The sequence below is a fragment of the Asticcacaulis excentricus CB 48 genome, assembly GCF_000175215.2.
GTDB classification, from domain to species: Bacteria; Pseudomonadota; Alphaproteobacteria; order Caulobacterales; family Caulobacteraceae; genus Asticcacaulis; species Asticcacaulis excentricus.
This window is the reverse complement of sequence record NC_014817.1, coordinates 498530-556200: the sequence shown is the minus strand read 5'-3', so window position 1 is coordinate 556200 and position 57671 is coordinate 498530. Positions and strand designations below refer to the sequence as shown.

52 protein-coding genes and 3 tRNA genes (2 of these 55 running past the window's edge) are annotated in these 57671 nt (G+C 59.5%); 17 read left to right on the top strand and 38 right to left on the bottom strand.

Features of this window, described 5'->3' with window-relative positions; translation table 11 throughout:
• The 12 genes from dusB to ASTEX_RS19445 form a co-directional block, all read left to right on the top strand.
• On the top strand, nucleotides 1-785 hold the 3' portion of the coding sequence (gene dusB / locus ASTEX_RS14260) for a tRNA dihydrouridine synthase DusB (protein WP_013480333.1). It extends 199 nt beyond the left edge of the window; 785 of the gene's 984 nt are visible here — the last part of the coding sequence; its start codon lies off the left edge, out of view; the stop codon is at nucleotides 783-785.
• 286 nt (nucleotides 786-1071) lie between these two features.
• Nucleotides 1072-3282 carry a sensor histidine kinase NtrY-like gene (locus tag ASTEX_RS14255; RefSeq protein ID WP_144004746.1) on the top strand — a complete coding sequence of 737 codons (2211 nt, stop codon included), beginning with the start codon at nucleotides 1072-1074 and terminating at the stop codon, nucleotides 3280-3282.
• Nucleotides 3282-4685, top strand: coding sequence for a nitrogen assimilation response regulator NtrX (gene ntrX, locus ASTEX_RS14250; RefSeq protein WP_013480331.1), 1404 nt, complete (start codon nucleotides 3282-3284; stop codon nucleotides 4683-4685). Before ASTEX_RS14255 ends, ntrX begins: the two co-directional genes overlap by 1 nt.
• 189 nt (nucleotides 4686-4874) lie before the next feature.
• A complete protein-coding gene (locus tag ASTEX_RS14245; RefSeq protein WP_013480330.1) occupies nucleotides 4875-5747 on the top strand; it encodes a D-amino-acid transaminase in 873 nt (290 codons plus the stop codon).
• 181 nt (nucleotides 5748-5928) lie between these two features.
• Nucleotides 5929-6177: an RNA chaperone Hfq gene (gene hfq, locus ASTEX_RS14240; RefSeq protein WP_013480329.1), complete on the top strand. Its 249-nt coding sequence runs from the start codon at nucleotides 5929-5931 to the stop codon at nucleotides 6175-6177.
• Nucleotides 6178-6195: 18 nt separating this feature from the next.
• Nucleotides 6196-7542: a GTPase HflX gene (gene hflX, locus ASTEX_RS14235; RefSeq protein WP_013480328.1), complete on the top strand. Its 1347-nt coding sequence runs from the start codon at nucleotides 6196-6198 to the stop codon at nucleotides 7540-7542.
• 76 nt (nucleotides 7543-7618) lie between these two features.
• Nucleotides 7619-10048 (top strand): beta-galactosidase, encoded by a 2430-nt coding sequence (locus tag ASTEX_RS14230; protein ID WP_013480327.1) that lies wholly within the window; start codon nucleotides 7619-7621, stop codon nucleotides 10046-10048.
• A gap of 178 nt (nucleotides 10049-10226) precedes the next feature.
• Nucleotides 10227-10820 carry an anthranilate synthase component II gene (locus ASTEX_RS14225; protein WP_013480326.1) on the top strand — a complete coding sequence of 198 codons (594 nt, stop codon included), beginning with the start codon at nucleotides 10227-10229 and terminating at the stop codon, nucleotides 10818-10820.
• Nucleotides 10813-11826 carry an anthranilate phosphoribosyltransferase gene (trpD, locus tag ASTEX_RS14220; protein WP_013480325.1) on the top strand — a complete coding sequence of 338 codons (1014 nt, stop codon included), beginning with the start codon at nucleotides 10813-10815 and terminating at the stop codon, nucleotides 11824-11826. Before ASTEX_RS14225 ends, trpD begins: the two co-directional genes overlap by 8 nt.
• Before the next feature lie 3 nt (nucleotides 11827-11829).
• Nucleotides 11830-12624 (top strand): indole-3-glycerol phosphate synthase TrpC, encoded by a 795-nt coding sequence (gene trpC, locus ASTEX_RS14215; protein WP_013480324.1) that lies wholly within the window; start codon nucleotides 11830-11832, stop codon nucleotides 12622-12624.
• 110 nt (nucleotides 12625-12734) lie between these two features.
• Nucleotides 12735-13442: a transcriptional repressor LexA gene (gene lexA / locus ASTEX_RS14210; RefSeq protein ID WP_013480323.1), complete on the top strand. Its 708-nt coding sequence runs from the start codon at nucleotides 12735-12737 to the stop codon at nucleotides 13440-13442.
• Nucleotides 13443-13496: 54 nt separating this feature from the next.
• Nucleotides 13497-14105 (top strand): hypothetical protein, encoded by a 609-nt coding sequence (locus ASTEX_RS19445; protein WP_013480322.1) that lies wholly within the window; start codon nucleotides 13497-13499, stop codon nucleotides 14103-14105.
• A gap of 386 nt (nucleotides 14106-14491) precedes the next feature.
• On the opposite strand, the gene ASTEX_RS14200 is transcribed toward ASTEX_RS19445, so the two are convergent.
• Nucleotides 14492-16165 (bottom strand): ComEC/Rec2 family competence protein, encoded by a 1674-nt coding sequence (locus ASTEX_RS14200; RefSeq protein WP_168148156.1) that lies wholly within the window; start codon nucleotides 16163-16165, stop codon nucleotides 14492-14494.
• Nucleotides 16166-16630: 465 nt separating this feature from the next.
• Here ASTEX_RS14200 and gltA point away from each other — a divergent pair, with 465 nt between their 5' ends.
• Nucleotides 16631-17920 carry a citrate synthase gene (gltA, locus tag ASTEX_RS14195; protein WP_013480321.1) on the top strand — a complete coding sequence of 430 codons (1290 nt, stop codon included), beginning with the start codon at nucleotides 16631-16633 and terminating at the stop codon, nucleotides 17918-17920.
• Nucleotides 17921-18007: 87 nt separating this feature from the next.
• On the opposite strand, the gene ASTEX_RS14190 is transcribed toward gltA, so the two are convergent.
• The 25 genes from ASTEX_RS14190 to rplM all read right to left on the bottom strand — a co-directional run bounded on the left by ASTEX_RS14190 (nucleotide 18008) and on the right by rplM (nucleotide 44626).
• Complete coding sequence (locus ASTEX_RS14190; protein WP_144004744.1) at nucleotides 18008-19231, bottom strand: serine hydrolase domain-containing protein; 1224 nt, start codon at nucleotides 19229-19231, stop codon at nucleotides 18008-18010.
• A 137-nt stretch (nucleotides 19232-19368) separates the two neighbouring features.
• Nucleotides 19369-20550 (bottom strand): lipid-A-disaccharide synthase, encoded by a 1182-nt coding sequence (gene lpxB / locus ASTEX_RS14185; RefSeq protein ID WP_013480319.1) that lies wholly within the window; start codon nucleotides 20548-20550, stop codon nucleotides 19369-19371.
• Nucleotides 20519-21364, bottom strand: a complete 846-nt coding sequence (locus ASTEX_RS14180) for an LpxI family protein (RefSeq protein WP_013480318.1) — start codon at nucleotides 21362-21364, stop codon at nucleotides 20519-20521. Before ASTEX_RS14180 ends, lpxB begins: the two co-directional genes overlap by 32 nt.
• On the bottom strand, nucleotides 21364-22149 hold the full coding sequence (lpxA, locus tag ASTEX_RS14175) for an acyl-ACP--UDP-N-acetylglucosamine O-acyltransferase (protein ID WP_013480317.1): 786 nt from the start codon (nucleotides 22147-22149) through the stop codon (nucleotides 21364-21366). Before lpxA ends, ASTEX_RS14180 begins: the two co-directional genes overlap by 1 nt.
• Nucleotides 22146-22643: a 3-hydroxyacyl-ACP dehydratase FabZ gene (fabZ, locus tag ASTEX_RS14170; RefSeq protein ID WP_013480316.1), complete on the bottom strand. Its 498-nt coding sequence runs from the start codon at nucleotides 22641-22643 to the stop codon at nucleotides 22146-22148. The genes lpxA and fabZ overlap by 4 nt, the downstream gene beginning before the upstream one ends.
• A gap of 7 nt (nucleotides 22644-22650) precedes the next feature.
• Nucleotides 22651-23664, bottom strand: a complete 1014-nt coding sequence (gene lpxD / locus ASTEX_RS14165; RefSeq protein ID WP_013480315.1) for a UDP-3-O-(3-hydroxymyristoyl)glucosamine N-acyltransferase — start codon at nucleotides 23662-23664, stop codon at nucleotides 22651-22653.
• A 265-nt stretch (nucleotides 23665-23929) separates the two neighbouring features.
• Nucleotides 23930-24595 carry an OmpH family outer membrane protein gene (locus tag ASTEX_RS14160; protein ID WP_013480314.1) on the bottom strand — a complete coding sequence of 222 codons (666 nt, stop codon included), beginning with the start codon at nucleotides 24593-24595 and terminating at the stop codon, nucleotides 23930-23932.
• A gap of 40 nt (nucleotides 24596-24635) precedes the next feature.
• Complete coding sequence (gene bamA / locus ASTEX_RS14155; protein ID WP_013480313.1) at nucleotides 24636-27038, bottom strand: outer membrane protein assembly factor BamA; 2403 nt, start codon at nucleotides 27036-27038, stop codon at nucleotides 24636-24638.
• 80 nt (nucleotides 27039-27118) lie between these two features.
• Entirely contained in the window at nucleotides 27119-28306 is a 1188-nt protein-coding gene (locus ASTEX_RS14150; protein ID WP_245532572.1) for a M50 family metallopeptidase, read from the bottom strand.
• Between the two features lie 36 nt (nucleotides 28307-28342).
• Nucleotides 28343-29566, bottom strand: coding sequence for a 1-deoxy-D-xylulose-5-phosphate reductoisomerase (gene dxr, locus ASTEX_RS14145; protein WP_013480311.1), 1224 nt, complete (start codon nucleotides 29564-29566; stop codon nucleotides 28343-28345).
• Nucleotides 29563-30393, bottom strand: coding sequence for a phosphatidate cytidylyltransferase (locus tag ASTEX_RS14140; RefSeq protein WP_013480310.1), 831 nt, complete (start codon nucleotides 30391-30393; stop codon nucleotides 29563-29565). Before ASTEX_RS14140 ends, dxr begins: the two co-directional genes overlap by 4 nt.
• Nucleotides 30377-31135: a polyprenyl diphosphate synthase gene (gene uppS / locus ASTEX_RS14135; RefSeq protein WP_013480309.1), complete on the bottom strand. Its 759-nt coding sequence runs from the start codon at nucleotides 31133-31135 to the stop codon at nucleotides 30377-30379. Before uppS ends, ASTEX_RS14140 begins: the two co-directional genes overlap by 17 nt.
• An 81-nt stretch (nucleotides 31136-31216) precedes the next feature.
• On the bottom strand, nucleotides 31217-31774 hold the full coding sequence (frr, locus tag ASTEX_RS14130) for a ribosome recycling factor (protein WP_013480308.1): 558 nt from the start codon (nucleotides 31772-31774) through the stop codon (nucleotides 31217-31219).
• 83 nt (nucleotides 31775-31857) lie between these two features.
• Nucleotides 31858-32589 carry a UMP kinase gene (gene pyrH / locus ASTEX_RS14125; protein WP_013480307.1) on the bottom strand — a complete coding sequence of 244 codons (732 nt, stop codon included), beginning with the start codon at nucleotides 32587-32589 and terminating at the stop codon, nucleotides 31858-31860.
• Between the two features lie 169 nt (nucleotides 32590-32758).
• The gene (gene tsf / locus ASTEX_RS14120; RefSeq protein ID WP_013480306.1) at nucleotides 32759-33661 is read right to left on the bottom strand and encodes a translation elongation factor Ts; all 903 of its coding nucleotides are present in this window, start codon (nucleotides 33659-33661) and stop codon (nucleotides 32759-32761) included.
• A gap of 185 nt (nucleotides 33662-33846) precedes the next feature.
• Nucleotides 33847-34614, bottom strand: a complete 768-nt coding sequence (gene rpsB / locus ASTEX_RS14115; RefSeq protein ID WP_013480305.1) for a 30S ribosomal protein S2 — start codon at nucleotides 34612-34614, stop codon at nucleotides 33847-33849.
• Nucleotides 34615-34866: 252 nt separating this feature from the next.
• Nucleotides 34867-38295: a DNA polymerase III subunit alpha gene (gene dnaE, locus ASTEX_RS14110; RefSeq protein ID WP_013480304.1), complete on the bottom strand. Its 3429-nt coding sequence runs from the start codon at nucleotides 38293-38295 to the stop codon at nucleotides 34867-34869.
• 265 nt (nucleotides 38296-38560) lie between these two features.
• Nucleotides 38561-39259 carry an ABC transporter ATP-binding protein gene (locus tag ASTEX_RS14105; RefSeq protein ID WP_041659552.1) on the bottom strand — a complete coding sequence of 233 codons (699 nt, stop codon included), beginning with the start codon at nucleotides 39257-39259 and terminating at the stop codon, nucleotides 38561-38563.
• 7 nt (nucleotides 39260-39266) lie between these two features.
• Entirely contained in the window at nucleotides 39267-40550 is a 1284-nt protein-coding gene (locus tag ASTEX_RS14100) for a lipoprotein-releasing ABC transporter permease subunit (protein WP_013480302.1), read from the bottom strand.
• Nucleotides 40550-41869, bottom strand: a complete 1320-nt coding sequence (proS, locus tag ASTEX_RS14095; RefSeq protein WP_013480301.1) for a proline--tRNA ligase — start codon at nucleotides 41867-41869, stop codon at nucleotides 40550-40552. The genes ASTEX_RS14100 and proS overlap by 1 nt, the downstream gene beginning before the upstream one ends.
• A gap of 96 nt (nucleotides 41870-41965) precedes the next feature.
• Nucleotides 41966-42223, bottom strand: a complete 258-nt coding sequence (locus tag ASTEX_RS14090; RefSeq protein ID WP_013480300.1) for a DUF1467 family protein — start codon at nucleotides 42221-42223, stop codon at nucleotides 41966-41968.
• The gene (locus ASTEX_RS14085; RefSeq protein ID WP_013480299.1) at nucleotides 42223-42456 is read right to left on the bottom strand and encodes a hypothetical protein; all 234 of its coding nucleotides are present in this window, start codon (nucleotides 42454-42456) and stop codon (nucleotides 42223-42225) included. The genes ASTEX_RS14090 and ASTEX_RS14085 overlap by 1 nt, the downstream gene beginning before the upstream one ends.
• A gap of 1 nt (nucleotide 42457) precedes the next feature.
• Entirely contained in the window at nucleotides 42458-43390 is a 933-nt protein-coding gene (argC, locus tag ASTEX_RS14080) for an N-acetyl-gamma-glutamyl-phosphate reductase (RefSeq protein WP_013480298.1), read from the bottom strand.
• A 274-nt stretch (nucleotides 43391-43664) separates the two neighbouring features.
• A complete protein-coding gene (gene rpsI, locus ASTEX_RS14075; protein ID WP_013480297.1) occupies nucleotides 43665-44147 on the bottom strand; it encodes a 30S ribosomal protein S9 in 483 nt (160 codons plus the stop codon).
• Nucleotides 44148-44149: 2 nt separating this feature from the next.
• Entirely contained in the window at nucleotides 44150-44626 is a 477-nt protein-coding gene (rplM, locus tag ASTEX_RS14070) for a 50S ribosomal protein L13 (protein ID WP_013480296.1), read from the bottom strand.
• A 274-nt stretch (nucleotides 44627-44900) separates the two neighbouring features.
• Here rplM and ASTEX_RS14065 point away from each other — a divergent pair, with 274 nt between their 5' ends.
• On the top strand, nucleotides 44901-46337 hold the full coding sequence (locus ASTEX_RS14065) for an alkaline phosphatase PhoX (protein WP_013480295.1): 1437 nt from the start codon (nucleotides 44901-44903) through the stop codon (nucleotides 46335-46337).
• Nucleotides 46338-46629: 292 nt separating this feature from the next.
• Here ASTEX_RS14065 and ASTEX_RS14060 read toward each other — a convergent pair whose 3' ends face one another.
• Entirely contained in the window at nucleotides 46630-47679 is a 1050-nt protein-coding gene (locus ASTEX_RS14060; protein ID WP_013480294.1) for a COX15/CtaA family protein, read from the bottom strand.
• 161 nt (nucleotides 47680-47840) lie between these two features.
• On the opposite strand from ASTEX_RS14060, the gene ASTEX_RS14055 reads away from it, so the two are divergent.
• On the top strand, nucleotides 47841-48110 hold the full coding sequence (locus tag ASTEX_RS14055; protein WP_013480293.1) for a hypothetical protein: 270 nt from the start codon (nucleotides 47841-47843) through the stop codon (nucleotides 48108-48110).
• A 13-nt stretch (nucleotides 48111-48123) separates the two neighbouring features.
• A complete protein-coding gene (locus tag ASTEX_RS14050) occupies nucleotides 48124-48357 on the top strand; it encodes a DUF2842 domain-containing protein (RefSeq protein ID WP_013480292.1) in 234 nt (77 codons plus the stop codon).
• On the opposite strand, the gene ASTEX_RS14045 is transcribed toward ASTEX_RS14050, so the two are convergent.
• The 11 genes from ASTEX_RS14045 to ASTEX_RS13995 form a co-directional block, all read right to left on the bottom strand.
• Nucleotides 48354-48737, bottom strand: coding sequence for a hypothetical protein (locus tag ASTEX_RS14045; protein ID WP_013480291.1), 384 nt, complete (start codon nucleotides 48735-48737; stop codon nucleotides 48354-48356). The genes ASTEX_RS14050 and ASTEX_RS14045 overlap by 4 nt on opposite strands.
• Complete coding sequence (locus ASTEX_RS14040; protein WP_013480290.1) at nucleotides 48734-49456, bottom strand: L,D-transpeptidase family protein; 723 nt, start codon at nucleotides 49454-49456, stop codon at nucleotides 48734-48736. Before ASTEX_RS14040 ends, ASTEX_RS14045 begins: the two co-directional genes overlap by 4 nt.
• A 355-nt stretch (nucleotides 49457-49811) precedes the next feature.
• Nucleotides 49812-49888, bottom strand: a tRNA-Pro gene (locus ASTEX_RS14035).
• Nucleotides 49889-49975: 87 nt separating this feature from the next.
• The gene (locus tag ASTEX_RS14030) at nucleotides 49976-50455 is read right to left on the bottom strand and encodes a DUF192 domain-containing protein (RefSeq protein ID WP_083805635.1); all 480 of its coding nucleotides are present in this window, start codon (nucleotides 50453-50455) and stop codon (nucleotides 49976-49978) included.
• A complete protein-coding gene (locus tag ASTEX_RS14025; RefSeq protein WP_245532571.1) occupies nucleotides 50442-51275 on the bottom strand; it encodes a glutaminyl-peptide cyclotransferase in 834 nt (277 codons plus the stop codon). The genes ASTEX_RS14030 and ASTEX_RS14025 overlap by 14 nt, the downstream gene beginning before the upstream one ends.
• A gap of 99 nt (nucleotides 51276-51374) precedes the next feature.
• Nucleotides 51375-51935, bottom strand: coding sequence for a cold-shock protein (locus ASTEX_RS14020; RefSeq protein ID WP_041659382.1), 561 nt, complete (start codon nucleotides 51933-51935; stop codon nucleotides 51375-51377).
• Nucleotides 51936-52183: 248 nt separating this feature from the next.
• A tRNA-Glu gene (locus tag ASTEX_RS14015) sits at nucleotides 52184-52258 on the bottom strand.
• A gap of 26 nt (nucleotides 52259-52284) precedes the next feature.
• Nucleotides 52285-52359 (bottom strand) — tRNA-Glu (locus ASTEX_RS14010).
• Between the two features lie 68 nt (nucleotides 52360-52427).
• Entirely contained in the window at nucleotides 52428-54296 is a 1869-nt protein-coding gene (gene recJ, locus ASTEX_RS14005; RefSeq protein ID WP_013480286.1) for a single-stranded-DNA-specific exonuclease RecJ, read from the bottom strand.
• A gap of 6 nt (nucleotides 54297-54302) precedes the next feature.
• On the bottom strand, nucleotides 54303-55271 hold the full coding sequence (gene glpX / locus ASTEX_RS14000; protein WP_013480285.1) for a class II fructose-bisphosphatase: 969 nt from the start codon (nucleotides 55269-55271) through the stop codon (nucleotides 54303-54305).
• Between the two features lie 26 nt (nucleotides 55272-55297).
• Nucleotides 55298-55693, bottom strand: coding sequence for a hypothetical protein (locus ASTEX_RS13995; protein ID WP_013480284.1), 396 nt, complete (start codon nucleotides 55691-55693; stop codon nucleotides 55298-55300).
• Nucleotides 55694-55878: 185 nt separating this feature from the next.
• On the opposite strand from ASTEX_RS13995, the gene phaC reads away from it, so the two are divergent.
• On the top strand, nucleotides 55879-57671 hold the 5' portion of the coding sequence (phaC, locus tag ASTEX_RS13990) for a class I poly(R)-hydroxyalkanoic acid synthase (RefSeq protein WP_013480283.1). The gene runs 241 nt beyond the window's last position; only the first 1793 of its 2034 coding nucleotides appear in the window; the start codon lies at nucleotides 55879-55881; its stop codon lies off the right edge, out of view.

Sequence of the window (57671 nt, the reverse complement as noted above, 5' to 3'; positions counted from 1 at the left end):
ATGCCGGCCTTAAGATCGTGCAACTGATCGGCAAGGACCCGGCGTTTATCGCGCGTGGGGCCGCTCTGGCCGAAGCGTCGGGTGCGCATATTGTTGATCTCAACTTTGGCTGCCCGGCCAAGGAGGTGACCGGCGTCCTGTGCGGGTCGGCCCTGATGCGCGACCTCGATGCCGCCAGCCGCCTCATGGAGGCGGCCGTCAGCGCGACTTCGCGACCTGTGACGGTTAAAATGCGGATGGGGTGGGACAACCAAAGCCGTAATGCACCGGAATTGGCTCGTCGGGCGGAAGCCATTGGGATTCAGGCGGTAACCGTTCATGGCCGCACGCGGCAGCAGTTTTACAAGGGCGAGGCCGACTGGGCCTTTGTGCAACAGGTCAAGGAGGCGGTGTCCATCCCCGTCATCGTCAACGGCGACATTACGGATGGCGAGAAGGCGCGCGAGGCCCTCGCGCAGTCTGGGGCCGACGGCCTGATGATCGGGCGCGGCGTCTATGGCCGCCCGTGGCTGGCCGCGCAACTCGATGCGGCTCTGAGCGGCGAAAATGAGCCTGAGCCGACCGGATCGGCGCGTCTGGAGCTGATCCTCGAACATATGCACGACAGTCTCAGCTTCTACGGCAGCGGTCTGGGCCTCAAAATGTTCAAGAAGCATTTGGGCTGGTATATTGAAGCTGGCGATTATAGCGAAGACCCCGCCGTTCGCCGTCAGGATAAGGCGCGGCTGTGCCGTATGGATGATCCCACAGATATCGAACGGGAGTTGAGTGCCCTGTTTGGCTAATACCCCTTTAAGGGAATCTGAAAACATTTCGTGATCGTCGGCCGGCAAATTCGGCGCATTCTTGCAACATAGATGTTGATATTCAGACACAGTAGTGCACAAATGCCACCCTCAGAGCGTACTGCGTTAGCGCACAAACTCAGGACGCTCTGAGGTTTGTTTGAAGGCGCAATTTATCCATAAAGTGGTGCCCACTTTATCGGATTGTGCTCCATTGTGGCATCTGGAAAGCTGGGTTTTGAAAGACACAGGTATCAGGCGGCGCTTCGGCCTATCATGGGCCCGCATGACGCGGGGGCTGAAAAATGCCAGCCGTGGCCGTTTGGCCATGGTGAGTGCCTATGCCCTGTCGGCCCTGATGACCGCTTTTATTATCTGGATCATCATTGCGGCGCCGGGGGCTGGGCCGCTGGGGCCATCGAGTGTCTTTCTGTTCAGCCTTGTTTGCCTGAATCTGGCGCTGTTGCTGGGCCTGAGCTTCTTCGTTTTGCGGCGGGTACTGCAACTGGCGCGATCACGGGCTAAGGATGCGGGGACGCGCCTGCATGTGCGCTTTGTGACCCTGTTTGCTCTGGCGGCCGTGACGCCGGCCTTTGTCGTGGCCCTGTTTTTTGGTGTGCTGGTCAATCGCGGCGTGGAAACGTGGTTTTCGGCGCGGGTGCAGTCGTCGGTCGAAAACAGCGCCGACATCGGGGCCGCCTTTATCGAAACCCAGACCAATACGGCGCGCGATACACTGACGGACATTGCTCGCGATCTGCAACGGCCTGAACTGATCCGCATGTTTGCCGAACGGCTGAGCTTTTCGCAGGCCCTGCGTGAACTGATTTCGATCCGCGGGGAACTGGCGGCGGTCTATATTATTGACGATAGCGGGCAGGTGCTGGCCCGGGCGGAAAACCCCGGTGCGCCGCCCTATCTGGCCCCCAATCAGGTGGCGATAGATACGGCCAATGAAGGCGATATCGGCGGCGGGCTGTTTGCAGCACCGGATACCATCCGCATGATCTATCCGCTTCAGGGCTATAACGGGGCCAAGCTGTATGCGGTCAAAACCCTAACGCCCGGCATCGTCCCCAAGGTGCAAAGCGCCAAGGAAGCCATTGATGCACTTCGGGAATCTGCTCGCAATTCGGTCCGCGTGCAGGGGGTGTTTGCGCTGGCCTATATGGAAACCGTGCTGCTGGTGCTGATCGGTGCCATCTGGGTCGGCACCTCGGCGGCGGACTCCATCGCCGTGCCCGTCGCCCGGCTGGTGCAGGCGGCGGACAAGGTCGCGTCGGGCGACCTCAATGCGCGCGTCATGACCGACAAGCAGTCGGAAGACATAGCTGTGCTCTCTCGCGCTTTCAACCGCATGACCAGCGATCTGCAAAGCCAGCAGGCGGCGCTGAAATCGGCCAATGAAGAGGCGGAAGAACGCCGTCGCTTTATCGAAACCGTGCTGTCGGAAATTTCGGCGGGCATTATCGGCATTGACGAAAACGAGCAGATTTCGGCCATCAACCGGCACGCCGCTCACTTCCTGTCGATACCCACCGAAGAGTCCTTCGGGCAGCATATCCGTGAACTGGCCCCGGAAATCTGCGAGCTTCTCGATAAGGTAACGCCGCACAAGGTCGAGGAGGCCGAGGTCGATCTAGTGCGCAAGGGCGATACGCGTCGCGTGCGCGTACGGGCCTCATCGTTGGATACGGGCGGTGCCGTTCTGACCTTTGACGACATTACGCGCCTTGTGGCCGCCCAGCGTAACGCCGCCTGGAAGGATGTGGCGCGCCGCATCGCGCATGAGATCAAGAATCCCCTGACGCCGATCCAGTTGTCGGCGGAACGCCTGAAACGAAAATACCGTTCGCAGATCGAAACCGATGGCGAAACCTTCGACCGCCTTACCGACACCATTGTGCGGCAGGTGGGCGATATAGGCCGCATGGTCGATGAGTTTTCGGCCTTTGCACGGATGCCGGTGCCCAACTTTGCCGAAGAAGACGCGGCGGAGCTTGTCCGCCAAATGGTCTTTTCGCAGCGCGTCGCCAAGCCCGATGTGCAGATCGACATTGTCGAGCCCCTGCCGGAGGTGGCGGTCGTCTGCGATGGCCGCCTTTTGTCGCAGGCGCTGGGCAATGTGCTCAAAAACGGTGGCGAGGCCATCGTCTCACGCCATATGGCCAACGGTGACGGCGAGGGCGGTCAGATGCGGGTCGAGATGCACCTGAGCGACGGGTTCCTGATCATCGAAATCGAGGATGACGGTATCGGTCTGCCGGACAAGGACCGTGACCGTCTGACCGAACCCTATGTAACCACGCGCGAGAAAGGGACGGGGCTCGGCCTCGCCATCGTCAAGCGTATTCTCGAAGATCATGGCGGCGAATTCTATCTGGCGGACGCCGTCCATCTGAGCGGGGCACGGGCCATATTGCGGTTACCCAAGACCCAGGCTCCGGCTCAAACCAATGAAGCTCCCGATAGCGGGGCAAGACTGATGAGGGTGTGATGAAGGTATCATCTGGCGTAGATATTTTGGTGGTCGATGACGAGGCCGATATCCGCGAACTGATCGCTGGCATTCTCGAAGACGAAGGCTATTCGGTCAGAACGGCCGCCGACTCCGGAGCGGCGTTGCGGGCGATCAAGGCCCGCAAGCCGTCTTTGTGCGTGCTCGACATCTGGATGCAGGGCGGCGGGCTGGACGGGCTGGAACTGCTCGACGTCATCCGCGAACTGGACCCGGATATTCCGGCCATCATGATTTCGGGTCACGGCACCATCGAAACCGCTGTCTCGGCCATTAAGCGCGGCGCTTATGACTTTATCGAAAAGCCATTTAAAACCGAACGATTGATCATGGTAGTTCAGAGAGCGCTTGAACTGGCGTCCCTGCGCCGTGAAAACCGTCGGCTGCGCGGACAGGCCGTGGTGCCGGACGGTTTAATCGGCAATTCGGCGGCGGCACAGCTTCTGCGCACCACGATCGCCAAGGTCGCCCCTGCCAATTCGCGCATCATGATCTCCGGCCCCGCCGGCTCGGGCAAGGAACTGGTGGCGCGCATGATCCACGAAGCGAGCCCCCGCGCGCGCTGCGAATTTGTGCCCATTTCGTCCGCCGGTGTGACACCTGAGCGTCTCGACGTCGAACTGTTCGGTGAAGAAGGCGAAGAGGGCCGTCCGCGCAAGATCGGCGTGTTCGAACGCGCGCACGGCGGCACTCTGTTCCTCGATGAAGTGGCCGACATGCCTATGGAGTCGCAAAGCCGCATCCTGCGGGTGCTGGTCGAACAACGCTTCGTGCGCGTCGGCGGTGTCAATGATGTGCAGGTCGATGTGCGCGTCATTTCCTCGACCTCCAAGGACCTGACGCAGGAAATCGCCGCCGGGCGTTTCCGCGAAGACCTGTTCCACCGCCTCAATGTGGTACCGGTGCGCGTCCCCGGCCTGTCGGAACGCCGCAGCGATATTGCCGAACTGGTCAACTACTTCATTGAACGCATTTCCCGCGCTCAGGGCCTGCCGAAGCGCACCCTGTCCGAAGACGCCATGGCGACGCTTCAGGTGCACGAATGGCCGGGCAATGTTCGCCAGTTACGCAATAATATTGAACGCCTGTTGATTCTGGCCTCTGGCGATCCATCCGAACCGATCACGGCGCAGATGCTGCCGGCTGAGGTGGTGGAATCGGCCGTCGCCGGGGCCATCCGCCCGGAGCGCATCATCGCCCTGCCGCTGCGTGACGCCCGCGAAGTGTTCGAGCGCGAATATCTGTCGTCGCAGATTGTGCGCTTTGGCGGCAATATTTCGCGTACCGCTAACTTTATCGGCATGGAGCGTTCAGCCCTGCACCGCAAGCTGAAGTCGCTGGGGCTGGCCCATATTCGCGGTGTCGAAGACGAAGAGGTGTAAGGCGAGGGGCCTGAGGAAACGCCTCGTAACCTGTCTCTTGCATTGCCGTTTGGGCGCGAATAGTTAAAGGGATCAAGGGGCCTGTGGCCCCTTGAGTCTTTGCGCTTCTTGGGGGCCCGAGGCCCTTGAGTCTTCTTGTCTTTTGAGGGGATACAACCTCTTGAGGCTTTCAGGTTTATTGAGATTACCATGTCCCGTATTGCTTATGTGAACGGTGCCTATGTGCGCCATGCCGATGCTGCCGTGCACATTGAGGATCGCGGCTATCAGTTTGCCGACGCCGTCTATGAGGTGTGGTCGGTATTTGGCGGGCAACTGGCTGATCTGGCCGGGCACCTGAACCGGCTGGAGCGTTCCTTACGAGAGCTGCATATCGCTATGCCGATGCCGCGCGCGTCTCTGGTGGTGGTGCTGAACGAGGTCATCCGTCGCAATCGCATTGGTGAGGGGCTGGTTTATCTTCAGGTGAGCCGCGGTGTGGCCCCGCGCGATCACTTTTTCCCAACGGAACCGGTCAAACCGGCTCTGGTCATCACAGCCAAGCCCGTGGACCGTCAGACGGCAGAAAGCAAGGCGCGCAAGGGCATCCGTGTGGTGTCGGCGCCCGATAAGCGCTGGGGCCGTTGTGATATCAAGACCGTCGGGCTTTTGCCTAATGTGCTGGCCAAACAGGCCGCGCGCGAGGCGGGGGCTTCCGATGTAATTTTTGTCGATGCCGAAGGTTTCGTCACCGAAGGCGGGTCGGCCAATGTCTATATCGTCACCAAAGAGGGCGAGGTGAAGACGCGCAGCCTGCGCGCCAATATCTTGCCGGGCGTGACGCGCATCAGCCTGCTCGACATCCTGCGGGCAGAGGGCGTTGATGTCTCCGAAGGCGCTTTTACGCTGGAGGAAGCCAAACGCGCCAAAGAGGCGTTCCTGTCGGCCGCCTCGACCTTCGTTATGCCCATCGTGCAGATAGACGATTCGCTGATCGGTGACGGTGTGCCGGGCGAATTGTCGCTGCGGCTGCGTGAGGCTTACATTCAACGGGCTCAGCGTTCCGCCGGCATTGACCTGTAAAGGTTTGGAATTCCACCGAAATATTATGTTATATAGTGTTCGGTTGAATTGTTCACCGATTGTCGCCTATGATACTTCACGAAATTATGTACGCCTGTGCGTTGTGATTTCGTGACTTTTGCTTATGTCTGTGTGTGAAGCCCGTTTTGGGCTCGCAATGTCTAACAAGAAGGGCGACTAAATGTCCCACGAAAAGAAACAAAACCTGCAGGACACGTTCCTCAACAGCGTTCGTAAATCCAAAACGCCTCTCACCATCTTCCTGATCAACGGCGTCAAGCTTCAGGGCATCGTTAGCTGGTTCGATAATTTCTGCGTGCTGCTGCGCCGCGACGGTCAGTCGCAACTGGTCTATAAGCACGCAATCTCGACCATCATGCCCGCTGCGCCGGTGCAGTTGTATGAGCAGGAAGAAGACTCGGACGATTAAGTCGCCCAAAGGACTCTTTTGACCACCAAATTTGTAAACCGCACGCCGGAAACCCAGCGTGCGGTCATTATCGACCCTGACATGGCCGCACCGCACGCGCCATCTTCGCCGCGTCAGCCCCAAGGGGTGCCTGCGACGCGGCGCTATGATGAGTCACGTCTAGATGAAGCGGCCGGTCTGGCCATCGCCCTCGACCTTGACATTGTGGCCGCCGATACGGCGCGCGTGCGTAAGCCCAACCCCGCCACCCTGTTCGGCTCCGGCAAGGTCGAAGAGATTGTGACCCTGTGCGAAGAGGTCGAGGCCGATCTCGTCATCGTCAACACTACCCTGACACCGATCCAGCAGCGAAATCTCGAAAAGGCCTGGGAACGCAAGGTCATCGACCGCACCGGCCTTATTCTCGAAATCTTTGGTCGTCGCGCCCGTACACGCGAAGGCAAGCTTCAGGTCGAACTGGCGCGGCTGGAATACGAGCGCTCACGGCTGGTGCGCACCTGGACCCATCTTGAGCGTCAGCGCGCCACCGGCACAACCGGTGGTCCCGGCGAAACCCAGATCGAACTCGACCGCCGCATGATTGCCGACAAGATCAAGCTGCTCAAGGGCGAACTGGACGACGTGCGCCGCACCCGCAGCCTGCACCGCAGCGCGCGCAAAAAGGTGCCGTACCCGATTGTGGCGCTGGTGGGCTATACCAATGCCGGCAAATCGACCCTGTTCAACCACCTGACGCGCGCCGAAGTGCTGGCCAAGGACATGCTGTTCGCCACGCTCGACACGACATTGCGCACGCTGAAACTGCCGGGCGGACGGGCCGCTATTATTTCCGATACGGTGGGCTTTATCTCCGACCTGCCGCACGAACTGGTTGCCGCCTTCCGCGCCACACTGGAAGAGGTGCTGGAGGCCGATCTGATCCTGCACGTGCGCGACATGTCGAACCCCGAAAGCGACGCGCAGGCGCAAGACGTGATGCAGGTGCTCACCCATATCCATCCGGATCTCGATAAATCGCGCCTGATTGAGGTATGGAACAAGATCGACCTGCTGGACGAGGAGGCCCGCGACATCCTCTATAGCCGCGCCGTACTGGATCGCGCCATGAACAAGCCGATCATGGTGTCGGCCATCACGGGCGAGGGGATCGAAAAGCTCCTCAGCGATATAGCGCTCAAGGTGGACGAAGCCGGTACCGAAATCGACGTCGAACTGGCACCGCAGGACGGTCAGCTTTTGGCCTTTTTGTATACTCAGGGCCGTGTGCTGGATCGCTTTGATGACGAAACCGGTCATATCCATCTGAAGGTCAAGCTGAGCGATCAGGCTCTGGGCCGCTACGAGCAGATGACAGGTCGGGCATAGATTTTTCGATACAGCGCTTGGCGGGCACGGCTTATTGTCGTACAAATTTCCCAATAAAAAAAAGAGGGAAATGCCAATGAACGGAAATCTTCTGGCCGCTTCGACCGCGCTGCTGGCCTTGATGTGGAGTGTGGCTTCGGCGGAAACCGTGCGGGTCGATGCGCAGATTGCGCCCTCGGCGCCGCGTGACGGTCTGTTGAAGATGGGAACAGGCCTGTCGCCTTCGGGGCAGGGCATCAGCGTCACTGATCGCTACCTGACGCTCAACGGTAAACCCGTTTTGCCGGTTATGGGCGAGTTTCATTATAGCCGTTTTCCGGAACAATACTGGGAAGAACAGCTCCTCAAGATGAAGGCGGCAGGCGTCACCGTCGTTGCCACCTACGTTATCTGGCAGCACCATGAGGAACGTCACGGTGACTTCGACTGGAGCCGCGACCGAAATCTTCGCAAATTCATTCAGTTGGCGCAGAAAAACGACCTCTATGTCTATTTACGTCCCGGCCCCTGGGCCCATGCCGAAGTTCGGTTTGGCGGCATTCCTGACTGGGTGGTGGACTCGGTGCCGACCCGCAGCAATGACCCGACCTATCTCGGCTATGTGGACGCCTTCTTCACGCAGATAGCCGAGCAGACGAAGGGCTTGTTATGGAAAGACGGCGGTCCGGTGATCGGCATCCAGATCGAGAACGAATATAACCGCACCGGGCCGCTTCAGGGGCGCGAACACATTGCCCGCTTGAAGGAGATGTTGCGCGCGCACGGTTTTGATCTGCCGCTTTATACCGTAACTGGCTGGGACAATGCCGTCTTTCCGCGTGGCGAGGTGATCCCGGTGTTCGGCACCTATGTCGATGAGCCGTGGTCAGCGGCCGCAGGGATATTGCCGCCCAAGTCGAGCTATCTGTTTCAGTTTGGCGTGCGTAATGAAAAGGGTCTGGGGGCTCAGGGGCGCACCTCAACACAGGATGATGGTGCGCGCGATACGGACATTACGCCCTTTTTCGGAGCGGAGTATGGTGGGGGCGTGCCGCAGATGTATCGTCGCCGTCCTTTGATCAGCCCCGACGATATCGCCGATATGGTGATCACCAAGGTCGGCTCAGGTGTCAACCTTCTGGGCTATTATATGTTTCAGGGCGGGCAGAACCCACCGGGATCGCCGTCACGTGACGAAAGCATGGCCAGCGGTGGCTATAATGACGTGCCCAGACTGGGGTATGATTTTCAGGCCCCACTGGGTCAGTATGGTCAGGCGCGCCCGGTCCTGAATAAGCTCAAACCCATCCACGCCTTCCTTCAGGCTTTCGGGGATCGTCTGGCCCCGATGAACGTTTACGCCCCGGAGATAAAGCCCGCAGCCGCTGATGATCTGAAAACCCTGCGCTGGGCGTTCCGGGGAGACGGCCGATCGGGCTTCGTTTTCGTGAATAACCATGTGCGCCAGCACGCCACGCCCGCGCATCCGGATACGCGCTTTGAGATTAAACTCAGCGATAAAAGCGTGACCCTTCCGTCGAAAGGCATGACTGTAGAGGAGGGGGCCGCCTTCATCTGGCCCGTCCATTTCGACCTGTCGGGTATTGATCTCCTGTGGGCAACGGCCCAGCCGGTGACGAAGTTCGACGACGGGAAGGGCGACCTTTATGTGTTTGCCACAACTGGCCAGATCGAGCCGGAATTTGTCTTTGACGCACAGGCGATACGCACGATTACGGGGGCCCAAAAGGCCCGGCAGGGGGCTCAGATACGGGTAACGTCCTGCACGGGACGCATCGTTTCCGTCGTAGGCGCTAATGGCAAGAGCGCACGCTTTCTGCTTCTCACCGAAGCGCAGGCGCAAAGCCTGACCACTGTGACGGTGCGGGGCCGTCCGCACCTGATCCTGAGTGCGGCGCATGTCTTTGGAAACACGGAGGGTGGGGCGACGTTCCGTCAAACCGACCCACAATTCAGATTTGCGATTTATCCATATTTATCAAATAATTTAACTTCAAATCTGAAACTAAAATTTGAGCCTTCAAAGGGGCTGTTTCAGAACTGGGGCGCTTTGGCACCGCCGGTAAAATTGTCCGCCGAATGGCAGCTTCTGCGCCAGGCAGGCAGGGCACCGCCGCTGAAGACTTGGGGGCCGCGAAATACACCCATCGTGCCTGAACCGGAAAGTTTCGGCGCTTCGGCCGCATGGACCGTGAAGGCACCGCAAGAGGCACTGAGAGGGGTATCCGACGTCTATCTGGATGTCGATTATCAGGGCGATGTGGCGCGGTTGTTTTCAGGTTCGCAGATGCTTGATGACGAATACTATATCGGGAGGACGTGGCGTATCGGGCTTAAGCGTTATGCCAACAAACTAACGGAGCCACTGACACTCAGCGTCATGCCACTGCGCGAGGATTCAAAAGTCTATTTCGACGCCAGCGTGAAACCACAATTCACGGACGGTCAGGTGGCGCGTATTGACGCGATCCGACTGACGCCCGAATACGAATTGACGCTGAAATAGTCCGGAAGGTGGGCACTCTGAGTGCCCACCTTCCGGCTACACCAATATATCGCATAATATATCTTATGGGAAATTTAGGCATGCTCAAGCGTGAAACCGTTGAAACGTCCGGGCTTTGGGCCATTTCCGTTTGGTTTTTGCGCCGCCTTTGCCTATATCGCTTGCATGGGAGTTGGCCATGATCCTTGTCATCGATAATTACGACAGCTTCACCTATAATCTGGTGCACTATCTGGCGGAACTGGGCGCGGAAACGCAGGTGTACCGCAACGACGCGCTGAGCGTTCAGGACGCGCTGGCGCTGAAGCCAAAGGCGGTTCTGCTGTCGCCGGGACCGTGTGCGCCGGATCAGGCCGGCATCTGTCTGCCGCTGCTGCGTGCGGCCCCCGAAGACCTGCCGATCTTTGGCGTCTGTCTGGGGCATCAGTCGATCGGTCAGGCCTATGGTGGCGACGTCATCCGCGCCAAGACGCTGATGCACGGTAAGACCAGCCAGATCCATCACAAAGACATCGGCCTGTTCAAGGACCTGCCCAATCCGTTCACGGCGACGCGCTATCACTCGCTGGCCATCAAGCGCGAAACCCTGCCCGATGACCTGATCGTCACCGCCTGGACCGATGACGGCGAAATCATGGGCGTCCAGCACCGCACGCGCCCCATCCACGGCGTGCAATTCCATCCGGAATCCATTGCCACCGAAGGCGGCCATCAGATTCTGGCCAACTTCCTGCGTCTGGCCGGTATCGAGAGCCACAACCTCTATGTCTGACGCCTTCAAACCCTTGCTGGCCAAGCTGGCGGACGGTCAGACCCTGTCTGACGCCGACGCCGAAATCTTCTTTTCCGCTTGTCTGCGCGGCGAACCGACCCCGGCTCAGGTGGCGGCTGCCGTAACCGCTATCCGCCTGCGCGGTGAAACCGTCGGCGAAATCGCCGCCTGCGCCCGTGCCATGCGCGCAGCGGCCAAGAGGCTTGATCATCCCTATGACACGGTCGATGTCTGCGGCACTGGTGGCGATGGGCTGCATACGCTCAACATATCCACAGCCGTTGGTTTTGTGGCGGCCGGCGGCGGCCTGAAGGTCGCCAAGCACGGCAACCGCGCCATCACCTCGAAATCCGGCACGGCGGATGTTCTGGCGGCACTGGGCGTCAATATCGACGCCACGCCGGAACAGCAGCGCAAGGCGCTGGAGGAAGCCGGTATCTGCTTCCTGTTCGCTGTGGCGCATCACGGGGCGATGAAACACGTCTCTCCGATCCGGCAGCAGCTCGGTTTTCGCACTATTTTCAATCTGTTGGGCCCCCTCACCAATCCCGCTGGCGCGCGGCGTCAGGTGGTGGGCGTGCCCTCCCCGCGCTTCATCGAGCCGATTGGCAAGGCGCTGGGGCAGCTTGAGGCCGTTCACGCCTGGGTCGTACACGGTTCCGGTCTCGATGAACTGACGACCACGGGCGAAACCGAGGTGGCGGAATGGAAGGACGGCAAGCTGCGCCTGTTCACCATTACGCCCGAAGCCGTGGGTTTGCCGCGCGCGGCGCTGGTCGACATCACGGGCGGTGCGCCGGAACACAATGCCGCCGCCCTGCGTCGTCTACTGGAGGGCGAAAAAGGCCCCTATCGCGATATCGTCATGCTCAATGCCGCGGCGGCCTTCCTGGTCGGCGGCGCGGTGGAGACCCTGCGCGAAGGGCTCGATTACGCCGCCGCCAGCCTTGATGACGGCAAGGCTCTGGCCGCGCTCGATCAACTCGTCACCCTTACGAACACCTAAGACATGTCCGATATTCTGGAAAAGATCGCCACCTACAAGCGCACGGAAGTCGCCGAACGCAAGCCTGCGGCATCACTGTCGGCGCTGGAGGCACGTATCACAAAGGTCAGCGCACCGCGCGGCTTTCAACGCGCGCTGGTGGCCCACAAACAGCCGCACAGCCTGTCGCTGATCGCCGAGGTGAAGAAGGCCAGCCCGTCCAAAGGACTGATTCGTGAGGACTTCGAGCCGGCTACACTTGCGGCGGCTTATCAGGCCGGCGGAGCGTCTTGTCTGTCGATCCTCACCGATGCGCCGAGCTTTATGGGGCACGAATCGCACTTTGTGGCGGCCCGCAACGCCGTCACCCTACCCTGCATCCGTAAGGAATTCCTTGTCGATGTGTGGCAGGTCGCCGAGTCGCGCAGCCTTGGGGCCGATGCCATTCTGGTGATCATGGCCATGATCGACGACGCTCTGGCCGCCGACCTGATCGCGGCGGCGCACGCCTATGGCATGGACGCTTTGGTCGAGGTGCACGACGCACCGGAAATGGAGCGCGCACTTAAGCTGGCCTCTCCGCTGATTGGTATTAATAACCGCAACTTAAGAACTTTTGATGTCGATCTGAAAACGACCGAGGACCTGTCGGCCATGGTCGGACCGCAGCACGTTCTGGTCGCCGAAAGTGGTATCTTTACGCCGCAGGACGTGGCTCGGCTCGAAAAAACCGGGGCCACAGCCATGCTGGTCGGCGAAAGCCTGATGCGGCAGGGCGATGTCACTCAGGCGGCGAAGAATCTGCTCACGCCCGCTTGACAAGACTAAAGAACGCATACAGAACACTTCGCACAAGTTCATGACTTGTTCACCATTCATGCGCTAAATATTGCCATGTCCGGGGACAAACTTTTGCAGCGGGTGGACCTATGCTGACGACCAAACAACGCGAACTTCTGATGTTCATTCATGAACGCATCAAGGAAACGGGAGTGTCTCCGTCCTTTGATGAGATGAAGGAGGCGCTGGATCTGGCGTCGAAGTCGGGGATTCACCGGCTGATCACGGCCCTTGAGGAACGCGGCTTTATCCGGCGCCTTGCGCACCGGGCCCGTGCTCTTGAAGTGATCAAGCTACCGGATCAGGCAACGACCGCCGCTCCGCCGCGCGGGCGTCAGGCCTTTGTGCCGCAGGTGGTCGAAGGCACCCGCCCCGCCGCCCCGGTCCCAGCGTCCAAGCCCGCTAATGACGAAGGCCGCGAACTGCCGCTGCTGGGCAAGATCGCCGCCGGTGTGCCGATCGAGGCGCTGGGGGCTGAACGTGACCGTATCCGCGTGCCGGAAATCTTCGTCGGTTCCGGTGAGCACTATCTGCTGGAAATCGAAGGCGATTCGATGATCAATGCCGGTATTCTTGACGGCGACTATGTGATCATCAAGAAGTCGGATTCGGCACAGTCAGGCGAAATCGTCGTGGCTCTGGTCGATGGCGATACGGCGACCCTGAAGCGCCTGCGCAAGAAGGGCGCGTCGATTGCCCTTGAGGCGGCCAATCCGGCCTATAAGACCCGCATCTACAATGCCGATGAAGTGGCCGTTCAGGGCAAGCTGGTTGGTCTGATGCGCCGGTATCACTAAAGCGCGTCTTGTTTAGCGACGGTTGCGCCCCATATCGCTCTTGTGGAGGATGATATGGGGTTTTCCGTTCTTTATGCGATACTCATGGCCTATGGCGTTGCCATTTTATTTCCGGAAACCCGGATAGGTCACTACCTTAAAGGTCTTCTGATCGACCGTCTCGCCATGTGGCTGAACACGCTGACGTGGTCGAAAGTGGTGTTCGCAGTGGCCTTCGTCACTACTGTCGTGTCCTTCGCCCCGGCGTTTCCGGCTGATGTGGTGTTTCTGGTCGCCGCAGATACCGCCGTCTATGCCGAAATTGCGGCTATTCTTATGCTGAGCCAAGTTTTCAGCCATATCCGAGCGTTTCCGCACCGGGTTAGACTTTGGACAAACCATAGGATCGTTCAGCCTCTGCGTTTGGCTATAAAAGGAGCCCGTCAGCACAGATCCAGACCGTCACGCAAGGCGGGATTGGATAAGACAGATGCGGAAGACCGAACGGCGGGCCTAGAGCCTTCGTCGGCTCAGTTGAACCGGCGAATGGCTCTAATTTTTTGTAACGCCTCATGTTTTTTCCGAAAAGTGGTGTCCACTTTTCGGCATGAGGCTCTAATGTACCCATGGCCTCTGACCTCTCAAAGGTTTGGCGGCTTGAATGTGCCAGCTTTTCAATCCTGACCGGGTCAGTTCCATAGCCCCCAAGCGCTCGGAGTCTGAGGCGGTAATGCGGTTGACCCCGGCGCAGTTGGCGGGCCATTCGGTTACCTGAGATCGCAGGACGATCAGATCAGCGGATTGGCACAGGGCCTCGACCTGTTCGGACTTTGGAGCTTTGCGGCAAAGGAAAAGCCGGGGCGGTAAGGCGCAGTAGCCGTGGGCAGGCAAATATAGCTTTTGCACACATAGTCCTGCGGCCCCCTTTCAGGGGCGTCGTTCAGCGCGTAATGTTTCAGCCAGGGTTGATAGCCATACTGGCGCAACTGACCCGCAGACTGTAGGCCGCGCCCTTGACGCGGATCGCCGCATTGCTGCCTTCGGCCTCCAGCCAGATATCCGGTGCCGTCTCACGCGGCCAGTAGATGACGGCCAGAGCCGCCAGTAACCCGATCCAGCGCGCGCGACCGCGGATCAGACATGTCCACAAGACTCCGGCGGTGGACATGGCCAGAGCCAGATTGGCCGGGGCTGCCACCGTCAACACGGCGCCGGGCAAATCTGTCACAAAGCCCACGATGGCTGCGATTACACAGGCCCTGCTGCGCCACACACAGAAGGGGGGCTCCCAAAGGCGTGGCACTCAATACGGTGCGCAAAGCCAGCGCCGGCATAACGATAAAGCCGGTGATCGGGGCTTCGATCAGATTGCTGAGCAGGCCGTACATCTGGGCGCGGCTGAAATAGAAGACGCCGAACGGGGTGGTGGCCGACCCGGCCACCGTCGAAGCCAGCACTGAGACCTTCAGTCCGTGCCACAGGCCCTGCCAGCCGTGCACCCACCACGGTACGTCCAGTTCACGCACAGGATTGCGCGACACTTCGGCCAACGCCAGAAGCGCCGCCGTGGCGCAAAATGACATCTGAAACCCCGGTTCCAGTACGGCTTCGGGCATCAGCAACAATACGATAATGGCCGCTATGGCCAGGGCGCGTAAACTCAATGCGCTGCGATCAAACACAATGGCCCCAAAGGCGACCCACGCGACGACAGCAGCGCGGATGGCCGGGGCTGGGGCCCCCGACAACGCCAGATAAAGCGCCACTGCTATTATACCTAATACCGCAGCCCACTTCTTGATCGGATATCTCAGCTCGATCGGTGGCGTCAGGGCCAGCAGGCCCCGGCAGGCGAAGAAGGCAAATCCACCCACAATCGCCATATGCAGACCGGAAATAGACAGAATATGCGCCAGCCCCGAATCACGCATGTCTTCAACCAGTTCAGGGGCCAGAAAGGCCTGATGCCCTGTCACCATGGCGGCGGCAAATCCGCCCATGCGCGTATCCTGAACCTGTCTCATCAGACGCTTCGTCACCGCCCAGCGCAAGTGATTGAGCGCCACGATCCGTTGCAGTCGTGCCGGCAAGGGGGGCGTCTCTAGGGTACGGATGCGGCCGGGTGCAAAGCCCACGGCCCCCACCGCATCGAACCACGCCGTGCGTGCATAGTCGTACCCACCCGGAATACTCGGCCCCGCCGGTGGGTGAAGGATGGCGAGCACAGAGAGGGCCTGACCGGGGGCCAGATCCGGCGGCAGGGTGCGCAGGCTCAGACGCACGCGGATAGGTGTCTGTTCCGGGGCGACGCCGGACAGTTTTAGCGGCGCCAGCAAAAGTTTAGGTTCCGAACTGTCGGTGCCGACTATATCGATAATCACCGCATCGAGATGGAACTGCGTCTGCTGGGACACCAGCACCGGGGCCGCCACGCGTTCGGCGCGCACTTTACATAAGCCTACACCCAGCGCGAACATCACGACGAACAGAAGGCCGTGGCGAACTACAGACGGCCATTGCCACCAGCAAGACAGCCCATAGATACTCCCCGCCACGCCGATTCCCGGTAAAATCCACAGCCAGGGCGGCTCAAAAAGCAGGCTCAAATAGACGGCGCATCCCGCGGCCAGAGCCACAGGCAACCAAAGCACTATACGCCCGACCTGTTGGGCAAGCGCCTGCCGCAAACTCTGCGTCCAATCGACAGACCGGATGTGCGAAAGCCAGACGCGAAGCCGCTGCAATCCCCTACCCCCGTCGCCTCTGCTGAACACATCCCTGACTTACAAAACAAGCCCTTGCGCGGGAGGCAAGAGAGGTGCGAAAATCGCCTTCGCTTATGAAATTAATTTTCATCAGCGATAAAATGATGCACATGGAAGAGACACGACGACTAAAATCGCGTGGCGTCAGGGTTCACAAAAAATTGTTAAGTCAGACAAGTTGAAACCCGATATCCACTGAACTTATGAATACAAACTCCGTTTAAAGTCATATATATACTGAAATTTTCAATCTGCATCCGCGCCCCCGACACCCCCGTAAAAAGGCTGACGAAAGCGTCAATCCATGCCACCCGACGCCTTGTCGCCTTCCTGTCGCGCCGGGACGGATGAAAGAGGCTCTTTTCATTTAGGTTTGCACTTTATATAGCAGGTGCAACGAAAATGCCGTTTGCATTGCACACAAAGATAAGAGGTAAGCACGTCATGACCCAGACACCTCCCGCCAAAGTCACCGTAGGCGACAAGGTCATAGATCTGCCGATCCTGAAGGGCTCGCTTGGCCCGGACGTGATCGACATTCGTAAACTCTATGCGCAGTCCGATGCCTTCACCTACGATCCGGGCTTTACCTCCACGGCGTCGTGCGAATCGAAGATCACCTATATCGACGGCGATCAGGGCGTGCTGCTGCACCGCGGCTACCCTATTGATCAGCTGGCCTCTCAGGCGAACTTCCTCGAAACCTGCTACCTGCTGCTGCACGGCGAACTGCCGTCGGCTGCTGAGTATGAAAAGTTCGAAAGCACCATCACCCGTCACACCATGCTGCACGCGCAGTTCGACCGGTTCTTCGATGGTTTCCGCCGCGACGCACACCCGATGGCGATCATGACCGGCGCGGTTGGTGCCCTGTCGGCCTTCTATCATGATAGCCTCGACATCCATGACGCCCAGCAGCGCGAAATCTCGGCGCACCGCCTGATCGCCAAGATGCCGACCATCGCGGCGCGCGCCTTCAAATACAGCGTCGGTCAGCCCTTCGTGCACCCGAAGAACAATCTGTCCTACGCCGAAAACTTCCTGCGCATGTGCTTCGCCGTTCCGGCCGAAGACTATGTGGTTGATCCGGCTCTGGTCCGCGCCATGGACCGCATCTTCATCCTGCACGCGGATCACGAACAAAACGCTTCGACCTCGACGGTTCGTCTGGCCGGTTCATCGGGTGCTAACCCGTTCGCCTGTATCGCCGCCGGCATCGCCTGTCTGTGGGGCCCGTCGCACGGCGGGGCCAACGAAGAAGCGCTGAACATGCTGCGTGAAATCGGTACGCCGGAAAAGATTCCGGAATTCATCGCTGGGGTGAAGGACCGTCGCTACAAGCTGATGGGCTTTGGTCACCGCGTGTACAAGAACTACGATCCGCGCGCCAAGGTCATGCAGACCTCGGCCTACGAAGTACTGGCCGCCACGGGCCGCGAAAACGACCCGCTGTTCCAGGTCGCCAAGGAACTGGAAGCCGTCGCGCTTAAGGACGACTTCTTCGTCGAGCGCAAGCTGTTCCCGAACGTCGATTTCTATTCCGGCATCACCCTGTCGGCCATGGGCTTCCCGACCACCATGTTCACCGTGCTATTCGCTTTGGCGCGCACCGTGGGCTGGATCGCCCAGTGGAAGGAAATGATCGAGGATCCGGGTCAGAAGATTGGCCGTCCGCGTCAGCTCTATACCGGCGCGACGCAACGCGACTTTGTGCCGCTGTCGCAACGCGGTTAAGCGGTTCGACAGAAACAGAAAAGCCCGCCGGAAACGGCGGGCTTTTTTGCGTTTATCACAGTCCTGAGCGGATGACAGGAACCTGAGTCAGACCTGGCCGGCGGCCTCGATACCCAGACGTGACGCCTCCAGCCGCAGGGCCTTTTGAGCGGCGCTAAATTGCGCCGATCCGCCGCCATCGCAATTATAGAGGATGGCCAGCGTCACCTGCTCGTCGATAAAGCTGCGCAGATGGCCCGTGAAGCCGTTGATGCGTCCGCCGTGTGTGCAGTAGCGGCGGCTGTCTTCGGTGACACCCAGCCCGACACCAAACCCATAGTTCAGGGGCTCATTGCCCTGTCGCTCCCACGCCGGCTTGCCATTTTTAAGCAGAGCCGGTGTCATCATGGCCTCGACGCTGTAGGGCTTAATGATCTGATGATTGAGGAGCGCAGCGTGCCAGCGACACAGGTCTTCGGTCGTCGAACGGATAGCCCCGGCCCCGCGCAGGAAGGTGGGCGAAACGGGCAGGTTGGGCAAAAAGCCGCCACGCGTCGGCGTATAGCCACGCGTCACGGCATTGGTGACCTCACAACTCTGGTCGATGGTCGTATTGGCCATGCCCGCGCGCTCAAACAGGTGTTTGCGGCAAAAATCGGCAAAGCTCTGACCCGATAAACGCTCAACGATCGACGACAGAAGCGTAAAGCCGGAATTGGAATAGGCCCAGCCCATGCCCGGCGCAAAGCGATAGAGCGGCTTTCCCGCGCGGATCAGTTTGAGAATGTCATCGCTGCTGTAATCGCGGGTACGTGCCGCGTCCAGAATGCTATGGTCCTGACGATTGATATAGTCGCTCATGCCGGAGGTGTGGCTCATCAGCTGGTGCAGGCTGACCTCAGCGGCGCGCGGGAAATCCGGCAGGAATTTCGATAGCGGATCATGGACATTCAACTGCCCCTCTTCGGCCAGCAGGAGAATGGCCACAGCTGTGAATTGTTTGGTGATCGAGGCGATGCGCAGGCTCGTCTGCGGTGTGATCGAAACCGCACTGTCGATATCCGACTGCCCGAAACCTTTGGAATAGAGCATCACCCCCTTATGCATCACGCTGAGGCTCAGCCCCGGTGTCAGGCGGGTGTCGATAAGGCTTTGCGCCAGCGCGTCCAGCGTGGGCCAGTCTTTCAGCGCAGGTGCGTCGGGCCCCATACCGGCGGACGCGCCCTGCACAGCCGGTTGAGGGCGCAAGACGCTACCGCCCAGAGCCGCCAAGCTCAGGGCCACCGCCGCACGGCGCGTCATACCCCCCAAAGGATACGAAAATCGGGTCATGGTAAAGGATGTGCTACCGACATCTTAAGCCTGAGTTAACGCCTGAACGGATCACGGGAATATCAGAACGGGATGCTATAGCTGTAGAATTGGGCGAGAATCGGTACGGCGCAAGGGGTATTTAGGCACCCCTCTCCTCACATCTGTGTCAGGTTCAGGTGCTGCAACACAGCTTCGGCCGCGCGGATGGCCGGGGCCGGTTGACCGCGGCCCATCAAGTCAAGAGCGGCGTACTGGGCCTCGGTCTGGGCGGCGCGGAAGGCCGGATCGTCCAGTCTCTGGCTAAGCGCGGCGACCAGATTGACTGTTGTACAGGCGTGCTGGATAAATTCAGGGGCAACCCCTTCGCCTGCCATGATGTTAAACAAGGTAACGTGGGTAAGCGGCGACATGTGTTTGAACAGGAAATAGGTCAGAGGCTCGACCTTATAGGCCACGATCATAGGGCATCCGGCCAAAGCCAGTTCGGTCGTCACCGTCCCCGAACAGGCCAGGGCCACGGTCGCGGCGCGCATGGCCGAGAGTTTATCCGTTTCGTTGTCGATTAGGTGCAGCGGGGCCTGCACGCCGTCCAGACCGTCGCGCACCTGCTCGCGCACCGTATCGGCCACCGGCACAACGAAGACCAGTTCGGGGCGCTGACTCGACAGGGTTTCGATGGTCTCACGGAAAACCGGCATCAGGCGCTTGATTTCGGAGGGGCGGCTACCCGGCAGGACCAGTAGCACTGGGGCCTCACCAATGCCCAACCGCGCACGTAAACCAATGGGGTCGGCGGTGCTGAAATCGACATTCAGGGCTGGATTGCCCACCACGACGGTCTTCAACCCCTCCTTTTCGAAATAGGGCGCGTCCATCGGGTGCAGGGCCAGCAAGAGATCGACGCTCTGCGCCAGCGTTTTGGCGCGCCCCGGGCGCGTCGCCCACACCTGAGGGCCGACATATTTGATCAGAGGCACATCGGGCAGGACAGAGCGAATGCCGTGCGCCACGCGCAGCGTAAAACCCCACGAGTCGATAAGCACTACGGCATCGGGCTTTTCGCGCAACGCCTGCGCCACCGTATCCGCGACACGCAGCTTGACGCGTTTATAGGCCTTCAGCCCTTCGATCAGGCCCAGAATCGACAGTTCGGAGATATCGAACGGGCTCTTGACGCCCAGTTCGGCCATACGTTGCCCGCCGATGCCACAAAAGGTGAGTGGGACGGGTGATTGCCTTTGCAATTCACGCATCAGCCCGGCCCCCAGCATGTCACCGGAGGCTTCGGCAGCGACCAGCATCAGCTTAGTCGGTTTGGGCGGGGGCGGCGTGTCCATAGATGAAAAGTCCCAGTTCGGCGGCGCGGGCATAGACGCGCGCCTTGTCTACGACGAGCAGCGCCCCCGCCTGCCCGACAATTCCACAAAGACCCGCCGCCGCTGCCGCCTCGACCGTCTGCACGCCGATGGTCGGCATGTCGAGCCGCAAATCCTGTATCGGTTTGGGCACCTTGGCCAGCACGCCCTTGCGCCGGCCCTGAGTGCCGATCAGTACCGGCGACAGGGTCGCCACGCGCTTCAGGAGCGCGTCCGTGCCTTCCTGAGCCTCTACCGCCAGCGTGATCCGCCCAGCGACGACCGCCGCCTGTCCGATATCCAGCGCCCCGAGGGCGTGCGCGACGCGGAAGGCCTCTTCCATGTCTTCGCGCGCTTCGGGTGACGGCGCCTCCCCGGCCTGAAGCCCCTCTTCGAGGCACAGTTCCGGATTGGCATCGTGCGCCCCTTCTATGGCATAGCCCTGGCTTTCAAACACTCTGGCAACTTGCCGCAGGAGTGAGTCATCTCCGCCGCGCCCGGCGGCCTGAATGCCCGGCAGGTGCGCCGCCCCGCCTTCGTCGCGTTGCATGGCATCGAAGTCCGGACGTTTGACGTATCCGACCATGCACACGGCACGGCAGCCTTCCTGCGCCAGAGCCACAAAGATTTTCTGGAAATGGCCGACATCAATATCGTGACCGGGATGGGCCGCCAGTTCCGCGTCCGCCAGCCCTTCCAGCCGGATGACACAATAGGGTCGCCCACTCCGTTTAAGGTAACGCGCGATTTCGACCGGCACCAGTCCGCCGCCGGCAATGAGACCGAGCTTGTCCATCACTCGACCGGCAGGCAGATGGGACGGTTAGAATCTTCGCGGATGAACTGAACGATTTCAACGACCTGAGGAATGTCGCTGAAGTTTTCCAGCACGTCGTCCAGACGCTCCTGGAACGTGCCTTCCGGCGCAAACATCATGCGATAGGCCGTGCGCAGCGACAGGATGAGGTCGCGCGAGAAGCCGCGACGCTTCAGCCCCACCAGATTGAGACCTTCCAGACGCGCGTGATTGCCCCACACCGAACCGTAGGGGATGACGTCCTTGGTCACCATGGCCGCGCCGCCGACGAAGCTGTAGCGGCCGATGCGCGCGAACTGGTGCACGCCGCACAGGCCACCCAGAAACACGAAATCGCCGACCTTAACGTGTCCCCCCAGAGAGGCATTATTGGCCAGCACCACATTATTGCCGACGACGCAGTCGTGCGCCACGTGGCTGCCGACCATGAACAGGCAGTCATTACCGACCGTCGTCACGCCCCCGCCCTTGACCGTGCCGGTATGCATGGTGACGTGTTCGCGGATCTGATTGCGTTCACCGACGACAAGGCGGGTATCTTCGCCTTTGTGCGCCAGATGCTGGGGTGAGCCGCCCAAAACCGCAAAGGGATGTACGTAACAGTCGGCGCCGATTTCCGTATGGCCTTCGATGACGACACTGGCTTGCAGGGTTACGCGGTCACCCAGCACGGCTTGCGGGCCGACAATACACCACGGGCCGACGCTGACGCCCTCGCCCAGTTGCGCCCCTTCATGGATAATAGCCGTCGGGTGGATGCTCATTGCGGTGTCTCGACCACCATGGCCGCGAATTCACATTCGCAAACGATTTTATTGTTCACAAACGCTTCGCCGCGGAACTTGAACACATCCCCGCGGTGACGCGTCACTTCGACGTGCATCCGCAACTGATCGCCGGGACGCACAGGGCTGCGGAACTTCACGCCATCGACGCCCATGAAGAAGATGGTCTTGCCTTCGACGGAGACATCCAGCGACTTCGACATCAGCACGGCCCCGGTTTGCCCCAGCGCCTCGATGATCAGCACGCCCGGCATGACTGGATTTTCAGGAAAATGACCGTTGAAGAAGGGCTCATTGAACGTGACGTTCTTTATGCCCACCATGCTCTTGTTCTTGATCCAGTTTTCGCCGCGATCAATCAACAGAAACGGGTAGCGATGCGGAATCCGCTTCATCACTTCCTGATAGCTGATGTCGATACCGGTTTCGGGTGCCCCGCCTTCCGGCACCTCGCCGCCTTGATCCGTGGTCATTCTGCTCTTAGCCCTTATCCTTGGTGGCGGCCTTGCTCAGCCAGGCCGTCTCGCGCAGAAACTGCCGCGACGGCTTGGCGGGGAAGCCCGACCACATCTGTCCCGCAGGGACGTCTTTAAACACAACCGCACCCGCAGCCACCTTGGCCCCGGCCCCGATATCAATATGGTCGATCACGCCCGCGCGACCTCCGAACATGGCTCCATCCCCCACTTGAACGGAACCCGAAAGCCCGGAATGGGCCGCGACGATGACGTTACGTCCAAGTTTAACGTTATGGGCGATCTGAACCATATTGTCGATCTTTGAAGCCTCACCGATGACGGTGTCGTCATAGGCCCCGCGATCAACGCAGGTTCCTGCACCGATGGAGACATGATCCTGAAGGACGACACGCCCCAGTTGGGGCACGTCAATCAGGCCTTCGTGATCGCCCGAAACACCAAAACCAGCCTCGCCGATTCGCACACCCGACGCCAGATGCACGCCATCACCGATCAGGGCGCAGTAGATCGTCGCGTGCGCCCCGATGTAACAATTACGTCCGATCTGACACCCCGGACCAATCACCGTGTAGGCTTCGATGTGCGACCCGCGCCCGATCTCAGCCCCCTGACCGACAATGACCCCTACTCCTAATGTCACGCCGTCTTCGATACGGGCTGTGGGGTGGATGGCCTGAGGCCCTTCGTGGCGACGCGGTCTGTACAGCTTTGCCGCCAGTCGTGACCACGAGGCCTGCGGTGAGCGGGTGACAAGCGCCAGGGTTTGCTCAGGCACATGGTCGATATCCGCTTCGTGGACGAAGGCGAAACCGGCGCGCGTGCGGCGCAGGTTTTCGAGATAGCGACGGTCACTGAAATAGGCGACATCGCCCTGCCCCGCCACCGACAGCGGGGCGCAGCCGTTTACACGACGTGCCGTCAGGTCTGCACCCGACGACACGGTAGCAAAGGCCAGACCGAGAACGTCATCAAGGGCGATTTCGGAGGCAACATCAAAGAATCTTTGATCGGGCATGCCCTGCGAATCCTCCTCACCAGGCGACAGGAAAAACGACTAGAGCAGTCGTCGGCTAAGTTGAGCCGCCGAGTGGCTCTAATTATTTCTAACGCCTCATGTTTTTTTTCCGAAAAGTGGTGTCCACTTTCGGTATGAGGCTCTAAAAGTCGCATATAGCTCAAAAAAACAGAGCCTTGTCCAGCTATGCGTGCGCACATTTCGCCGGACAAGGCTCACTCAATGTTTACAAAGTTTTCAGGGCCATTCAGAGCGGCCCCAAAACTTAACCGCCTTGCTGGGCGTCCTGCTCAGCCTTGGCCTTCAGCAGCTTTTGACGGTCAGCTTCCGGCAGAACGACGCGCTTGATGTCAACCGCGACCTTGGAGTCGTCGAGCTTCTTGATCACGTCACCGGTGATGTCCATAGCCGGATTGGCGAACAGAACGGCCTTGCGGTCAACCAGCATACCGCAGTTCTTGCTTTCGTAGGTCGCCGACAGTGCCGGAGCGACCAGTTGCGCCACCTTCACATTGGCGTCCTGCTCGGTACGGCCCAGTTCCTGATTGACGATGAACGCCTTGTCCTGGAAGGCCTTGACCTTACCCATAAAGGCCTGAGCCAGAGGATCGAACTTGTCCTTGGTCAGGGTCTTTTGTTGAGCGGCGAGGCCAGCGCGCTCTTTTTCCAGCGCCTGGGCATCGGGCTCAAGCTCGGCCTCGGCCTGCTGATTGATCTGTTGGAGGCGCTGAGCGGCGGCCTTGGAAACGGCAGCATTGGCCATCACGGCTTCGTTCGAATAGACGCAGACGCCGGCGATAACCGGGCCCGGCTTGGTTTGGGGCTGAGCCGGAGCCGGGGCCGCGGCGGGTGCCGGGGTCTGGGCAACAGCGACCGAGGTCAGAGCAGTGGCCGACAGGGCGGCGACAGTGAGAAGAATTTGCTTTTTCATAGCGTGGAAACTCGTTCGGTGGATCTTGTGGGAGGATAAATTAAAACTGTGTAGATTGTGAGAAACGGAAGGTCTCGGTCTTATCGTAGTCTTCGCGCGACAGGATCTGGCTGATATCGAACTGGATCGGCCCCATAGGCGACTTCCAGCGGATGGTCACCCCCGCCGAAGCGCGCAGCGACATGTCATCCTTGATATAGTCCAGACGTGTACCGGCCGTGCAGTTACCGAGCGTCGCCTGAGTCGCGCTGCAATATTTCAGACGGTCATCGATGCCACCGAGCGTACCGAAATCGACGAACAGAGCGGTTTTGAGGCCGTACTGCTCGGGCAGACCGTTGGGAATGCCCAGTTCGACCGTACCGATGGCGTAGGTTTCACCACCCAGTGCGTAGGTCGAGTTGGTGTCGCGCGGACCGATACCGGCATTTTCGAAGCCGCGGAATGTGGTGCCCCCCTTGAAGAAACGGTCGTTGATGCGAACGGCGTCGCCGCCCACGGGCGTGATGTTACCAGCTATGCCTTGCAGGTGCAGAACCATATCCTTGCGGAAGCCATGATACCAATGGCCTTCAAGCTCGGAGCGAACATAGCGCGTGTCACCGCCCAATCCGGCGAAATCCTGACGCAGAATGGCTTGCCAGCCGCGCGTCGCCAGCACGTAGTCATTACGGCGATCAAACGACAGGGTGTAACCGACGCTGGAAGTCACGCCGTTGCCGCAGCTATATTGCAGGGCGTCACATTCCGACGAACCCGAATAGGTCAGTTCGTCGCTGCGCAGGTTATAGCGCAGACGCAGGATGGAATAGCCGTTCAGGCTGTAGCCCAGACGCAGACCCGCGCCGTTCGTCTTCGACGAATAGCTCACGCCCGAATAGTTGTACGAGCTGGAGAACAGGTCGATACCCGCCGAGACGTCACGGCCCATAAACCGCGGCTCGGTGAAGGACAGATCGACGTTTTTCTGGATCGAACCCAGCGACACACGCGCCCGCACGTTCTGACCACGGCCACGGAAGTTGCGTTCGGTGATGCCGACGTCGAGGATGAACTTTTCATAGGAGGAGAAGCCCGCCCCGAAGCTCAGTTCGCCGGTCGGCTGCTCGGTGACCTGTACCTGAATATTGGTGCGGTCGGGCGCCGAACCCGGTGTTTCCTTGATTTCGACGTCTTTGAAGAAGCCCAGCGCATTGACGAACATCTTGGAGCGTTCGATCAGGGCCTTGTTATAGGCGTCGCCTTCCGACACCAGCATCTCACGGCGCACAACGCGATCGAGCGTGCGGGCATTGCCGACGATGTCGATCTTGTCGATATAGACGCGCGCGCCTTCGCGCACGTTGAAGGTCACATCGACCGTCTTGGTTTCCGGATTACCTTCGTCGCGCGGACGCACGTCCACAAAGGCGAAGCCCGCCTGCCCCGCCGCATAGGTCAGGGCATCGACTGATTTTTCAATCAGGTCGCTTTCATAGAGCTGGCCCGGCTGGATCGGCAACATACGTTGCAGGTTCTCGCCGTTCAGCTTTTCGTTCTCGGTCTTCACCACGACGCGGCCGAAATTGTACTTTTCGCCTTCGTCCAGTGTGTAGGTGATGACGAAATCCTTGCGGTCCGGCGTCAGTTCAGCCACGGCCGACACAACGCGGAAGTCGTAATAGCCGCGGTTGGTGTAAAACTTCTTCAACTGCTCGCGGTCGTAATCCATACGATCCGGATCGTAGTTGTCGTTCGAGGAGAAGAACTTCCACCACAGGGACTTCTTGGTTACGACGACGCCCGCCAGTTCGTTATCCGAGAAGGCCTTGTTGCCAACGAAGTTGACGTTTTCGACGCCGGTTTTAACGCCTTCGTCGATTTCGAAGATCAGATCGACGCGCTTTTGCGGCAGTTCGACGATCTTCGGCGTCACCGTAGCCGAGATGCGGCCTGAGCGGCGATACAGTTCGATAATGCGCTGCACGTCCGCCTGCACCTTGGCCTTGGTGAAGACGCCACGCGGACGGATCGTCACTTCATCGCGCAGCTTGTCCTTGGACAGGGCGCTGTTACCCTCAAACACCACCTGATTGATGATCGGCGCTTCGACAACGCTGATGACCATTTCGTTGCCGTTCATGACGATCTGCACGTCGGAGAACAGTTCCGTGCGGTAAAGCGTCTTCACCGACTGGTCGATCAGAAGGTCATTAACCGTCTGCCCCACCTGAACGGGCAGGTAGGAGATGATGGTAGCGGCATCGATACGTTCGTTGCCTTCCACCTTGATTCGCCCGATCACAGCGACCTGTGGGGCGGGGGCCGCAGGCGCTGCCTGAGCGGCGGGGCTTGCTGGGGCTTCCTGCGCCAGAGCGGGAGCGGAGGCCGCCAGAAGCGCCAGCAGGCTGACGCTGACGGTCCAAGCATGTGTCTTGGAAGTGGTGGAGGCAGGACTATTCATGGAAAGGTTTCGTTCCGCTTATATGTATGGCCGTCACGAACGGAGGCAAAGGACGGGAAATATCTCCCGATCTGCGCCGGTCATGAAAACAGACCCCCGAAAAACTTGGTAAACCCAATACGGTTAAGGTCATTCCATGTAGCGAACAACATCAAACCTAACAAGGCCACAAGTCCAAATCTGTATCCAAGGCCCTGCACGGTAGCGCTGAGCGGCCGCCGCGCAATGGCCTCATAGGTATAAAAAACCAGATGGCCGCCATCGAGCACGGGGATCGGCAACAGGTTCACAAACCCAATACCGACTGATACAAAGGCCGCCATCTGCAACAGGGTGAGCAGCAGACTGAAGGCCATCTGTCCCGGCGCCGCTTTGACGCTGGCGACTTCGGCAGTCAGGTCGCCCGTCGCCTTGGTCATTCCGATTATGCCCGAAAGCTGATCTCCGTTTTCTTTTCCGGTGAAAATACGGCCAATATAGGTCAGGGTCGTGTCAAGTACGCCGATCGTTTTCTGCGTCCCCAGCCATAGGGCCTCGTGGGGCCAAGGCGTGTGCGGCTCTCCATCACCAATTTTGACCGCCAGCACTCCGGCATAGGTCGGTACATGCTGCGATACCTCAGCGATCAGACGCCGCTCCGGGGTAACTGTCAGACGTACAATCTCACCATCACGCCGAACATCCACCGCTGTCGGCTCATTGCCACGCATCCGCACCAGCATGATCACGTCTTCAGAGGTCTTGACCTCACGGCCATCGATGCGGACGAATTGATCTCCGACCTTGAGGCCTGAACGGGCACCGGGGCCGTTGGGCTCCGAAAAGCCCATGACGGTTCCAGGCGCCATGCCCTTGCCCACGATCATGAAGACCGCGGCAAAAATGATAATAGCCAGCACAAAATTGGCCACCGGCCCGGCCAGCACGATCAGAAAGCGCTGCCACACTGGCTTGAAGTGGAAATAAGCCAATTCCGCGCCCGGCCCTTCGCGCTCACGGATAGCGCGGCGGGCCTTTTCCAATTCTTCGGCGTCGGGTGACATTGAAGACACATGTTCGTCGCAAGAAAATTTCACATAACCGCCTAAAGGCAGGGCACTCAGACACCACAGCACGCCATTCTTGTCGCGCTTGGACCAGATGACGGGGCCGAATCCGACAGAGAAGCGCTCGATCTTTGTTTTAAACAGGCGGGCGACGCTGAAATGGCCGAGTTCGTGAAAGGTCACGATCAACGAGATCACCAGTAGAAAAAGAGGTATGGCCAAAATATAAAAGATCATTATCGTCCGTACTTTATCCCGTCAGGCCCGCGAAAAGGCCTGCCCCTGTGTTCCCGCTGTCCAATGGGCTGCCTCACCAGAAACGGCCAGTTGCGCCCGCGTTTCGGCATCCGCCTGCTCGATGCACTCGACATCATGGCGCAAATCATTACCGAAAGCCATAGACAGCGATTGCGCCCTCATCATGGCGGCTTCGACCGTTGCCGGAATGTCGAGGAATCCGATGCGCCCCTCAAGGAAGGCCTGCACCATCACCTCGTTGGCGGCATTATAGACGACCGGCATCAGCCCGCCGGCTTCCAGCGCCTCACGCGCCAGCCTGAGCATAGGGAAGGCCTCGGTATCGGGCCGCTCAAACGTCAGGGTCGAAAGCGCGCACAGATCAAGCGGCGGCGCGGACCAGCTATGGCGCTGCGGCCAGCCGAGGCAGTAGGAAATCGGCACCCGCATATCCGGCGGCCCCATCTGAGCCAGGGTCGAGCCGTCGCTATATTCGACAAGGCTGTGCACCACGGATTGCGGATGGATCAGGACGTCAATCTGAGCGGACGGCATGTCAAACAGATAGGCCGCCTCGATCAGCTCCAGCCCCTTATTGGCCAGAGAGGCACTGTCGATGGTGATCTTGGCCCCCATCGACCAGTTGGGGTGTTTCAGGGCCTGTTCGCGGGTAACGTGGGCAAGGTCTTCGCGCTGGCGCCCTCGGAACGGCCCGCCCGACGCGGTGAGGATCAGGCGACGGATGCGCGCGCGCTCGGCCTCTTCAAAGACTTGGAAAATCGCATTGTGTTCGGAATCGACCGGTAGAATGCGCCCGCCCGCTGCCTCAGCGCGCAGGATCAGCGAGCGGCCACAACAGACAAGGCTTTCCTTGTTGGCCAAAGCCACTGTAGCCCCCGTCCCGGCCGCCGCCCAGACGGGCCTCAAACCCGCAATGCCGACAATAGCCGCCATCACCCAATCGACCGGACGCGCCGCAGCGGCTTCGACGGCCTCAGGACCGCAGGCGATCTCGATACCGGAGCCCTTCATCCGTTCGCTGAAATCGGCCCATTGCGAAGCATCGGACAGGACCGCCACACGCGGCCGGAATTTCAGCGCCTGCTCAGCCAGTAGCGCCGCATTACGTCCGGCACACAGGGCTTCCAGTTCGTAATCTTCGCCAGGCGTCAGGGTTTCTTCGATCAGGTTCAGCGTTGATACGCCGATGGAGCCGGTCGAACCGAGGATTGAGATACGCCTCATAGCTTGGTCCCCAGCATGACCAGCCAGCGGATACCGCCGATGGCGACGATGGCGAACATCAGCCCGTCTACACGGTCCAGCAAGCCGCCATGACCGGGGATCAGCGTGCCGGAGTCCTTGACGCCATATCGTCGCTTAAGCATGGACTCCCATAAATCACCGCCCATGGTGGCAAAGGCCACCAGAAGGCCAACAATCAGCGCCGCCGTACTCGACTGAAAGAGCTTCGTTAGGTCGGCCAGCGTCCCGGCGGTCAGCATCCCGGCGATCATGCCCCCGGCAAAGCCTGACCAGGTCTTGTTGGGCGAATATTTGCGCCACAGCTTGGGCCCGCCCACCAGCTTGCCCACCAGATAGGCGGCACTGTCCGCCGCCCAGGCGATCAGGAAGGCGAAAAAAACCCAATAGACGCCGTTATGCGTCTCACGCAGCCAGATGAGCACCAGAGCCGGCCAGCCTATGTAAAAGGCCCCGTAAGCGGCATCGAGGTGCGGCCCTTTCAGGTAGCGGAAATAAAAGCCCGCACAGATGGCACCTAAAGCCAGCACCGCCAGTCCGGCCAGCATGTTGAACAGATAGACGGTAAACACCCCGCCCAGAATGGCCAGACTGATGGCGACGGCCATGCGGCTCGATAACTGAGGGGCCGCCATCGCCCCCCATTCAATCGCCAGCAAGGCCACCCCGACGCTCAGCAGCAGCAAAAAGGCCCAGTTGCCATAGGCGATAATCAGCAGCACAATCGGGATCAGCACCGCCGCCGAGGCGATGCGAAACAGAAGTTCACGTGAGGTTTTTTTCGGTTTCGCGTCAGACGGAAGCGACATCACTGGCCTCAACCGCGCCGAAGCGACGCTCGCGCCGGCGGAATTCGTCCAGCGCCGCCTTCAGCGCCTCGCCGTCATAGTCCGGCCACAACACGTCCTGAAACACAAATTCGGCGTAGGCCGCTTCCCATAGCAGGAAGTTCGACAGCCGGTGTTCCCCGGACGTGCGGATCAAAAGATCCAGCGGTGGCAAGCCTGAGGTGGACAAGAGCCCGCCAAAGCGTTCCGCCGTCAGGTCCTCAAGCGCCGCCTCACCGGCCTTCACTTGCCGGGCGAAGGTTTTGGCCGCCTCGAGAATATCGGCCTGCGCGCCGTAATTGAGCGCCACCTGCAGGAAGAAGCGGCTATTGTGTTGCGTGCGCTGGTGCGCCTCGTCCACACACTCACGGATATCGACCGGCAGACCCGCCCGGTCGCCGATAATGCGCACACAGACCCCATCGCGCGCCAGACGGTCCATATCCGAACGGATGAAGGCCTTGAGCAGCCCCATCAGGTCGGACACTTCGGTCGCCGGCCGCCGCCAGTTCTCCGTCGAGAAAGCGAACACCGTCAGATGCGTCACGCCCAGATGCGGCGCGGCCGTGATCGTTTTGCGCAATGCCTCCACACCCGCCTTATGGCCGAAGGTGCGTATCTGACGGCGCGCCTTGGCCCAGCGCCCGTTGCCATCCATGATGATGGCGACGTGCAGTGGTACCGGAGCGGCACCTGTACCGATATAATCCGGCCCTGAGGGCATAAAGGGACACTTTCCTAAAAACGACAGAAGGGGCAATACACACAAAAGCCCGGCCTTAGGCACCGAGCGTGGTGCAGGTCCTTAGACCTGCATGATCTCCGCTTCCTTGACCTTCAGCATCTCGTCGATGCGCTTGATGGCCTCATCGGTGAACTTCTGGACCTCGGTGGTCATTTTCTTCTGTTCGTCTTCGGAGATCAGAGAGTCCTTTTCGGCCTTCTTCAGCTCGTCATTGGCGTCACGGCGCACGTTGCGCACAGCCACGCGCTTTTCTTCCGCGTACTTGCCCGCGATCTTGGCCAACTCCTTGCGGCGCTCCTCAGTCAGCGGCGGGATCGGCACGCGCAGGGTCTGACCGTCGGTAACCGGGTTCAGGCCCAGACCCGAATTGCGGATGGCCTTTTCGACCGACACGACCAGCCCCTTGTCCCAGACATTGACGCTGATCATGCGCGGTTCCGGCACCGAAATAGCGGCGCAGGACAGGATCGACATAGCGGAGCCGTAGGCATCAACCGTAATGCCTTCCAGCAGGCCCGCCGAGGCACGGCCGGTGCGCAGACCGCCGAAATCGTCCTTGAGCGCCGTCACGGACTTGTCCATGCGGTCCTTGTACTTGTTGAGATCAGGCTTGCTCATCTTGGTATCTCTGTATTGGAGCGTTCTCCGGAAGGGGTTACCCCGTCGGAAAGACGCGCGTTAGAACACTATCATACAGGCGTTCAGGCCTGCCCGGAAATGACCGTATGTACCCCCTGCCCCGTGATGACCTTGCGCAGGCCGCCCGGTTCACGGATCGAGAAGACAACAATCGGAATGCCGTTTTCGCGCATCAACGAAACCGCCGAGGCATCCATGACGCGCAGGTCCTTCGACAGAACCTCCATATAGTCCAGCGACTCATAACGTGTCGCCGTAGCGTCCTTTTTGGGGTCAGCCGTATAGACGCCATCGACCGACGTGCCCTTGAACAGGGCGTCGCAACGCATTTCCGCCGCGCGCAGGGCCGCCGCCGTATCCGTGGTGAAATAGGGTGCGCCCAGACCTGCCGCAAAGATCACCACACGACCTTTTTCCAGATGGCGTTGCGCCCGACGGTGCACAAAGGGCTCACAGACGGCATTCATCTGGATGGCCGACTGCACGCGCGTGCTTACGCCCAGCTTTTCCAGCGCATTCTGCATGGCCAGCGCGTTCATCACCGTCGCCAGCATCCCCATATAGTCCGCCGAGGAGCGTTCCATACCCACCGCCGCCTTGGATAGACCCCGGAAAATGTTGCCCCCGCCGATGACCAGACACAGCTCGACGCCCATGCCGGCCACTTCGGCCACTTCCTCGGCCACCGCCTTGACGGTGTTCATGTCGATGCCGAACCCCTGCTCGCCCATAAGGACCTCACCGGAGATCTTGAGGAGAATGCGTTTATAGGTGGGGACGTTGGACGAAGACATGGAAGGCCCTTCAGATGAATCAGATGGGGGTAGTGGCGTAGTGTCGCCTGCTCTAGCCGAGATTTCTCTCTTTGAACAGTCAAAGGGCGCAGACACCTTGCGATGCTGCGCCCTTAAACCGTGCATAGGTCGGGAAATCAAGCCACGGGCTGAGTTCCCTTTTTCTGCCTTAGCCTTGATTCATCATCGAGGCGACTTCGGCGGCGAAGTCATCGACCTTCTTTTCCACGCCTTCGCCGAGGGCGAGACGGGTGAAGCCGGTCACGGTGACGTCGGTGCCGAGCGCCTTGGCCGTGTCGGCGATCAGTTGCTTCACGGTCTGATCCGGGTTCATGACGAAGGGCTGCTCAAGCAGCACGACTTCGCGCTGGAACTTCGATATCTGGCCGTCAACGATCTTGGCAATCATGGCTTCCGGCTTGCCTTCCTCGCGCGCCTTTTCGGTCAGAACGGTGCGCTCACGCTCCACGGCGGCCGGATCGAGGTCGTCAGACGACAGCGACAGCGGCTGGGTGGCGGCGATGTGCATGGCGATCTTGCGGCCCATGTCGTTCAGGGCTTCGGCGTCGCCGGCAGACTCAACGGCCACCAGAACAGCGATACGGCCCAGGTTCGGGGCAATCGCGTTGTGGATGTAGGACGACACCACGCCTTGCGAAACGCTGTGCTTGGCCATACGACGGGCCACCATGTTTTCACCGATATTGGCGATCAGGTTGGTGATTTCGTCGTTGATAGCCGCTTGCACGCCTTCGACGTCAGCCGCAGCGAGACCGGCCTGAGCCGCATTGCGGGCCAGGTTCTGGAACAGCTCGTTGCGCGACACGAAGTCGGTTTCAGCGTTGACTTCGACGGCCACAGCGGTGGTGCCCGAAGAGGCCACGGCCACCAGACCTTCGGCGGCGACGCGGTCGGCCTTCTTGGCGGCCTTGGACAGGCCCTTGGTACGCAGCCAGTCCATCGAGGCTTCGACGTTGCCATCGTTTTCCGATAGAGCCTTCTTGCAGTCCATCATGCCGGCGCCGGACTTTTCGCGCAGTTCCTTAACGAGAGCGGCGGTGATCTCAGCCATGGAATTCCTCCATAAATCTCTAAAAAGTTAACCCTCGGCGGCTCAATAGCCCGAGGGTATGACAAATACGTAACAACGAAACCTGACCCGCACTTCAAACGGTTGAAGCGGTATCTTTCATCAAGACCTGAATTTGCCTCCGCAAATCCAGTGGTCAGGCCCCGTTGCCGGTAATCCTGAGCAGATTAGGCTTCGCCGGTTTCTTCGGCGATCAGCGCGGGCTCGATCGGAGCCTCCGACGCGCCGAGGTCGATACCCGAAGCCGACTGACCCGCGGCCAGACCGTCGAGCACGGCGTCAGCGATCAGATCGCAATACAGTTGCAGGGCGCGCGCGGCGTCGTCATTGCCCGGAACCGGGAAGGTGATGCCGTCCGGATCGGAGTTCGAGTCGAGGATACCGATCACCGGGATGTTCAGCTTGCGGGCTTCCTGAATGGCGATCGCTTCCTTGTTGGTGTCGATCACGAACATCAGGTCCGGAATGCCGCCCATGTCCTTGATACCGCCCAGCGACAGCTCCAGCTTGTCACGCTCGCGCGTCAGGGTCAGCAGTTCCTTCTTGGAACGGCCAACCGGGTTTTCCATGACCTGTTCCAGTTCACGCAGACGCGCGATCGAACCCGAAATGGTGCGCCAATTGGTCAGCGTGCCGCCGAGCCAGCGGTGGTTGACGTAATACTGAGCCGAACGCTTGGCCGCTACGGCGACCGGACCAGCGGCCTGACGCTTGGTGCCGACAAACAGAACACGACCGCCGTTGGCGGCGACTTCACGCACCTTCAGCAGGGCCTGATGCAGCAGCGGCAGGGTTTGCGACAGGTCGATGATGTGGATGTTGGAACGCGAACCGAAGAGGTAACGCTCCATCTTCGGGTTCCAGCGGTGGGTCTGGTGACCAAAGTGGGCACCGGCTTCGAGCAGGGCGCGCATAGACAGTTCAGGCATAGCCATGAGTAGATTTCCTTTTCATTCCGATAGACCTCCGCAGATGAAAAAAGCCTCGGCAAGCCGAAACCTCGGAACGGTCGGATGAAGCCAGACGCTTTGAAAATCATTGAAATTCAAAGCACAGACAACATCCCCCCGCGTATCCGCGTGTGAGATGGTGCGCAACTAGGCACAATCGACACAAAAATCAAGTGATTTTGGGGGGAAATTGCGCCCGAAGAGACCATGACAGCGATCAGACCGCTCTCGCCTCTCCTAAACATCTTCACAATATAGGACGCCATTCATCGCTTTCAAGGCCCCGCGCAGGCTGGCGTCCAGACGGTAGCGGTGCGGCATTTTCAGTTCGACCTCATGTCCGTCGATCTCGCTGAGGAGGGTGATTTCGCCCCCCTGTCCGCGCGCGGCGTCTAATTGCATTTTGAAAGCGTCCACATCAAAGCCACGTGGCGACACAGTCAAACGCAGTCCCATATCATCGGTTTTCAGGGCTCCGGCCATGGGTTCGGCGGACTCACCAAACATGCGTACTTCGCCGTCCGAACCCTTGCAACGCACCTTGAGCAGGATCGACTGACCAGGTTCGAGATGCTCACGGTATTTGCGCAGGGCTTCCGGCTGGAACATCACCTCATATTCGCCGCTGGGGTCCGAAAGGTTGACGAAGGCGAATTTCTCCCCGGTGCGGGCCGAGGCGCGCTCCTGACGACGACGCACCACCCCCGCCATGCGGAAGGCTTCGCGCCCTTCCTGAGCGAGGGCCAGCGCTTCGGCGTACAGGGTAACATTGCGGCGCTTGAACACATCGACCATGTCCTGCAACGGGTGGCCGGACAGGTAAAAACCAACGGCTGACAGTTCTTCGTCCAGCGCATCCGGACCGGAGGCCTTGGGGATGTTGGGCAGGCGCGGGCGCGATGAGTCATTGGTGCCAAACAGGCTGACCTGCGCTGAGGCGCGTTCAGCGGCCATGCTCTGAGCGTGGGCGATCAGCAGATCGGCGCTTTGGATAATCTGTGCCCGGTTGGGATGGATCGAGTCAAAGGCCCCGGCCCGCGCCAGATTTTCGATGGCACGCTTATTGACCGCCTTAGGGTCGATACGTTCGAGGAAGTCGAAAATGTCTTTGAACGGCCCGCCCGCTTCACGCACCGCCACAACGCTGTGCATGGCTTCGAGACCGACATTGCGTATGGCCCCAAGCGCATACAGCACTTCGCCATTTTCAACGTCGAAATCGGCCTTTGAGCGGTTGATATCTGGTGGCCGGATGGTCACCCCGAACTGCCGCGCGTCCTGATAAAATACCGCCAGCTTGTCGGTATTGGTGATATCGAGACTCATGTTGGCGGCGAAGAATTCGACCGGATGATTGGCCTTCAGCCAGCCCGTCTGATACGAAATAAAGGCGTAGGCGGCGGCGTGTGATTTGTTGAAGCCATAGCCGGCAAACTTGTTCACCAGTTCGAAGATCGAGTCCGACTGCTTTTCAGGAACCCCCTTCTCCTTGGCGCCGGAAATAAACCTTGCTTTTTGCAAGTCCATTTCCTCTTTCTTCTTTTTACCCATGGCCCGACGCAGCAGGTCGGCTTCGCCGAGGCTATAACCCGACAGGATCTGGGCGATCTGCATCACCTGTTCCTGATAGATAATAACGCCGTAGGTTTCCCGCAGAACCGGCTCCAGAGAGGGGTGGAGCATGTCGATGTCGGCGCGCCCGAACTTCCGATCGACATAGGTGTCGATATTGTCCATCGGACCCGGTCGATAGAGCGAAATCAGCGCGGTGATTTCCTCGATAGACCCGCAGCGCATCTTGCGCAGGGTATCGCGCATCCCCTGACTTTCGAGCTGGAACACGCCAATCGACTGACCTGACGCCAGCAACTCATAGGTGATCTTGTCATCCAGCGGCAGGGTAGAGAAATCGACCTCAAGCCCGCGCTTTTTCAGATAATGCCAGGCGCGATTCAGCGTGGTCAGGGTCTTCAGACCCAGGAAGTCGAACTTGACCAGACCAGCGCTCTCGACCCACTTCATATTAAACTGCGTCGCCGGAATGTCGGAGCGTGGATCGCGATACAGCGGCACCAACTCGGTCAGCGACCGATCGCCGATCACGATACCTGCGGCATGGGTCGAGGCGTTGCGGTACAGGCCTTCGAGTTTCAGCGCCGTATCCAGCAGCTTAGCGACAGACTCTTCTTCGTCGCGGGCTTCGCGCAGACGGGGTTCGATTTCGACAGCCTGAGCCAGTGTGGTCGGGTTGGCCGGGTTATTGGGCACCATCTTACACAGACGGTCCACCTGCCCCAGCGGCAACTGCATCACGCGGCCTGTGTCGCGCAGCACAGCGCGCGCCTGAAGCGTACCGAAGGTGATGATCTGCGCCACCCGCTCACGGCCATATTTTTCCTGAACGTAGGTGATCACCTCTTCGCGGCGTTCCTGACAGAAGTCGATATCGAAGTCGGGCATGGAAACCCGCTCCGGATTGAGGAAGCGTTCGAACAGTAGACCAAAGCGCAGCGGGTCAAGATCGGTGATGGTCAGTGCCCACGCGACCAGCGAACCGGCCCCCGAGCCCCGGCCCGGCCCGACCGGAATGTCGTGCGCCTTGGCCCATTTGATAAAGTCCGAAACGATCAGGAAGTAACCGGGGAACCCCATTTTCTGGATGACGCCCACCTCACGATCGAGACGCGCCCAGTAATCTTCTTCGGGGAAGGCGGGTTCGACCTGTTGCAGGCGCATTTTCAGGCCTTCACGCGCCTGAAAGGCCAGTTCTTCGTCTTCCGATCGACCTGCGCCGGTATCAAAACGCGGCAGGATCGGATCGCGCTTGCTGACTAAAAAGGCGCAGCGGCGTGCGATTTCCAGCGTATTGTCGCAGGCTTCGGGCAGATCCGAGAAGACCTCGCGCATCAGCAGCGGCGGCTTCAGCCAGTGATCCTTGGTCACCTTGCGCCGGTCGGCCACGCCCATAAAGGTGCTATCGGAAATACACAGCAGCGCTTCGTGCGCCTTGAACATGTCACGGTCGGCAAAGTAGGCGTCATTGGTCGCCACCAGCGGCACGCCATGCGCATAGGCAAATTGCACCAGACCGCTTTCCGCCGAGTCCCCGCGGATACCACCATGCGGCGAGCCGTCGTGCCGCTGAAGCTCGATGTAAAAGCGGTCCCCAAAGGCCGCATGCATATCCTTCAGTGCCGCATTGGCTTCGTCGGGCTGGTTTTGCTTGAACAACGGGTTGATCGGACCGTCCGGACCGCCCGACAGCAGGATCAGGCCCTCGGCGCGTTTGACCACCTCTTCCCACAGGACATGCGGTTCATCGGTCGCCTCAATATCGAGATAGGCTTTGGACGAAAGTTCGGTGAGGTTGAGATAGCCCTGCTCGTTCTGAACGATCAGAACAATAGTCGGAGTTTTCGCCCATCGGTCGCTAAGGGTGCCGCCTATCCCCTTGACCGGCAGAGCGCAGGCGATAATGGGCTGCACGCCCGTATCTTTACACACCTGAGAAAATTCGAGCGCACCAAACAGGTTGGCACGGTCACAGATGGCGATGGCCGGCATCTTCGCCTTAGCCGCCAGCTTGCCCATATCATAGGCCTTGATCGCGCCTTCCAGAAGGGAATAGGCTGATCGTACCCGCAGATGGACAAAACCGTCGCTCATCTCAAAAGCCTCTCCGTGCGCTTCACAGGGCGGCTACTGTCAGACGATTCACCCGATCAGCATAGCCGCCTGACAGACAAGCGCTACAAAAGCGGCAACGGCGGCGAAAGACAATACGTTATGGATGGCCAGCATGGTTTGTCCCCTGAAAGAACAGATGATCAATTCATGCTTTGTTCTATATTCTTATTTTGTTCCCCGTCAACACCCTTTTATCAACAGCGTGAACAAATCATGTATATTATTGATTTAAAACAATATAATTTTACAAGCTTCCCGGAACCGTTTCGACCAGACGGCCATCCTTGAGGCTGACCACGCGGTCCATATGCCCGGCCAGTTCCAGATTGTGGGTCGCAATCAAGGCCGCGACCCCTTGTGCCTTAACGATCGTCCTCAGGGCGTCGAACACCTGTTGAGAGGTCTGGGGATCAAGATTGCCCGTCGGCTCATCGGCCAAAAGCAGGCGCGGGCCATTGACCAGAGCGCGGGCAATGGCCACACGTTGCTGCTCTCCACCCGACAGTTGCGCCGGCTGATGAACCAGGCGTTCGCCCAGCCCCAACTGCTCCAGAAGCCCCCTCGCCCGCGTTTCCGCCTGTTTGAGCGGCAGACCCAGCACCCGCTGCGGCAGGGCGACATTGCCCAGCGCCGTAAACTCCGGCAGCAGGTGATGGAACTGATAAACAAAGCCGATCTTGTGCAGACGTGCGCGGGTACGGGCGGCTTCGCTGGCGTGGGTAAAGTCCTCACCATCGATGGTTAGCTGCGCCTCTTCGGACGATTCCAGCAAACCGATACAATGCAAAAGCGACGACTTGCCGGACCCAGATGGCCCGATCAGCCCGACCACTTCTCCGGCGCGCAGGTCGAGATCAACGCCCTTGAGCACGTCCAGCGTGCGACCATCGGCGATGGGATAGGCGCGCACCAGACCGCGCAGGGACAGCACCACATCACTCATGACCCCATTATTCATATCTCAGGGCCTCCACGGGTTCGAGCTTGGAGGCCCACAGGGCCGGGAACAGGGTGGCCACGCAGGTGGCAATCATCGAAAAGCCCACAATAATCAACACTTCGGTGGGTTCGACCTTGGCCGGGATATAGGCTAGGTAATAGACCTCTTCGTTGAAGACCTTCACATTGAAGAGGGCTTCGACGATCTGCTGAATCGGGCGGATAAAGATGCAGAACAGCGTGCCGATGGCGACGCCCAGCACCGTGCCAGCGGCCCCGATAATCGCCCCCGACAGGAAGAATATTTTGGTAATCGAAGTACGATCCGCGCCCAAAGTCCGCATAATGGCGATATCGCGCGTCTTGTTTTTGACCAGCATGACAATGCCGGAAATGATGTTCATGGCGGCAATCAGCACGATCAGCATCAGGATGAGGCGCATCACGTTGCGTTCGACCTGAAGCGCGTTCCACAGAGGCGCATTGCGTTCCGTCCAATCGAGCAGAACGGCTTTGTCCCCAGAGGCCTTGCGAAAAGCCGGGTAGTAGTCTTTGATATTATAAGGGTCTTTCACCTTTATTTCGACGGCGTCCCACTCGTCCTCGCGGTCGAAAAAGAGTTGCGCCTGCTGTAACGGCATGAAGACAAAGGCGGCATCCAGTTCCGACACCCCGCTCTTGAAGATGCCACCCACCACATAGGGCTTACGGCGCGGCATAGCCCCGAAGGCGGTGCTGCCCGACGGCGACAACAGCGTCAGTTCGTCGCCGACGCGCACACTCATCTGGCTGGCCAGACCTTCCCCGATGAGAATAACGTCGCCGCCAAATTCGCCTGCGCCAAATCCATCGAGCGAGCCAGATTTGATATTATCGCGGATGATCGGCGTGTTTTTCAACGCGGCTACATCAACGCCGCGCATAAAGGCCAGTCCGGCCTGGGAAAATGGCCCCTGCGCCAAACCCGGAGATTCCACATAGGGCGAGGCTTCGATGACGCCAGGAATGGCGCGCAGCCGCTTAAGCATGGCGTCGCGGCCGTTCCAGTCGGACAGGGGTTCGCCTGCCACAAACTGATGGCCGTTAAAGGCCAGAACGCGCGACATCAGCTCGTCGCGAAAGCCGTTCATCACCGACATGACGATGATCAGCACGCCTACGGCCAGCGTGATACCGATAAAGCTGATGATGGCGATGAGGGCGATGCCGCCGTCCTTGCGTTTGGTGCGCAGATATCTGAGCGCCAGATCGGTTTCCCACGCGGAGAAAGAAAACAGCGACAACAGCCCCTTCATCATTTTGCCTTGGTCAGTTGTTCAAGAACGGCATCGAAGGCCGCCGTATGACGTTCGCCCGTGGCGCGGTGTTTGATTTCGACCTGACCTTCGGCAATGCCCTTGGGTCCGATGATCAGTTGCCACGGAATACCGATCAGGTCCATCGAGGCGAACTTGGCACCGGGACGGTCGTCCGTATCATGATAAAGCACGTCACGCCCGGCGGCCTTCAGCGCCTTGTAGGCTTTTTCACAGGCCGCATCGCAGGCTTCGTCACCGACGCGCAGATTGACAAGAGCGACATCGAAGGGCGTGACGCTTTCGGGCCAGATGATACCCGCCTCGTCGTGGCTAGCTTCGATAATACCACCGATCAGACGCGATACACCGACGCCGTAAGAGCCCATATGGACATTGACCTGCGAGCCGTCGGCACCGGAAACCTTGGCCCCCATAGGCGCAGAGTATTTTTCGCCGAAATAGAAGATGTGACCGACTTCGATGCCGCGGGCAGACAACTGCTTATCGGCCGGAACGGCATTGAAAGCCGCTTCATCGTGCATTTCCTCAGTGGCGGCATAGAGCGACGTGCGCTGATCGACCAGCCCTTGCAGATCGTCCCAGTCCACATCGGCACCGGGCGCTGGCATATCGACCAGATCCTTATGGCAGAAAACTGCGCTTTCGCCGGTTTCGGCAAGGATGATAAATTCGTGGCTGAGGTCGCCGCCGATGGGTCCGGTGTCGGCGCGCATCGGCACCGCCTTCAGGCCCAGACGGCTGAAGGTGTTGAGGTAGGCGATGAACATACGGTTGTACGCCTTGCGCGCCGAGGCCTCGTCGATGTCAAACGAATAGGCATCCTTCATCAGGAACTCACGACCGCGCATGACGCCAAAGCGCGGGCGCTGCTCGTCGCGGAACTTCCACTGAATGTGGTAGAGGTTCATCGGTAGGTCCTTGTAGGACTTGACCGTGCCACGGAAGATTTCCGTGATCATTTCCTCATTAGTCGGGCCATAAAGCATTTCGCGCTCATGGCGGTCTTTGATGCGCAGCATTTCCTGACCGTAGTCGTCATAGCGACCCGACTCGCGCCACAGATCGGCCAGTTGCAGGGTCGGCATCAGAAGCTCAACCGCACCGGCGCGCTGCATTTCCTCGTGCACGATCTTTTCGATCTTGCGCAGCACCCGCAGCCCCAGCGGCAGCCAGGCATAGATACCGGCGGCCTCCTGACGGATCATGCCGGTACGCAGCATGAGACGGTGCGAGACGATCTGGGCTTCGGAGGGATTTTCCTTAAGCAGCGGAAGTAAATAGCGCGACAGGCGCATGGGCAGGGAACCTTGGGATTGCGGCAAACTGGCCCTGTACTAGCCAGCTTCGCCGTCATTGATCAATGCTAAAAAGGCGGAAATAGGACAGGCCGATCAGGCCGTGGGGATTTCCGGCAGCGGAATGAGGCCAAACTGCACGATGACCATAACAATGGCCCACACCACAACGGCGACAACCGTGTTGATCAGCAGTTTCTTTTTGAGATTGTGGAAGACCGGCGCGCCGGGATCGCCGCCGTCCTTGGTCTCAATACCGGCTTCGTGATGGCTCACATTGCCAAACGGCAGAATGGCAAACAGAGTCACCCACCAGATCATCAGAAGAATGGCAATGCTGGTCAGAGGTCCCATTACGACGCCTTGTCCTTATCCGTCACATCGGAAGAAGATTGGTCCTTTTTGCGGAACATCGTCAAGCCGCCAAACACCACAAACAGGATGACAAAGGTCACCCAGGGAAAGCCGCCCTTGTGTTCAGAGGCTTCCGCCTTTTCCGCCACGACCGAAGCGGTGGGCGACGCCGGGACGGTCTGGCCGGAAACCGGCGCAACTGTGAGAGCCAGAGCGAGCCAGACCGCTTTCATATCATAGCAGTCCCGCGGTTTCTTCGAGGCCGAGCACGAGATTGAGATTTTGCACCGCTGCGCCAGACGCCCCCTTGCCCAGATTGTCGAACACCGCCACCAGATTGGCCGTGTCGCCATCTTCCTGACCGAACACGTGGATCAGCAACTGGTTGGTGTCGCGTAAAGAGTCGCCATTGATGGAGGTCGCCGCCGCCGTTTCTTCAGGCGAAGCGACGCGCACAAAGGGCTCTCCCGCATAGTGGGCGCTGAGGATGTTGTAGATGGTCGGGAGGTCCGGCGCATCCGGCAGAGCCCACAGGTGCAGTGGCACCTCGACGATCAGGCCCTGCGCAAAATTGGCAACGGTCGGCGAAAAAATCGGCGCGGTCTCCAGCCCAGCATAGAGTTGCATTTCCGGCAGGTGCTTGTGCGTCAGGCCAGTGGCATAGATGCGCTCACGCCCCTGCCCGCTTTCGAATTCGGCGATCATGGCCTTGCCGCCGCCGCTATAGCCGGTCAGCGACGTGGCCACCATCGGGAAGAAGGGCGGCAGGACGCCCAGTTCGACCAGAGGCCGGGTCAGGGCAATGAAGCCGGTGGCGTGGCAGCCGGGATTGCTGATGCGCTTTGCGGCGCGGATCAGGTCGCGCTGATCCTCGGTCATTTCGGGGAAGCCGTAGGCCCAGCCTTCGGCTACGCGATGCGCCGTCGAAGCGTCGATCACCGCCACGTCGGGGTTTTCGATCAGGGCCACGGCTTCCTTCGCCGCCTCGTCGGGCAAGCAGAGAATGACGGCATCGGCGGCATTGAGCGCTTCGCGTCGGGCTTCGGTGTCCTTGCGGCGATCATCGCTCAGGCGGATCAGTTCGATCTCCGGGCGCTTTTCCAGCCGCTCGCGGATTTGCAGACCGGTGGTGCCGGCTTCGCCGTCGATGAAAACCTTGTGGGACATGACTTTTCCTTTCCTCCTCCCCTGTTTACGGGGGAGGTGGCGGGCTTGTCCCGCCGGAGGGGGCTTCTGACGAGGAGACGTTTGCCCACTTCGTCATTTCGCTACGCTCAATGCCTCATCCCCGTAAACTGGGGAGGAGAAATTGGGTCGGGTTTTATGATGAAATGCAGGGTATAAAAAGCGAAAAACACCCGTCGGGCCGCCCCGAGGGTGTTTTTCTCCGTATTCCGGAAGGGGGCACTTGGGGGAAACGAAGTTTCCCCCAAGACCACCATTAACGCTTCGAGAACTGGAACGAACGGCGAGCCTTGGCGCGGCCGTACTTCTTACGCTCGACAACGCGCGAGTCGCGCGTCAGGAAGCCAGCGGCCTTCAGCGCCGGGCGCAGGGCGGGCTCGTAATAGGTCAGAGCCTTCGACAGGCCGTGACGGATGGCGCCGGCCTGACCCGACAGACCCGAACCGTGAACCGAAACGATGACGTCGAATTGCGACGCGCGGTCGGTCAGGTTCAGCGGCTGAGCGATCATCATGCGCAGAACCGGACGCGCGAAATAGACTTCCTGCGCGCGGTCATTGATGATCCACTTGCCCGAACCCGGCTTGATCCAGACGCGGGCGACGGCGTTCTTACGCTTGCCGGTGGCATAGGCGCGGCCGTACTTGTCGAGTTGCTGAACGCGCTCGACCGGCGCATTTTCAGGGTTCGACGACAGGGAAGCGAGGGCTTCGAGGCCTTGAGCTTGAACTTCAGACATTCTTAGACGCTCCGGACGTTCTTGCGGCTCAGGGCCTTGAAGTCGATGACTTCCGGCGATTGAGCTTCGTGGGGGTGCTCCGAGCCGGCGTAGATACGCAGGTGGGTCATTTGGGCGCGGGCCAGCGGCGATTCCTTGGGCAGCATACGCTCGACAGCCTTGGTCAGGACGCGCTCAGGGTACTTGCCGCCGAGGATCTGACCCATGGTGCGCTGCTTGACGCCGCCGGGGTGGCCGGTGTGCCAGTAGAAGATCTTGTCCGTCAGCTTCTTGCCGGTGTAGTGCACCTTGTCGGCATTAATGACGATGACGTAGTCGCCGGAATCGACGTGCGGGGTGTAGTCCGGCTTGTGTTTGCCGCGAAGACGCATGGCGATGAACGAAGCCAGACGGCCGACAACGGCGTCCTGGGCGTCAATCACGATCCACTTCTTCTCGACATTGGCGGGCTTGAGCGCCGCGGTCGCAGAGGTAAGCATGGGAGATTCCTTTGGTGAAATCCGGGTTTGAAACGGGTGCTTCCCGCCGTGACAGACGCCACCGCCGGAAAAGTCGGGAGCGTATAGACGAGGCAAATGGCCGCGTCAACCCTTATTTTTGACAAAAATTGAAACAGGCAATTGTTTTTATTGGCATTTTTGAATTAGGTATTAAATTACCGTACCAAACCGTCATAATTCTGTTCCCGCCTGTCTTTACATAAGCCCCATCCGATTCCAAACGGTACTGTCCCTTATGCGCAAAGGTGTTTCCATGTCGCTGTCCCGCCGCACCCTCCTCTCTTCATCTCTTGCCACCTCTGCGGCTTTTACAGGCATGGCGCTGTGGATCAGCAAGGCTGCCGCCGCCCACCGCCTGACCGAAAACGCCCCTGACACCTATGTCAATCAGATCGAAGGCTATGGCCCGCTGGTGAAGGACCCCAATGGTATCGCCGACCTGCCCGCTGGCTTCTCCTACCGCATTTTCTCGCGTCAGGGCGAAACCATGAGCGACGGCCTGATCGTGCCGGGTAAGCACGACGGCATGGCCTGCTTCCCGCACGGTCCGGACACGGTGCTGCTGGTGCGTAATCACGAAATCAAGCACAGCCTCAGCAAGATGGGCCCGTTCGGCGCGCAGAACGAACTGTTCGGCAAGGTCGATGCGGCCAAGGTCTATGACTTCGCGCCCGACGGTCGCCCGCTGCACGGCGGCACGACCACGCTGGTCTATAATATCAAGGACCAGAAGCTGGTCAGCCATCACCTGTCGCTGGTCGGCACCTCGACCAACTGCGCCGGCGGCCCGACGCCCTGGGGTTCGTGGCTGACCTGTGAGGAAAGCTCGCAAAAAGCCCCGAACGGCGTCGGCAAGGACCACGGCTACGTCTTCGAAGTCCCGTCGCGCGCCGAAGGCCTCGTCAAGGCCGAGCCGATCAAAGCCATGGGCCGCTTCGAGCACGAGGCCGTAGCCATCGACCCCAAGACCGGTATCGTCTATCTGACCGAAGATGCCGGGGACTCGGCCTTCTATCGCTTCATCCCCAAGGTGCCGGGCAAATTACGGGAAGGCGGCAAACTGCAAGCGCTGGTCATCAAGGGCAAACCGCACGCCCTGACCGACAACAAGACCGCCATCTTCTGGCAACAGGGGGGCTGGTTCGAAACTGAGTGGGTTGATCTCGATGAGGTCGAAAGCCCCAATAACGACCTGCGCACCCGCGCCCACGCCAAGGGCGCGGCGCAGTTCGCGCGCGAGGAAGGCATCTTCTTCGGCGAAGGCGAGCTTTACTTCACCTGCACCTCCGGCGGTCCCGGCGAAAACGGCCAGATCATGCGCTATGTGCCGAGCCCCCACGAAGGCACGCCGCAGGAAGCCCGCGCCCCCGGCCGTATCCAGCTCTTTGCGGAGCCGAACAACGACCTGCTGTTCGACTATGTGGACAATATCGTCGTCTCGCCGCGCGGCCAGCTCTTTGCCTGCGAAGACCGCTATTCCGACACGCTGAAAAACCACCTGAAGATCATCACCCGCGACGGCAAGGTCACCACCTTCGCCCGCAATACCGAAGCGACCAATTCAGAATGGGCCGGGGTCTGCTTCTCGCCCGACGGCTCGACCATGTTCGTCAACCTGCAAAACCCCGGCTGGACTCTGGCCATTACCGGCCCGTGGGATCGGTTCAGCACTGAGGCCGTGAAGGGGTAAGTTCTCAGGGTAAGGGCTAAGAACGACCGTGGGGCCACAGGCCCCACACCCCATAACGGGGCGCTCAAGCGGCACGACCTGGGTTTATTTGCAAAATTAAATGGGGGGCTTCGCCCCCAAAAAATCCGTCCGTCACGTGCTCTATATCTTTGATTTGAGCGCGGATTTGTTATGGGGTGCAGGGGCCTATGGCCCCTGCGTCTTTCCTTTCGGCTTCGCCGCCCCCTCCGTCTTTTTGCCTTTCAGGCAAAAATCCACCTCCCCATGCCTGCGGCACAGGGAGGAGGCACGTTTAAAAATTCCGGCGGCGGAAGTCGCGATCAGCGCGGGCGACCTTCCACAGTAGCAGGGTGGCCAGAATGAGCAGCAGGACAGCCCCCAACTGGTGCAGCAGGCCAAAGGCGATGTGCACATTGGTCCACAGGGTTGCAACGCCGAGAGCAGCCTGACACCACACCAGTACACCGAAGGCGGCGGCGATCAGGCGCATGCCGTCATCGAGACAGCGCCGCCATAGCCACAAGACCAGAGCCGTTGCGTAGATCAGAAGAAGGTAGGCATTGAAGCGGTGCAGGACCTGCACCATGCCCTGATCGTGGACGAAGACGTGCCACAGGCCTTTGGAATAATCGACGAGGGGCACGATACGCCCGCCCATCAGTGGCCAGTCATTATAAACGAGCCCGGCATCGTTACCGGCGACCAGCGCACCCAGCATGGATTGCAGGAAGGTCAAGCCAAACAGACCCGCGACGGCGGCCACCCAACCACCGGGCGCGCCATGCCCGCGCGATTGGCCGTGTAAGGCTTCGTTGGCCGTCCATATGGCAAAGATCATGATGACCAGGGCCAGACTGAGGTGTGTCATCAGGCGTTCGGGGGCAACGTCGATACGGTTGGCCAGACCCGAATGCACCATCCACCAGCCGATCGTTCCCTGCACGCCGACCAGCCCGACGAGTAGGGCACAGCGCCAGATCAGGCGCTGCGGGATGGCCTGCGTGAACAGGAAGACAATAAAGGGGATCAGGACCGCGGCACCGATCAGGCGACCCAGCAGGCGATGGCCCCATTCCCACCAGAAGATGAATTTGAACTGCTCTACCGACATGTTCGCATTCACCTGCTTGTACTGCGGTATCTGCTGGTACTTGGTGAACTCTTCGGCCCATTGGGCGTCATTCAGCGGCGGCACCACACCGTGGATAGGCTTCCATTCGGTGATCGACAGACCGGAGCCGGTCAGGCGCGTGGCGCCCCCGACCATAACGATCAGCACGACCATAGCGGCCACTATAGAGAGCCAGATAGCCACGGAAGGAGATTTGAGCGGAAGCCTCACCGTTACGCCTCACTGAAAATAATTGTTGGGTTCCGTCGGGCGGACCTGTTCAACTGCGGCGAAATAACCTGTAATAGGCATTGGCCGTCCGTTTTGATTTGCCCACAGGGAGGGGTGAAATTCAAGCGATGCGCGACGGAAAAATGTGAAAGGTTCCACAAATGGGTGTTCAGGACTGGATTCTGGCCGGTATGACGGGGTTCATCGTCGGTTGGATCGCCAACAACCTGACCAAGAGCCGCTACAGCGCCATCATCAATATGTTTGTGGGCATTTTCGGGGCGATCCTGATGACGTTTTTCATCCATATTCTCGATATTTATCCGGATCGCTTCTACACAACACTCAGGGCGGCCGGTGCGGGTTCGGCCAGCCTTCTGGTGCTGTTTCACCTCACCCGCGCCATCGAAAAAGTAAACGTCAAAAAATGAAGCGGGTATACCGATGAGCATAGATGCGACAAAGGGTCTCAGCCTGCCGGTGCGCCGTGTGATCGCGTGCATCGGCATTGTGGTGTTTCTGGCTATCTATGTGGTGATCGTTTCCAGCATCGGCGAGAGGTTGCCCGACAACGATCTGGTGCACCTGCTGTATTACGGCCTGTCCGGCATATTGTGGGGGATTCCCGTGCTACCGATCATAAGCTGGTCGGAAAACTACAAAGGCCGGAAGCGTTAGAGCGGCAGGAAGCTGTCGTCGTCGGAATTTGGCGGTCGCTTGCCCACAGCGAAACCGCTGGCGGCCCATAGCGTCCACACGATCAGCACACCGAGGCCCAAAAGGCAGATGACCAGGCGATCAACGACCGCCTTTTGCGCGTGCTGAATCATCCAACCTGCGGCGATGGTCAGCAGGACCACGACCATCAGATGCACCAGCGCGTGCAATGGGCCCCGCCTTAACACAGCCAGTAACCCCAGCATCACGACCACAAAAGCCGCCACCCCTGCCCCCCAAACCACCCACTCCGGATCGGTCAGCGGCCCACGTAACGGCACACCGGCGGTGAGTAACAGAAGCGCAGCGAGACCTGTAGCGCTAAGAATGACGCGGTTCATGGGGTGACCCTGTATCTCTTATTGACGACCGTAACATTCAGATCGGAATGGTTTTGCTCAAACCGGTCATAACCCGCTTTCAGGTCCGTCCAGAAGCCCAACCACGGCGAACCCACATGGCGCTTAATATGGGCGTCGGTCATGCGAAACGGATAGACGTGCACCTGAAACGCGGTCTGCCCTCCCTTCAAGGCCTCATCAGCTATCAACCAGATTTCCTCAATCCCTTTATCGGTCATGGCATAACAGCCGATTGAGGCACATTTGCCGTGGACCATCAGATAGCTGCCTATTCGACCATTTGCACGATCAAAGGCATTCGGATAGCCGAGGTTAAAGGCCAGATGATATTGACTATCGGGTTTCATCTGCCCACGCGAAACCGTGTAAAAGCCTTCGGGTGACTGCCCATCCCCTTCTTTCTTCTTGGGGCCGAGGGAACCGGACCAGCTACAGATACGAAAGGTTTTGTAGAGTCGGTATTTGCCCCCCGACTTGACCCAAAGCTCCAGTTCATCCGTTTCCTTGAAAATGCGGATGAGTATGGGCTGGCCCAGTTGCAGGTCGTTGCGAGTCAAGGCTGCACGGATATGGCTCAAGCGCTCTTTTCGTACCTGTTGAAGGTCTGCCGCACCCGACTCCCACGGCTTCAGGGTCCAAAGTAAGCCGCAAAGAGCAACAAGAACGGTGACTAGTAGTAGCCCACGCTTTCCGTTCATGGCATCCCTCCCATTGGTTACAGGATAACGCAGAATCGCCGCGGATGTATCGTGGAAATTGAGACAGGGCATTTCGTCCGAGTCAGGCGAGAGGATTGATGCGCCGCGTTTTAACGCGGCTTACCTCTCGGGCGCCTTCGGCGTCCATCGCCCTTTCGGGTCGATGTGGCTCCGCTTCGCTCCGCCGCGTCTGCGTGTGATTACTGTGCTTCCGGCTCAATAATCATCACTTGGGCATTTTCAGTGCGCTATCGCTTCGCTCTTTGAGCGCGGTGAACCTCTTATCGGTTCGCACCCTTGCTGCGGATGATCAATAAAAAAGGGACTGCCCTGTAGGCAGTCCCTTTTTTATTGATGGTCGGGGCGAGAGGATTCGAACCTCCGACCTGCTGCACCCAAAACAGCTGCGCTACCAGGCTGCGCTACACCCCGACACCCTGCCCACAGGCAAGGCGCGCTACATGCCACTTCAAAGCCGGTTCCGCAAGCCGTTTTACACACCACCCACAGAACAAGCGTCTATTGCGGCATCGGCCCCTTGCCTTCAAAGAAGCGATGCGTAATGCGGTCGCCCGGCTTGATGCCCAAAACATCAGCCTTACCGCCATTGATTTCCAGAACCGCCGCGGCCGGGCCAAACGAATGCAGCGGCGTTTCGTTCATTGGCATCGTGTTTTTCTGAATGGAAATCACTTCGCCTGACTTGGAAATATAAATAATATCAAGCGGTATATGCGTATTCTTCATCCAGAAGGCGCGTTCGCGCGCATCCGGAAACAGGAACAGCATCCCCTGCCCGGTCGGCAGGTTGTCGCGGTTCATCAGGCCGGTTTCGCGTTCCTGTTCGTCATCGGCGATTTCGACCTGAAAGGCGTGACTAGTCCCCGCGGACAGAACCTGAAGTGCCTCGCGCTCCGGCGGTTTCGGCTGGCAGGCCGCCAGAAGCAGAAAGAGCGGTAGCCATTTTGCGTGCTTGATCATAGGGTTATCGGAACTCATAGGGTTTGCCCGTCGCCTTGTCGATCAGTTCGATCTCAAACAGGGCCGGCCAATATTTTCCGGTGACCAGCAGGTGCTTCGTTTCCGGATTAAAGGCAATGCCATTCAGAACGTCGATGCGCTGCGTAATGGCCGGGCCATAGGCCATCAGACCTTTCAAATCCACTATGCCATTGATCTTGCCGTTCTTCGGGTCGATGCGGACAATGTAGTCGGTTTGCCAGACATTGGCGTAGACCTGCCCGCCGATATATTCCAACTCATTGAGCATCTCTATGGGCTCGCCGCGCAAGGTCACCGGGACTTCGCCGACCACCTTGAAGGTCTGCGGGTCGAGAAAGCGCAAACGGTCGCTGCCATCGCTGAGAATCAGATGCGTGCCGTCACCGGTCAGGCCCCAGCCCTCGCCCGTATAAGCAAACTCCCCCTTTGGGACGAAACTGTCGCGGTCCCAGACGAAGGCCTTGCCGTGTCTCCAGGTCAGCCCGATAATGGCATTACCCCACGGCGCCACGCCTTCGGCAAAATAGGGCCGTGCAATATCGTGTTTGCGTTTGACCTCGCCGGTGGTCAGATCAACCTCGCGCAGCGATGAGGCCCCCGCCATGCCTGTGCTTTCAAACAAACGGCCATTCTGAATAAACAGGCCTTGCGTAAAGGCCTGAGGATCGTGCGGATAGACCTTCACGACGCGGTAGGTGTAGTGCGCCACCTCCTCCGTTGCGGCAGTCGTCGTCGCAGTGGTCTGGGCGTGGGTGGGTAAGACAGGCGACAGCGGCGCCGCCATAAGTACCAGAGACCACCGAAAGGCTTTGAACACAGACGTCACCGTTCACACCCGCAAAGAAAAACGGAGGCGAAACCTCACCTCCGTTGGAAATTCGCTAAATTCAATGGCCGTTTCAAGGCCGTTTTCAGCTCAAGCCAACGCCTTGGGCTGCACCTCGGTCACAACCAACCCCTTGGGACCTTCGCCAAAGCGCACCATCAGGGTATCGCCCTGCTGAATATCCTCAAGACCAAAGCGACGAAGGGTTTCGATATGAATGAAGATGTCCGTCGGATCATTGCCACGCACTACGAAGCCATACCCCTTAGTGCGGTTGAACCATTTGATGGTCGCCGCTTCGAGATCACCAATGGTTGCCTGCACGTTATGCGTCGACCGCACAGCCGCCGGATCACGCGCTTCACGCACGGGGCCGCTGCCGCTCTCTTCGAGTGCGGTGATTTGAATAACCTGCCAGCCCTTGGCGCGTTTGGCGATCTTGCACTCAATGGCGGCACCTTCATGCGCCAGATCACGCCCCATATCACGCAGTGCGGACACATGCAGCAGTACGTCGCGCATACCGGTCAATTCGGGGGATTGAGGCACGATGAAGCCGTAACCCTTGCCGGCATCGAACCACTTCACGCGACCGGAAATAGCCTTTACGTCTTCCGCCTCGCTGCTCTTTGCGTAATCGTACAAACTCATATTCCTCACCAAGCCCACAAATAATCTACTGCGCGAGCACTATAACATGGATATTTTTAAATGGGCAGCACCCCTGCCCCTCTCTTTTTCGAGACGATATGCGAAAATATCGCTTAAAGCGAGTAAAAAAGCGGTAATTATGTCGCGTGGCGTAGCCTTGACGCAATATATGTCGTTTTTGACACAGGTTCGCACACTACGTATAAAAAATCAGAAGTGCATAAAAATTGTGAGGAAGGAGGCTACGGTGGCAGTCCCTAGGGGAGTCGAACCCCTCTTTTCAGGTTGAAAACCTGACGTCCTAACCGATAGACGAAGGGACCGCGTGTCCGTATTAATATGTCCTGACTGGCAGTCCCTAGGGGAGTCGAACCCCTCTTTTCAGGTTGAAAACCTGACGTCCTAACCGATAGACGAAGGGACCGCGTCAAGAGGTGCGCTTGATAGCGTCACGGATTGTTCGTTGCAAGCGCTATTTTCGGCAATATCGCTTCAACTTGTGAATATATGAGCGATATCCTCGATTTCGAACTGCACGCCCTTGCGTCCCATATAGTCGTCGGGTTTTAGTCGCCCCGCCACGTGGATTGCCCCGACCGGGTTGAGCAGGGCCGCGCCCACCGCCGTATCCTGCGCGCGCCAGGCAATGGCTTTCAGACGCTTGCCGCCTTCGTCAATCAGGTCGCAACGCACATGCCCGCCTTTCAGCGCCGAGGCATAGCCCACACGCATCCCCGGCAGGACAAACATCGGCTCCGGATTACCCGGACCGAAGGGGGCCATGATCTCAAAACACTCCAGTAGGACCCGCGTACAGGCCCCGGCACTGAGCGCGGCGTCGATTTCCAGCCGGTCCTTACGGTCAGCCTCGACGGTGGCATTGGCGATATGCGAATTGAGAAAAGTCCGCAGTTCCGGAATGCGCGCGGCCTCAATACTCAGGCCCGCCGCCATGGCGTGACCGCCGCCTGACAGCAAAAGCCCGCTTTCAAAGGCCGCCGTCACCGCCTGCCCCAGATTGATCCCGGCCTGCGATCGGCCCGATCCCTTCCCTATCCCCGTAACCGGGTCGATGCCGATGACGATGACCGGCTTGTGCCAGCGTTCGCGCAGCCGACCCGCCACAATACCAATGACGCCGGGATGCCAGTCTTCGTGCGCGACGATAATGACGTGGTCTTCGGCCGTAACCAGCCCCTTTGTCTCGGCCAGAGCCAAGGCCTGTTCCTGCACGGCGGCCTCGACGTCACGGCGCGTCTTGTTCAACTCATCCAGTTCCTGCGCTAGCGCCGCCGCTTCGTCCGCATCGTCGGTGGACAAAAGTCGTACCCCCAGATCAGCGCGACCGATACGCCCGCCGGCATTGATTCGCGGCCCCAGCACAAAGCCGGAATGAAACACCCCGAGCGCTGTAGCCGCGTCCTTGGGCTCGCCCCCAGCCACCTGCATCAGGGCACGGATGCCCGGATTGTTCAGACGCGACATGACCTTCAGCCCCTGCGAAGCGAGCGCACGATTGAACCCGCTCAGCGCCGTCACATCGCAGATAGCCCCCAGGGCCGCCAGATCAAGCCATTGAGTCAGGTCAGGCCGAGGCCGCTCGGCAAACAGTCCGCGCGTTTCGGCTTCGCGGTTAAGCGCCGCCAACACCACGAATACCACACCGGCCGCTGCCAGATTGCCCTGCGCCGAGGTACAGCCTGGCCGGTTAGGATTGACCACAGCACGGCATTTGGGCGGGTCTTCGCGCATGATGTGATGGTCGATCACCACCACCTCAAGACCGATACGCGCCGCATAGTCGAGCGCCCGGTGCGCCGACGCCCCGCAATCGACCGTGATGACCAGATCGGCCCCTTCGGCTTTTAATCGGTCAAAAGCCTTCTCCGACGGGCCATAGCCTTCCAGCATCCGGTCAGGCACATAGACGCTCAGTTCGTGACCCATATGGCGGAACCAGCGCACCAGTTGCGCCGCAGACGTCGCGCCATCGACATCATAGTCGGCAAAGACATAGATCTTCTGACGCGCCTGAAGCGCATCGAGAATGGCCGCCACCGCCTGCGGCATGTCCATGAAACCATCCGGATCAGGGAACAGCGCCTTCAGGGTCGGTCGCAAATAGTCGTCGAGCGTTGCCGCCGTCACCCCGCGCGCCGCAATCGAGCGCGCCACCGGCTCGACAAAGGCCTCTTCCATCGGGCCTTTGAGCGCGATCTGCTGCGTAATCTGACGCAATTCATGCGCGCCCACGCGCTGGCTGTCGCGGCGATCCACCCACAGACGGCCCGTCACCGACGTCTCCACCCCCAGAAACGGCGGCAGGTCGGTCAGGTTCTGGCGGGCAGGATCATCGGGCATGGGACATCACGATTGGAGGGGGCGACGCATATACAGCTTACGGATAGTCTGAGTCCGTGAAATCATCACCAGACTTTCGGTGCTGATAAACACCTCCCCGTCGGGAGACATCTCCTTTTGCACTCCATCGAGCAACGCACCGGGTGTGACGCCCGTCGCCACAAAGACGACGTCCGAGGAGACCAGTTCGTTCAGGCTGTATTTACGGTCGAAGTCGCTCAGGCCCAGACGCTGCGCCCGCTGGCGCTCATCGTCATTGCGGAAGACCAGACGGCCCTGAAACTGACCGCCGACGCATTTCAATGCCGCTGCCGCCAGCACGCCTTCCGGCGCCCCGCCCGACCCCAGATAGATGTCGATGCCGGTCTCCGGCTGCGCCGTGTGGAAGACGCCGGCGACATCGCCGTCGGTGATCAGGTGCACGCGCGCTCCGGCCTTGCGCAGCGAGGCGATGATGCGGTCGTGGCGGGGGCGATCCAGCACACAGGCGACGATTTCCGAGACATCCACCCCCTTAGCCGCAGCCAGTGCCCGCACATTGTCTTCAGGGCTGGCGTCCAGATCGACCACGCCGTCGGGATAGCCCGGACCAATAGCGATCTTGTCCATATAGGTGTCCGGCGCGTGCAACAGCCCGCCGCGCGGCGCGAATGCCACCACGGTCAGGGCGTTGTTCATGGCCTTAGCCGCCAAAGTTGTGCCTTCCAGAGGGTCAAGCGCGATGTCAATTGCCGTGCCCTTGCCCGTGCCGACCGTCTCACCGATAAACAGCATGGGGGCTTCGTCACGCTCGCCTTCGCCGATGACGATACGGCCGTCCATGTCGATGGCATTGAGCGCCGAGCGCATAGCGTCTACCGCCGCCTGATCCGCCGCCTTCTCGTCCCCCTTGCCGATCCAGCCATGCGCGGCAATAGCCGCCTCTTCGGCCACCCGAACGATGTCGAGGGCCAAGTCGAAACCCGTTTGTGACATAGGCATTTCCCTGTTGGTCTGTTTTTTTATTTCGCCACGGGTGGCGGCTCGGCGCGCGCGCGCAGGCGGGCGGCCAGGCTTTCTATGGCGGCACTGTCGGCGCCATTTTTAATCGGCGCCCCCAGAACGGGGTCGATGCGCGCATTGGCAGCCTTAGCCATGGCTTCGGGGGCCTTAAGCTCCCACGGCAGGGCGTCGGCCGTTTTTTGAAGCTGATCGGATCGGGCTTTCAGTGCCACTACCTGTTGCCTGATCTGCTCCGGCGTCGGCACATCCTGAGGCGGCGGCGGGAATTCAGACCATTTCGGGAAGCTGTCATAGGCGCGCGGCGAAGACGCTTCCTGAGCTGGAGCGGACAAGGCAAAGGCTCCAATAACCGCACAGGGCAGCAAGAGCGCGTAAATCTTTGACCGCTTAATCATGAAGAAGCTCCGCAACCGATGGCATCGGTTATAAAAACCGGGCTGATCAAAAGCAAACTTTGCGAGTCCTGAACAGCCCTAAAACACGTCATAACGCGATGTTGCATATTATACAGTGAAAATTGTGGCGCAACGCTTGATGAAGCGCGTTAGAAAATAGCAAGAAACGACTCGCGGAGGCCGCCATGACTGAAAAAAGCACTGAGAAACCCGCTTCCAAGGCCAAAACCCGCAAGGCTGCTGCCCCTAAAAAAGCCGTCGCCGCCGAAGCGACGCCTGCGATGGCCCCCGCCCCTGTGGCCAAGGCCACACGCAAAACAGCACCTAAACCTAAGGCCGCTTCTGTAGAAGCCCCCGTGGCCCCAAAGCCAGCGGCTCAGTCCGCGCCGTCGCCAACGCCCCCTCAGTCCGAACCGTCGCCCGAATCCACCTTCGATTCCGAGCAGATGAAGGCGCTGGAAGACCTGTCGATCAATCTCGCCAAGGCCGCCATCACCGCCCAGACGGCATTGGCCAGCGCGGTTCTGAAGCAACCGGATTTCAATGGCACACCAAACGGTGATCCGTTTCAGGTCGCCCCCGCCATGACCAGCGTCATGACTTCGCTGGCGCAAAACCCCGAAAAGGTCATCGAAGCCCAGACCGACCTGATGACCGGCTATATGTCGCTGTGGGCCGAAATGACCCGCCGGTCCCTGGGCGTCGAAACCCCGGAAGACACCACGCCGAAGGACAAGCGCTTCTCCGATCCGCGCTGGCAGCAGAACCTCGTCTTCGACATGATGCGCAAGTCGTATCTTCTGTCCTCGACCTGGCTCAACAACCTCGTGTCTTCGGTTGAGGACGTCGATCCATTGCATAAGCGCCGCGCCGAGTTTTTCACCAAGCTGGTCACCGACGCCTTTTCGCCCTCCAACTTCCTGATGTCCAATCCGGCGGCGCTCGACACGCTGCTCAGTTCCAAGGGCGAAAGTCTGGTCAAGGGGATGCAGAAATTCGCCGATGACCTGGCGCGCGGCGACGGCAAGCTGAAGATTTCTCAGGCCGATTACGCCCATTTCAAGGTCGGCGAAAACGTCGCCACTACGCCGGGTAAAGTGGTGTGGCGCGGGCCTTTGTTCGAACTGCTGCAATATAATCCGACTACGGATGAAGTGCACGAAACGCCTTTACTGATCTTCCCACCGTGGATCAACAAATACTATATCCTCGATCTGCAATCGAAGAATTCGCTGATCAAGTGGCTGACGGATCAGGGCTTTTCGGTTTTTGTCGTCTCATGGGTCAATCCGGATGCCGACCTGAAGGACGTCACTTTTGAGGACTATATGTTCGGCGGCGTCTATAAGGCCATGTCATTAGTCCGTGAACAGACGGGTTCGCCAAAGGTCAATACGGTCGGCTACTGCATCGGCGGCACGCTTCTGGGCGTCGCTCTGGCGCACATGGCAGCCAAGGGCGACGACAGCGTATCATCGGCCACCTTCTTTACGGCCCAGCACGACTTTTCCGAAGCCGGCGACCTGCTCCTCTTCACCAATGAAGCCTGGCTGAAAGAGCTGGAGCGCCAGATGGACGCCGCCGGTGGCGTCTTGCCGGGAGCGGCGATGGCCGACACCTTCAATGCGCTGCGCGCTAACGATCTGGTCTGGTCCTTCTTCGTCAATAACTACCTGATGGGTAAGGATCTGACCGCCTTCGACCTGCTGTGCTGGAATGCCGATCAGACGCGCATGCCCAAGGCACTGCACATGTACTACCTGCGCAAATTCTATCATGAAAACGCCCTGTCTCAGGGCAAGCTCACCATTGCGGGCGTGCCCATCGACCTGAAAAACGTCAGGATTCCCGTCTTTGAGCAGTCCGGCCGCGAAGACCATATCGCTCCCCCGGGCTCGGTATTCAAATCGGCCCGCCTGTTCGGCGGCCCAGTCACCTTCGTCATGGCGGGCTCCGGCCACATTGCCGGCGTCGTGAA

Excerpts from the sequence above, each read along its gene's own strand:
- ASTEX_RS14245 (WP_013480330.1), top strand. The coding sequence starts at position 4,875 with ATGTCCCGTATTGCTTATGTGAACGGTGCCTATGTGCGCCATGCCGAT.
- trpC (WP_013480324.1), top strand. The coding sequence starts at position 11,830 with ATGTCCGATATTCTGGAAAAGATCGCCACCTACAAGCGCACGGAAGTC.
- argC (WP_013480298.1), bottom strand. The coding sequence starts at position 43,390 with ATGTCCCACAAGGTTTTCATCGACGGCGAAGCCGGCACCACCGGTCTG.
- hfq (WP_013480329.1), top strand. The coding sequence starts at position 5,929 with ATGTCCCACGAAAAGAAACAAAACCTGCAGGACACGTTCCTCAACAGC.
- ASTEX_RS14065 (WP_013480295.1), top strand. The coding sequence starts at position 44,901 with ATGTCGCTGTCCCGCCGCACCCTCCTCTCTTCATCTCTTGCCACCTCT.
- bamA (WP_013480313.1), bottom strand. The coding sequence starts at position 27,038 with ATGAATAGTCCTGCCTCCACCACTTCCAAGACACATGCTTGGACCGTC.
- glpX (WP_013480285.1), bottom strand. The coding sequence starts at position 55,271 with ATGTCACAAACGGGTTTCGACTTGGCCCTCGACATCGTTCGGGTGGCC.
- frr (WP_013480308.1), bottom strand. The coding sequence starts at position 31,774 with ATGAGCAAGCCTGATCTCAACAAGTACAAGGACCGCATGGACAAGTCC.
- uppS (WP_013480309.1), bottom strand. The coding sequence starts at position 31,135 with ATGCCCTCAGGGCCGGATTATATCGGTACAGGTGCCGCTCCGGTACCA.
- ASTEX_RS13995 (WP_013480284.1), bottom strand. The coding sequence starts at position 55,693 with ATGATTAAGCGGTCAAAGATTTACGCGCTCTTGCTGCCCTGTGCGGTT.
- ASTEX_RS14055 (WP_013480293.1), top strand. The coding sequence starts at position 47,841 with ATGGGTGTTCAGGACTGGATTCTGGCCGGTATGACGGGGTTCATCGTC.
- rpsI (WP_013480297.1), bottom strand. The coding sequence starts at position 44,147 with ATGTCTGAAGTTCAAGCTCAAGGCCTCGAAGCCCTCGCTTCCCTGTCG.
- ASTEX_RS14020 (WP_041659382.1), bottom strand. The coding sequence starts at position 51,935 with ATGAGTTTGTACGATTACGCAAAGAGCAGCGAGGCGGAAGACGTAAAG.
- lpxD (WP_013480315.1), bottom strand. The coding sequence starts at position 23,664 with ATGCCCGATCAAAGATTCTTTGATGTTGCCTCCGAAATCGCCCTTGAT.
- ASTEX_RS14230 (WP_013480327.1), top strand. The coding sequence starts at position 7,619 with ATGAACGGAAATCTTCTGGCCGCTTCGACCGCGCTGCTGGCCTTGATG.
- gltA (WP_013480321.1), top strand. The coding sequence starts at position 16,631 with ATGACCCAGACACCTCCCGCCAAAGTCACCGTAGGCGACAAGGTCATA.
- rpsB (WP_013480305.1), bottom strand. The coding sequence starts at position 34,614 with ATGGCTATGCCTGAACTGTCTATGCGCGCCCTGCTCGAAGCCGGTGCC.
- ASTEX_RS14140 (WP_013480310.1), bottom strand. The coding sequence starts at position 30,393 with ATGTCGCTTCCGTCTGACGCGAAACCGAAAAAAACCTCACGTGAACTT.
- ASTEX_RS14225 (WP_013480326.1), top strand. The coding sequence starts at position 10,227 with ATGATCCTTGTCATCGATAATTACGACAGCTTCACCTATAATCTGGTG.
- rplM (WP_013480296.1), bottom strand. The coding sequence starts at position 44,626 with ATGCTTACCTCTGCGACCGCGGCGCTCAAGCCCGCCAATGTCGAGAAG.
- lpxB (WP_013480319.1), bottom strand. The coding sequence starts at position 20,550 with ATGGACACGCCGCCCCCGCCCAAACCGACTAAGCTGATGCTGGTCGCT.
- ASTEX_RS14160 (WP_013480314.1), bottom strand. The coding sequence starts at position 24,595 with ATGAAAAAGCAAATTCTTCTCACTGTCGCCGCCCTGTCGGCCACTGCT.
- lpxA (WP_013480317.1), bottom strand. The coding sequence starts at position 22,149 with ATGAGCATCCACCCGACGGCTATTATCCATGAAGGGGCGCAACTGGGC.
- ASTEX_RS14180 (WP_013480318.1), bottom strand. The coding sequence starts at position 21,364 with ATGGACAAGCTCGGTCTCATTGCCGGCGGCGGACTGGTGCCGGTCGAA.
- ntrX (WP_013480331.1), top strand. The coding sequence starts at position 3,282 with ATGAAGGTATCATCTGGCGTAGATATTTTGGTGGTCGATGACGAGGCC.
- proS (WP_013480301.1), bottom strand. The coding sequence starts at position 41,869 with ATGCGCCTGTCGCGCTATTTACTTCCGCTGCTTAAGGAAAATCCCTCC.
- lexA (WP_013480323.1), top strand. The coding sequence starts at position 12,735 with ATGCTGACGACCAAACAACGCGAACTTCTGATGTTCATTCATGAACGC.
- ASTEX_RS14030 (WP_083805635.1), bottom strand. The coding sequence starts at position 50,455 with ATGAGTTCCGATAACCCTATGATCAAGCACGCAAAATGGCTACCGCTC.
- dnaE (WP_013480304.1), bottom strand. The coding sequence starts at position 38,295 with ATGAGCGACGGTTTTGTCCATCTGCGGGTACGATCAGCCTATTCCCTT.
- ASTEX_RS14100 (WP_013480302.1), bottom strand. The coding sequence starts at position 40,550 with ATGAAGGGGCTGTTGTCGCTGTTTTCTTTCTCCGCGTGGGAAACCGAT.
- trpD (WP_013480325.1), top strand. The coding sequence starts at position 10,813 with ATGTCTGACGCCTTCAAACCCTTGCTGGCCAAGCTGGCGGACGGTCAG.
- ASTEX_RS14190 (WP_144004744.1), bottom strand. The coding sequence starts at position 19,231 with ATGACCCGATTTTCGTATCCTTTGGGGGGTATGACGCGCCGTGCGGCG.
- dxr (WP_013480311.1), bottom strand. The coding sequence starts at position 29,566 with ATGAGGCGTATCTCAATCCTCGGTTCGACCGGCTCCATCGGCGTATCA.
- ASTEX_RS14105 (WP_041659552.1), bottom strand. The coding sequence starts at position 39,259 with ATGAGTGATGTGGTGCTGTCCCTGCGCGGTCTGGTGCGCGCCTATCCC.
- ASTEX_RS14040 (WP_013480290.1), bottom strand. The coding sequence starts at position 49,456 with ATGAACGGAAAGCGTGGGCTACTACTAGTCACCGTTCTTGTTGCTCTT.
- ASTEX_RS14085 (WP_013480299.1), bottom strand. The coding sequence starts at position 42,456 with ATGAAAGCGGTCTGGCTCGCTCTGGCTCTCACAGTTGCGCCGGTTTCC.
- ASTEX_RS14090 (WP_013480300.1), bottom strand. The coding sequence starts at position 42,223 with ATGGGACCTCTGACCAGCATTGCCATTCTTCTGATGATCTGGTGGGTG.
- tsf (WP_013480306.1), bottom strand. The coding sequence starts at position 33,661 with ATGGCTGAGATCACCGCCGCTCTCGTTAAGGAACTGCGCGAAAAGTCC.
- fabZ (WP_013480316.1), bottom strand. The coding sequence starts at position 22,643 with ATGACCACGGATCAAGGCGGCGAGGTGCCGGAAGGCGGGGCACCCGAA.
- ASTEX_RS14050 (WP_013480292.1), top strand. The coding sequence starts at position 48,124 with ATGAGCATAGATGCGACAAAGGGTCTCAGCCTGCCGGTGCGCCGTGTG.
- ASTEX_RS14045 (WP_013480291.1), bottom strand. The coding sequence starts at position 48,737 with ATGAACCGCGTCATTCTTAGCGCTACAGGTCTCGCTGCGCTTCTGTTA.
- ASTEX_RS14255 (WP_144004746.1), top strand. The coding sequence starts at position 1,072 with ATGACGCGGGGGCTGAAAAATGCCAGCCGTGGCCGTTTGGCCATGGTG.
- ASTEX_RS19445 (WP_013480322.1), top strand. The coding sequence starts at position 13,497 with ATGGGGTTTTCCGTTCTTTATGCGATACTCATGGCCTATGGCGTTGCC.
- pyrH (WP_013480307.1), bottom strand. The coding sequence starts at position 32,589 with ATGTCTTCGTCCAACGTCCCCACCTATAAACGCATTCTCCTCAAGATC.
- recJ (WP_013480286.1), bottom strand. The coding sequence starts at position 54,296 with ATGCCCGATGATCCTGCCCGCCAGAACCTGACCGACCTGCCGCCGTTT.